A 57,671-nucleotide genomic window follows, 5' to 3' on the forward strand; every position below is an offset into this window, starting at 1 on the left:
ACACGGCGCGCATGGCGCCGCGGTCGGCCATGCGGCCGCCGACGATGTTGCCGGCGGTCATGCCCAGCCCGAGCACCACGAGCGCGACCGGCACGAAGGACTCGGGCGTGCCGGTGACGTTCGTGGCGAGCGGCGAGACGTAGGAGTAGACGGCGAAGAAGCCGCCGAAGCCGAGCGCGCCGGTCGCGAGCGCGAACCACACCGCGGGACGGCCGAAGGCCGACAGCTCGCGGCGGACGGTCGCGGCGGGGTCGCCGGGCGAGCGCGGGACGAGGAGCGCGATCGCGAGCGTGGTGAGCGCGAAGATGGCCGCGACAGCGAGGTACGCGACGCGCCAGCCTGCGTGCTGGCCGAGCCACGTGATCGCGGGGACGCCCACGACGTTGGCGATCGTGAGGCCGGACAGCACGAAGGCGACGGCGCGGCCGCGGCGTCCCGGGCCCATGAGGTCGGCCGCCACGAGCGCGGCGACGCCGAAGTAGGCGCCGTGCGGCAGGCCGGCGAGCACGCGGGCCGCGATGATGGTCTCGAACGTCGGGGCGAGCGCGGACGCGACGGTGCCGAGCGTGAACGCGGCCGCGAGCACGGTGAGGAGACCCTTGCGGGGGAACCGCGCGGCCGTCGCGGCGATGGTCGGGGCGCCGATCACGACGCCGAGCGCGTACGCGGAGATGACGATGCCCGCCTTGGCGATGGCGGCGTCGGGGTCTTGGGCGTACAGGGTGGGCAGCGTGTCCCGGGCGATGTCGGGCAGCAGGCCCATGGCGACGAACTCGGTGGTGCCGATGCCGAAGCCGCCCAGCGCGAGCGCGAGCAGGGCCAGGCGCGTGCGCGCGGGAGAGAGCGAGGGCATGGTGGCGCCGTTCTACGAGGGCTGGAGGCCGCTCGTCGTCGAGCGCGGGGAACACCCAGTGAACCACGCGGGTGGCGGCGCCGATTCCCGAGAGCGCTCTCCCGTCGGCGCCGCGCCGCGTCAGTCCTCGAGGAGGGCCGCCGTGAGCCAGCCGCGCGGGATCCCCATGCCCTCGACGAGCGCCAGTGCGTGCGGCCGCAGCTCGCGGCACAGCGCGTCGATCTGGTCGCCGATGCCCTTGGAACGGGCCGCGGTCATGCGGTTGTGCTCGAGGAACCACGCGCGGTCCTCGGCGATGCTGGCCAGGGCGTACAGGCTGCAGAGGCGCTCGAGCACCGCGCGGGCCTCCCGGTCCCGGCACGCCTCGACCGTCTCGACGAACGCCGCGAGCGTGACCCGCTCCATGTGCGCGCGGGCGACGAACTGCACGTGGGGGCCGAGCCGGTTGAACGCCTCGAACGGGTCACCGCCGTCCTTGGCGGCCGCCCGCATGCGCCGCGCGAGGGACTCGAGGGAGTGGCGCTCGCGCTCCTCGACCATGTAGGCGTGCCAGCCGCGGTCGACCAGGGTGGTGTCCTCCGGGCGGCGGCGGGCCGTCGCGGCGAGCCGGTCCAGCATGAGCCCCGCGGCCGTGCGCTCCATCACCCTCTCGCCCACGGCCTTGGTGGTGGCCTGGACCACGCCGGTGCGGTCGAGCGCGGACCACGCGTGCCGGTAGTCGGTGAGCAGCGCCTTCGTGACGAGCTGCATGAGCACGGTGTTGTCGCCCTCGAAGGTCGCGAAGATGTCGACGTCGCCGCGCAGGGCGGTGAGCTCGTTCTCGCTGAGGTAGCCGGCCCCGCCGCACGCCTCGCGCGCCTCCTGGACGGCCCGGTTGGCGAACCACGTCTGGGTGGCCTTCATCCCGGCGGCGAAGGTCTCGAGCTCGCGCTGGTCGCGCTCCGTGCTCGGATCGTCGCCCTGGACGTGGACGAGCGCCGCGATGAGCGCGTTCTGGGCGGTGCCGTACGCGTAGGCCCGCGCGATGAGCGGCAGCAGGCGCCGCTGGTGCACCACGTAGTCGAGCAGGAGGACGCCGTCGGGGCGGCCGGGCGCGGGGAACTGGCGACGGCGCAGGGCGTGGCGCGTCGCGATCGACAGCGCGCGCCGCGCCGCCATGGCGCCGCCGCCACCCACGCACACACGGCCGCGCACGAGCGTGCCGAGCATCGTGAAGAAGCGGCGGTTGGGGTCGGCGATCTCGGAGCGGTAGGTGCCGGACTCGTCGACGCCGCCGTAGCGGTCGAGCAGCATGCGGCGAGGCACGCGGACGCGGTCGAACGTGAGGGTGCCGTTGTCGACGCCGAGCAGGCCACCCTTGTGGCCCTGGTCGCCCGTGGTGACGCCGGGCAGGTCGCGCCCGTCCTCGTCGCGCAGCGGCACGAGCGCCGCGTGGACGCCGTGGCGCTCCCCCGCCACCACGAGCTGGCCGAACACGACCGCCATGCGGCCGTCGCGCGCGGCGTTGCCGATGTACGCCTTGGTGGCGGCGGGCGTGGGCGAGTGGACCTCGAGCTCGTCGGTGTCGGGCAGGTACGTGAGGGTGGTCTCGAGGCTCGCGACGTCCGAGCCGTGACCCAGCTCGGTCATCGCGAAGCCGCCGAGCAGCTCCATCGACGTCACGCCCGGCAGGAACGCGTCGTGGTGCCATGCGGTGCCCAGGTTGGTGATGGCGCCGCCGAACAGCCCGAACTGGACGCCCGACTTGATGGTGACCGACAGGTCCGCGTGAGCGAGCGTCTCGAAGGTCAGCACGGCCTCGAGCGGGTCGGCGTGGCCGCCGGCACGCTCGGGCACCCCCGCCGACCCGAAGCCGGCCGCGTCGAGCGCCCGCAGCCGGGCGAGGGTCCAGTCGCGGGACTCCTCGATCCCCATCTCGACGGGGCGCAGGGCGCCCTCGGCGGGGAAGGTGGCGCGGTTGCGTGCCCGCTCGGCGGCGTAGCGGCCGTCCAGCGCGGTGCGCAGGTGCGCGCCCAGCGTGGTGAGCCGCTCCTCGGCGACGGCGGCCTTCTCGTCGGTCAACGTCATTGTTGCTCCTTCGATGGGTGGGGGGTGTTCAGGGCGCGAGCGCGCCCTTGAATCCGGGTGTGAACAGCGCCGTGATGTGGGTGACGACCTCCGCGCGCGGCGGGCGGGGGTCCGCGTCGGCCCACTGGTCGGCGGCCGCGCGGATGAAGCCGACGAGCCCGTGGCCCCAGATGGAGGCCGAGGCGGCGTCGAGGCCGGAGCGCTCGAGCTGTCCCGCGATGGCCTCGGACACGTGGCGTCCCATGATCGCGGGCAGGTCGCCCGCGGGGTCGGAGTCGGGCGCGCCCTGCGCGGCGGGGGCGGCCATGACGAACCGGTAGATGTGCGGGTCGCGCTCGACCAGGCCCAGGTAGGCGTCGGCGAGGTCGCCGGCCATGCGCCCGAGATCGGCCGGGTCCGTCAGCTCGAGCGCGGCCGTGAGGCCCGAGTGGATGTAGTCGTGCACCGCGTCGACCACGGCGGCGTAGAGTCCCGCGCGGTCGCCGAAGTGCCGATAGAGCACCGTCTTGGAGGTGCCGGCGCGCGCGGCGATCTCGTCGAGCGAGACGCCCGCCCCGTGGGTGCGCACGGCGCGCAGCGCGTGGGAGACCAGCTCGCGGCGTCGATCGACGCGGTGCTGCTCCCAGCGCGTGTCCCTGCCGTCGGTGGCCATGCGCCCACCATATCCAGTACCGGCGGTATCTGCTACCGTCAGTACCGGTTAATCACCGAATCCACCGAGCATCCGGAGGAAAGATGGTCCACACGGTCGTGGTCGTCGGCGGGAATCGCATCCCGTTCGCGAAGGCGGGGGGCCCGTACGCGCGGGCCTCCAACCATGACATGCTCACCGCGGCGCTCGACGGGCTCGTGGCCCGCGCGGGCCTGGCCGGGGAGCGCATCGGCGAGGTCGCGGGCGGCGCGGTGCTCAAGCACCCGAACGACTTCAACCTCACGCGCGAGGCGGTCCTCAGCTCCGCGCTCGCACCCGAGACCCCGGCGTGCGACCTCCAGCAGGCGTGCGCCACCGGCCTCGAGACCACCATGTACCTCGCGAACAAGATCGCGCTCGGCCAGCTGTCGAGCGGCATCGCCGCGGGCGTCGACTCGGCCTCCGACGCGCCCATCACGGTGAGCGACCCGCTGCGCCGGATCCTCCTCAAGGCGTCCCGCGCCCGCACGCCGCAGCAGCGCATCGCCGCGTTCGCGAAGGTCCGGCCCGCCCACCTCGCACCCCAGGCGCCGCGCGTCGCGGAGCCGCGCACCGGGCTGTCGATGGGCGAGCATCAGGCGGTCACCACCGCCCGCTGGGACATCTCGCGCGAGGCGCAGGACGAGCTCGCCGCCGCGAGCCACCACAAGCTCGCAGCCGCGTGGGAGCGGGGCTTCTTCGACGACCTCGTCACGCCGTACCTCGGCACCACCCGCGACGCCGTGCTGCGCCCCGACACCTCGGTTGAGAAGCTGGCCGCCCTCAAGCCCGCGTTCGGCGGGCCCGAGGGCACCATGACGGCGGGCAACTCGACGCCGCTGTCCGACGGCGCCGCCGCCGTGCTGCTCGCGACCGAGGAGTGGGCCGCGGAGCACCACCTCACGCCGTGGGCGCGCATCGTCGACGCGGAGGTCGCCGCGGTCGACCACCCGGGCGGCGCCGACCTGCTGCTCGCGCCCGTCGGCGCAACGGGTCGCCTGCTCGCGCGCCAGGGCCTCACGGTCGACGACATCGACCTGTTCGAGATCCACGAGGCCTTCGCCTCGACCGTGCTCGCGACGCGCAAGGCGTGGCAGGACGCCGACTACTGCGCGTCGCTCGGGCTCGACGGACCCCTCGGCGCGTTCCCGGACCACAAGCTCAACGTCACCGGGTCGTCCCTCGCCGCCGGCCACCCGTTCGCCGCCACCGGCGCGCGCATCGTCCCCACCCTCGCCAAGCTCCTCCACGAGCGCGGGCCCGGCTCGCGGGGGCTCATCTCGATCTGCGCGGCGGGCGGCCAGGGCCTCGTCGCGATCCTGGAGGCCGTGTGATGAGCGCGCTCGAGAAGGCGTACTACTCCCCCGTCGGCCGCAAGGTCGCGTCGAAGGCCGGCCTGCACGAGCCGCCCCGCCTGCGCCGCGGTCGCGAGTGGCCCCAGGGCCGCATCGTGCTCGCGCCTCTCGGCGCATCGTCCCTGGTCGCGGACGCGCTCGCGCTCCTGGGTCGCGAGCACGACGCGCCCGTGGTCGACTCCGGCACGGACGCCCCGGGCTACGGCGACCGGATCGGCGCGCTGGTCGTGGACGCGCTCGACGTCGCCGCGGTGACGGACCTCGAGGCGCTGCGCGCGGTGCTGAGGCCCGCGGCGCGCGCGGTCGAACGGGCCGGGCGCATCGTCGTCGTGGCCCGCCCGGGCGGCGCCGGCGGCGGCTGGGAGGCCGACGCGGTCGCGCGCGCCCTCGACGGGATCAACCGCACGGTGGGCAAGGAGCTGCGCGGCGGCGCGACCGCGACGCTCGTCTACGCGCACGAGGGCGTCGCCGCCGCGGACCTCGTGTCGACGCTCGGCTTCGTGCTGCAGGGCCGCTCGGCGTTCGTCGACGGCCAGGCGTGGCACGTGCGCCCCGCCGCCGTGACCGCGGACCGGCTCGACGAGCACCCGCTCGACGGGCGCGTGTGCGTGGTCACCGGCGCGGCGCGCGGCATCGGCGCCGCGATCGCGCGCACCCTCGCGCGGGAGGGCGCGGCCGTGCTCGCCGTCGACATCCCCGCGGCCGGCGAGGCGCTCGCCGCGGTCGCCAACGAGATCGGCGGCACCGCGCTCCAGCTCGACATCACCGCGGACGATGCGGGCGCCAGGATCGCGGCGCACGTCGCCGCGCGCGGCGCGCGCATCCACGCGATGGTCCACAACGCCGGCATCACGCGCGACAAGATGCTCGTCAACACCGACGCCGACCGCTGGGCCTCCGTGCTCGACGTGAACCTCGCGGCGGAGATGCGCATCAACGCGGTGCTGCTCGACCCGGCGGTCGAGGGCGGCATGGCGGACGGCGGGCGCATCGTCGGCATCGCGTCGACCTCGGGGCTCGCGGGCAACAAGGGGCAGACCAACTACGCCGCGTCGAAGGCCGGCGTCGCGGGGCTCGTCGCCGCGATGGCCCCCGACCTCGCGCACCGGCGCATCACCGTCAACGCGGTCGCGCCGGGGTTCATCGAGACGGAGATGACGGCGCGGATCCCGTTCGTGCAGCGCGAGGTGTTCCGCCGCGTCAACAGCCTCAGCCAGGGTGGCCAGCCGGTCGACGTGGCCGAGACCATCGCGTACCTGTGCGAGCCCGCGTCGCAGGGGGTGACGGGTCAGGTGATCCGCGTGTGCGGACAGAACATGGTGGGCGCCTGATGGACCGGGCCGTCGAGCTCCTCGACGGGCTGCCGCCGATGGGGGCGGCGTTCGCGCGGGCGCTCGTGCCGTCGCGCGCGGCCGAGGTCCACCTGCCCGCGCATGCGGTCCGCGTCGAGGGGATCCGCCAGGATCCCGACCGGTACGCGGAGTACTCCCGGGTGTGCGGCTACACGCTGCGCGACACCGTGCCCGCCACGTGGATCCACGTGCTCACGTTCCCCCTGCACGTCGCGCTGCTGGGCGACCGCCGGTCGACCGTGCGGCTCGTCGGGGCGGTGCACACCGCGAACGTCATGACGATGCGCCGCGCGGTGGGCGTGGACGAGCCGCTGAGCCTGCAGGTGCACCTGGAGAACCTACGGCCGCACGCGCGGGGCGCGCTGCTCGACCTGGTGGGCCGCGCCGAGGTCGACGGCGAGACGGTGTGGGAGGGCGTCTCGACCTACCTCGCGAGCGGCGCGCACGTGCCCGGCGAGCCCGGCGCATCGTCCCACGAGCCGTGGGAGCCGGTCGCCCCCGTCGCCCGCTGGCGCCTCGCGGCGGACCTGGGGCGGCGCTACCGGCGGGTGTCCCAGGACCCCAACCCCATCCACACGAGCCGCGTCGCCGCGCGCGCCTTCGGGTTCGCGCGGCCCATCATCCACGGCATGTGGACGCACGCGCGCGCCATGGCCGCGCTCGAGGGGCGGCTGCCCGAGGCGCACCGCGCCGAGGCCGCCTTCGTCAGGCCCGTGCTCCTTCCCGCTACCGTGGGGCTTGCGGTATCCCCCAACGATGAGGGACTCCGCTTGGCGGTCACCACCAAGGACGGTGCGAAACCCCACGTGATCATGGGTACGGGCCCCGCGCGCTGATTGGCGCGGGTCGGCGCCCAGCCGCCACAATGTCCCCCACACGTCCGACGACCCGCAAGGATCACCGACCACATGCCTTCTCAGCTGCCCCCGGCCTACGACCCCGTCAACGGTGACGAGCGTCCCTGGTACCGCTACTACGGTCCGGGCGTGCCGCACGCGATCGAGCCCGCCCCCGAGGCGTCGCTCGGCGCGATGGTCGCCGAGGCGGCACGCACGCACGGCGACAAGGTGGCGTTCTCGAACCTGGGCGGCACGCTGTCGTTCCGCCAGGTCGACGCGCTCGCGACCCGCTTCGCGGCCTACCTCCAGCACGACCTCGGTCTGGTCAAGGGCGACCGCATCGTCATCCAGATGCCGAACCTCATGCAGTACCCGGTGGCGCTGTTCGGCGCGCTGCGCGCGGGCCTCATCGTCGTCAACGCGAACCCGCTGTACACGGCCACCGAGATGGAGGGCGTGTTCCGCGACGCCGAGCCGCGCGCGATCGTGGTGCTCGCGAACTTCGCGGACAAGGTCGCCGGGATCCTCGAGCGCACCACCATCGAGCACGTCATCGTCACCCAGGTGGGCGACCTGCTCGCGCAGCCCAAGCGCGCGATCACCAACTTCGTGGCCGCGAAGGTGAAGAAGATGGTCCCGGCGTACGACCTGCCGCACGCGGTCCCGTTCACCACGGCGCTGTCCACCGGACGCCACGCGCGCCTCACCGACCCGGGCCTCACCCACGACGACGTCGCCTTCCTCCAGTACACGGGCGGCACCACCGGCGGCGCGAAGGCCGCGGTGCTCACGCACGGCAACCTGCTGGCGAACCAGGACCAGTTCATCGCGCAGATCCGCAACACGCTCGGCGAGGAGCGCCAGTCGGTCATCATCGCCGCGCTGCCGCTTTACCACGTGTTCTCCCTCACGGTGAACTGCATCGGCTTCTTCCGGTTCGGCTCGCACAACGTGCTCATCACCAACCCGCGCGACCTCAAGGGCTTCGTCAAGACGCTCGACGCGTCCAAGCCGGACGGACTCATCCTCGTGAGCACCCTCGCCGGCGCGCTGCTCGACGCGCCGGGGTTCAAGGACGTCGACTTCGGGCGCCTGCGCCTCACGGTCGGCGGCGGCATGGCCGTGCGCTCGTCCGTGTCGGACCGCTGGAAGCAGGTCACCGGCCACGACATCACCGAGGGTTACGGCCTCACCGAGGCCTCGCCCGTGGTCTCCGTCAACCCCACGCACATGTCGCCGCGCATCGGCACCATCGGCGTGCCGCTGCCCTCGACCGACGTGCGCATCGTCGACGACGAGGCGAACCCGCTGCCGCTCGGTGAGCGCGGCGAGCTGGCCGTCCGCGGCCCGCAGGTGATGCGCGGGTACTGGAACAACGAGGCCGAGACCGCGCGCGTGCTCACCGAGGACGGCTGGCTCCTCACGGGCGACATCGCCGTCGAGGACGAGGACGGCTTCTTCCGGATCGTCGACCGCAAGAAGGAGATCATCGTCTGCGGCGGCTTCAACGTGTACCCCGGCGAGATCGAGGACGCCGCGATGCTCCACCCCAAGGTCGCCGAGGCCGGCGCGATCCCGATCCCCAACGAGCACTCGGGCGAGGTGCCCAAGCTGTTCATCGTGCGCCGCGACCCGTCGCTCACCGAGCACGACCTGCGCGTCTTCCTCAAGGAGCGCCTCACGGGCTACAAGCGTCCTCGCGTCATCGAGTTCATCGACGAGCTGCCCAAGAACAACGTGGGCAAGGTGCTGCGCCGCGAGCTGCGCGAGCTCGAGGCCTCCCGCGCCGCGGAGGCGCCCGCCCAGTGAGCGGCATGCGTGCCGTCCTCGCCGCGGCGGTGGACGATGCACGCCTCGCCCCGGAGGGCCGCGTCACCGCGGTCTACCCGGCGCTGGCCGCGGTGGACCCGGCGCTGCTCGCGGCCGCGGTGCACCCGCTGGGCGGGACGCCGGAGGCGGCGGGCAACGTCGACGCGCCGTTCATCCTCATGAGCGTCGCGAAGCCGTTCGTGCTCGCGCTCGCCGTGGACACGGTGGGGACTGAGCGGGTGGTCGGGCTCACCGGCATGACCGCGACGGGCCTCGCGTTCAACGACCCCGACGCGATCCGTCGCTCCCCCGACGGCCGCACCAACCCCATGGTCAACCCGGGTGCCATCACCGCGGCGAGCCTCCTGGGCGACGGCGACGTGCGCGCCGGCGAGGCGCGGATGCGCGCGGGCCTGTCGGCATTCGCGGGCCGCGACCTCGCGGCCGACCCGGTCATGGTGGAGGCGATCCACGCGACCAACCAGCGCAACCGGCTGCTCGCGGGGCTGCTCGACGAGCGCGGCCTGCTGGGCTGCGCCCTCGAGGACGCGCTGCACCTGTACACGTTCCAGTCGTGCGTCGGGCTGCGCGTCGCGGACCTCGCGCGGATGGGCGCGGTGCTCGCCGGCGGCGGGCTCGATCCCGTCACGGGCGCGCGCACCGTCTCCGCCGAGGCCGCCGACGTGGCCCTGCGCGCCATGGCCCTCGCCGGCCTGTACGAGGCGAGCCACACCTGGATGGCCGCGGTCGGGGTGCCCGCGAAGAGCGGCATCGCGGGCGGGCTCGTGATGATCGCGCCGGGCCGCGCGGCGCTCGCCGCCTACTCCCCCGGGCTGGACGACGCCGGCAACCCGGTGCGCGCGCAGGAGGTAGCGAGAGCGCTCGCGCCCGTCCTCAACGATTCGCAATGACAGATGTGACGAGATAGTGCTCGTGTGACCGGTGGGTTCCCCTGCGCCTCAGGAGTCGCACCCACCACATGTGTCATTGCGAATCGTCGAGCGCGCCCCGTTGCATGCCGAGCATCGCCTCCAACGCGCGCAGCAGCAGCGGCGCGTGGTCGGCGCGATCGCGTCCTCCCGCGAGGGCGTGCGCGTTGACGCCGTCGATCATGCCGAGCAGCGCGCGCGCCACCGGCGCGGCGTCGGCGGCGCCCGCCTCGCGCAGCGCATCCTCGAGCAGCGCACGCCACGCGGCCTGCTCGTCGCGCACGGCGGCGGCAAGGCGCGCGTGAGCGGGCGACTCGGCCCACGCCTGCACCCACACGCGGGTGACCGCGTCGCGCGTGCCGTCGGTGAGGGTGCGCACCAGCGGCGCGATACCGCGCACGCCCGCCACCTCGGAGCGCTCGCGCGCCGAGATCCCCGCGAACACCTCGGCCACCAGCGCGTCCATGCCGTCGACGTAGTGCGCGACCAGGCCCGATGCCACGCCGGCGCGCTCGCCCACCCGGCGCAGCGTGAGCGCGGCGAGCCCGTCGCTCAACGCGAGCTCGGTCGCGGCGGCGAGGATCGCGGCGCGGCGCGCGGGCCCCGCGAGGCGGGCCGAGGGGGCGGTGGTCGTTGACGGCATGACGACGATTCTGTAGGTTCGGCGGCAATTGATCAACCGATCAACTCAGAGTCGTCACCACGGGAGGACGCGTGTTCGACGTCGTCGAGGCCACGATCGCCGAACTGCGCGCCGCGCTCGAGACGGGCGAGGTGACGGCCGTCGAGCTCGTCATCGCCTACCGGGCGCGCGCCTGCGCCTACGACGCGGAGGGCACCGCGACGGCGCTCAACGCGATCGTGGTGACCAACCCCGACGCGCTCGCCGAGGCGGAGGCCTCCGACGCGCGCCGCGCCGCCGGCGCCCCGCTCGGGCCGCTCGACGGCATCCCCTACACCGCGAAGGACTCGTACCTGGTGCGCGGGCTCACCGCCGCCGCGGGCAGCCCCGCCTTCGCGACCCTGGTCGCGCAGCGCGACGCGTTCACCATCGAGCGCCTGCGGGCGGCCGGCGCGATCTGCCTCGGCCTCACCAACATGCCGCCCATGGCCAACGGCGGCATGCAGCGCGGGCTCTACGGCCGCGCCGAGAGCCCCTACAGCGCCGCGCACCTCGCCGCGCCCTTCGCGTCGGGCTCCTCGAACGGCTCCGGAGTGGCCACGGCTGCGAGCATGTGCGCGTTCGGGCTGGGCGAGGAGACCTGGTCGAGCGGCCGCGGCCCCGCCTCTCACAACGCCCTGTGCGCCTACACGCCCTCGCGCGGTGTGATCTCGGTGCGCGGCAACTGGCCGCTCGTGCCCACCATGGACGTCGTGGTCCCCCACACCCGGACCATGGCCGACCTGCTCGAGGTCCTCGACATCGTGGTCGCCGACGACCCCGAACCCCGCGGCGACCTGTGGCGCGCCCAGCCGTGGGTCGAGCTGCCGCGCGCCTCCGAGGTGCGTCCCGCGAGCTACGCGGCCCTCGCGCGCGACGCCTCCCTCGCCGGCGCCGTGCTCGGCGTGCCCCGCATGTACATCAACGCGGACGCCGAGGCGGGCACCGCATCGTCCCCCGGCATCGGCGGCCCGACCGGCCGGCGGATCGACACGCACCCCGACGTCATCGCGCTGTGGGAGCGCGCCCGCGCGGACCTCGAGGCCGCCGGCGCGACGGTCGTCGAGGTCGACCTGCCGATGGTGTCCCGCTACGAGGGCGACCGGCCCGGCATGCCGACCATCACGGACCGCCCCGAGCTGCCCGACGGCTACCTCGCGCGCGAGCTCGTCGAACTGTCGGCGCGGGCATGGGAGGACTTCCTCGACGCGAATGGCGATCCCGCACTGCGCTCGCTCGCGGACGTCGACGGCACGACGATCTTCCCCGCCCCGCCGGGCGCGCTGCCTGACCGCTACGACGGCTTCGACGACGACATCGCCGGCTACCCCGACTGGGTACGCGCGCATCCCGGCACGCGCGTGACCGACATCCCCACCCTCGCCGAGGGCCTCGCCGGCCTCGAGGCGATCCGCCGGACCGACCTCGAGGAGTGGATGGACGGTCTCGGCCTCGACGCCCTCGTCTTCCCGGCGGTCGCGGACGTCGCGCGCGCCGACATGGACGTGGACCCCGCCTCCGCGGACGCCGGCTGGCGCAACGGCGTGTGGATCGCGAACGGCAACCTCGCGATCCGGCACCTGGGCGTCCCGACGGTGACGGTTCCCATGGGGACGATGCACTCCACCGGCATGCCCGTCGGGCTCACCCTCGCGGGGCGCGCCTACTCCGACAACGCCCTGCTCGCGCTCGGCGCCGCCTTCGAGGCGGCGGCCCCGCGCCGCGTCGCGCCCCCGCGCACCCCCGCGCTGACCGCCGCCCACGAGGAGGACCGATGACCCGCCGCATGCCCGCCGAGTGGGAGCCCCACACCCGCACCTGGATGGCGTGGCCGAGCGGCGGCTACACGCTGGGCGACAGCGACGCCGAGGCCGACGAGGCGCGCGGCGCCTGGGCGGCCGTCGCGAACGCGATCGTGGCGCGTGAGCCGTTGACGATGCTCGTGTCGCCCGACGCGGTCGGCGCGGCCCGCGCGTGGCTCGACCCGCGCATCGCGCTGCTCGAGGCACCCCTCGACGACGCGTGGTTCCGCGACGCGGGCCCCACGTTCGTCGTCGACGACGGCGCGCTCGCCGGCGTGGACTGGGTGTTCAACGGGTGGGGCGCCCAGGACTGGGCGACGTGGGACCGCGACGCCCTGGCCGCACGCGCGGCGCTCGCGTCGATCGAGGTGCCGGCCATCACATCGTCCCTGGTCAACGAGGGTGGAGGCATCCACACGGACGGCCGCGGCACGTTCCTTGTCACCGACACGGTGCAGCTGGACCCGGGCCGCAACCCGGGCTGGACGCGCGCCCAGGTCGAGGACGAGCTCGCGCGCACGGTCGGCGCGCGCAAGGTCATCTGGCTGCCGCGCGGGCTCACCCGCGACTCCGAGCGGTTCGGCACGCGCGGGCACGTGGACATCGTCGCGTGCTTCACGCCCGCCGGAAGCGTGCTGGTGCATGACCAGCGCGATCCCGCCCACCCCGACCACGCCGTGTCCGCGGAGATCCGCGCGCTGCTCACCGCGGAGACCGACGCCGACGGGCGTCCGCTCACCGTGGTGCCGATCCCGGCGCCGGCGACGCTGCGCGACGACGAGGGCTGGGTCGACTGGTCGTACGTCAACCACTACGTGCTGGACGGCGCGGTCATCGCGTGCGTCTTCGACGATCCGCACGACGCCGAGGCGCTCGCGGTCCTCGCGGCCGCCTACCCGGGCCGCGAGATCGTGGGCGTCGACGCGCGCCCGATCTTCGCGCGCGGCGGCGGCATCCACTGCATCACGCAGCAGCAGCCCGCGGTCTGAGGTCCACCCGCCTTCCATCGGGGCGTGCGGTGTGACACGCTCGCGCATGCTCTCCGTTTTCACGTGGTTGCGAACGCCCGCGCTGGCGTTCAGGCCCGTCCGCGGGCATGCGAGCGCGATGCGGCACCCTCAGGTGGGGGCCAGTTGGCACACTTGGGGGCGCGTGGCACGCGCCAGGGCGTCGGCGCCGTTCCTAAGGACGTGAAAACGGAGAGCGTCGGGGTGCGGGCATGGGGGTCTCCTCACGCGCGAGGCACGGCGACGCCCGCGGCAAGCGAGGCCGGCACGTCCAGGACCCGCTGGTTGGCGCTGCCCCGGAACGCGAGGGTGAGGTCGCGCTGCGCGAGGTCGAACGGCCCGTCGACCAGGACGTCCACCAACGACAAGAGCTCGCGCTGGTCCGGATGCCCGACCAACAGCTCCTCGAACGTGTAGCCCGTCCAGCACCACACGTCCTTCGTGGGCAGCTCCGCGCGCACGCGACGCGCGAGCGACAGGCATGTCCCCGTGTTGAGGAAGGGCTCGCCACCCAGCAGCGACAGCCCCTGGACGGCGGAGTGCGCGAGGTCCGCGAGGATCCGGTCCTCGAGGTCGGCGCTGTACCGCGACCCACAGCGGAAGCTCCACGCGTCCTCGTTGAAGCAGCCGTCGCACGCGAACAGGCAGCCGCTGACGTACAGCGAGCACCTCACGCCCTCGCCATCGACGAAGACGAAGGGCTTGTAGTCCGCCACGAAGCCCTGGCTGACCCGATCGGACCGCCAGGTCTGCGCGACGGGCGACCTGTGCATCGTCACCCCTCGGGATCGAGGGCGGAGAGCGGCACCCGTACGTCCGCCGACATGTGCTTGACCCGCGCCGCGATCTCCTGGTGGCGGCCGTGGACCATCGGGCGCTGCTGGGGGTTGCCCAGGTAGCCGCACGTGCGCTTGACGACGTCGCACGAGCGCGGGTCCTCGTTGCCGCACGCGGGGCACGCGAAGCCGCGCGCCGTGGGCGTGAAGTCGCCCGCGAAGCCGCACTCGAAGCAGCGGTCGATGGGTGTGTTGGTGCCGAGGTACCCCACGCGGTCGTAGGCGTAGTCCCAGACCGCCTCGAGCGCCTTGGGATTCTGCTGCAGCACGGGGTACTCGCAGTAGTGGATGAAGCCGCCGGAAGTGAGCGGCGCGTACTCCGCCTCGAAGTCGAGCTTCTCGAACGGCGTGGGGTGCTTGCGCACGTCGTAGTGGAAGGAGTTGGTGTAGTAGTCCTTGTCGGTGATGTCCGCGACGGCGCCGAAGCGCTCCTTGTCGAGGCGGCAGAACCGGTCGGTGAGGCTCTCCGACGGCGTCGAGTACACCGAGAAGTGATAGCCGGACGCGGCCTTCCACGCGGCCGCGTGGTCGCGGAGCGTGCGCAGCACCCGTAGCGTCATCTCCTTGGCCTCGGGGTTGGACTCCCACGCGCCACCGTAGAACGCGGTCGCGACCTCGTAGAGGCCGATGTAGCCGAGCGACACCGTGGCGCGGCCGTCACGGAACAGCGTGTCGACGTCCTCGGCCGGCGCGAGGCGTCGCCCGAACGCGCCGTGGATGTAGAGGATGGGCGCGTTGCCGGGCACCGCCTCCTTGCACCGCTCGATCCGGTAGGCGAGCGCATCGTGCATGGTCTCGAGCCGCTCGTCGAGGAGCCGCCAGAACGTCGCCTGGTCCCCCTCCGACTCGAGGGCGATGCGCGGGAGGTTGAGCGTGACGACGCCGAGGTTCATGCGGCCCTCGACCACGTCCTCGCCGTCCGCGTCCGTCCATCCCTGGAGGAACGAGCGGCAGCCCATGGGCGCCTTGAAGGAGCCCGTGATCTCGACAATCTTGTCGTAGCTGAGCACGTCGGGGTACATGCGCTTGGTCGCGCACTCGACGGCGAGCTGCTTGATGTCGTAGTTCGCGTCGTCCTCGGCCAGGTTGAGGCCGCGCTTCACCGTGAACAGCAGCTTGGGGAAGATCGCCGTGCGGCCCTCGCGGCCGAGGCCGCGGATCCGGATCTGGAGGATCGCCTTCTGGATCTCCCGCTCGTACCAGCCGGTGCCCAGCCCGAAGCCGATCGACGTGAACGGCGTCTGGCCGTTGGACGTGAAGAGCGTGTTGATCTCGTACTCGAGCGACTGCATCGCGTCGTAGATGTCCTTGCGCGTGCGCTCCTGCACATACGCCTCGCGGCGCGGCCCCTCGTCGATCCACTCCGCGGCCTCGGCCTGGTGCTTGGCGCGGTTGAGGGCGGCGTAGGGCGCGAGCAGCTCGTCGATGCGGTTGACCGTGCAGCCGCCGTACTGGCTCGACGAGACATTGGCGATGATCTGCGAGATCTGCGCGGTGGCGGTCTGGATGGAGCGCGGCGGCTCGACCTGGGCGTTGCCGATGCGGAAGCCGGCCGACAGCATCGTCTTGAAGTCGATGAGGCAGCAGTTGGTCATCGGCGCATAGGGGTGGTAGTCGAGGTCGTGGTAATGGAGGTCGCCCTTCTGGTGGGCGTTCGCGACGTGCGCGGGCAGCATGCGCAGGCCGATGGCCTTGCCGACCATGCCGGCGGTGAGGTCGCGCTGCGTGTTGTAGACCTCGGCGTCCTTGTTGGCGTTCTCGTGCACCACCGACGAGTCCTTCGACATGAGGCGCGAGATGGAGTGGTTGAGGTCCATCGCCTTCGAGCGCGAGAAGTCGCGGTCGACGCGGTAGTCGATGTAGGCGCGGGCGACGTCGTACTCCCCCGCCTCGAGGAGCTCGTGCTCCACCACGCTCTGGATCTCGTAGATCTTGACGGTGCCGTCGTGGCGCGCGGCGAGCTCGGCGTCGACGCGGCGCACCAGCGCGTCGACGGTCTGCTCGTGGGCCGAGGTGAGCCCGCCGTGGACGGCCGCGAAGGCCTTCGCCAGGGCGGTGCCGATGCGTCGGTCGTCGAAGCGCAGCGTGCGGCCGTCGCGCTTGACCACGTGGAGCCCCGCGGTCGCGGCGCCCTCGGCGGCGGTGTCGGTGCGGTCGATCTCGCTGATGCTCATGATGCTTCCCCTTCGCTTCCGTGCGCCGACCACCACTACATATGGTGCTCCTAGCGACACCGGAACACTAGATGTCGTGGTCCTGACGCCCTGGGCCCTAGGTCCCTGGCGGGGCCCGCGCGGCGGGCGCCGCGGCTCGCGACGGGGCCGGGACGTGCGGGGACGCGCCGCGGGACCCGCGCCTCGAACTCGCGCGCCCTCGGCGTGTCGCGCGCGGGAGGCGCGCCCTACAGCGCGGTCGCGCACAGTAACCGCATCGGCATCACATGGCGACGGCGACCACGCTGAGATGAGACGGAGATCACACCGCGGGCCGGCTTGATGCCCCCGGAGGGATGTCACCCCTGGTCCGGCCGGTAGCGGAGGGCCCGCAGGGCTGTCACCGCGCGCCAGAATGCCTGGCGGAGGTGTCCGCGCTCAGCCGACTCTCTGATAGCGCAGTTATCGTCGTATGAGCTCATCGGCCCTTGGGGGCGCCGCCGGCACGGCCGCGGACGCACGGCGATCGAGCAGTTCTTGACACCGACCCCTGGAGACCTGTGCCCATTTCACGCCTGCCCTTCACCTGGCAGACGGCGTCGACGTTCGCTGTCTGCTGCTTCCTCGGCGGCGTCGCGGTCGCCGTCGGCGTCCACGAGCAGCGCGTCGACAGCGCCGTCGAGGACGCCCGCGCCCAGGCGCGCGTCCTCGACGAGGAGCGCACGCGCCTCGAGGAGACGCTCGCGAAGGCACGCGAGGTCTCCCAGGTGTCGCAGGACGTGTCGGACGCCGAGTCCGTCGTGTCCGCCTCGGCCGAGCTCGCCCAGGCGGCGACGTCGGCCGCCTACGCAGCCGAGCAGCACCACATCAGCGTGAGCGCGACGGCGGCCGTCCCGCCGTCGTGGGCGAACGCGCCGCTTGGCGCCACCACCGCGATCGGGCCGTACGCGCTCACCCCCGACCTCAAGATCGACGCCAGCGCCGTGCTCGGCGAGGTGAGCAGCGAGCTGGACTCCAGCCTGCCCGACTCGTCGTCGCTCACGGAGCCGTCGGCGACGCCGAGCGCCTCGCCGTCGGCGGACGCCTCCGCGACGTCGGACCCCTCCCCCAGCGCGTCGGCATCCGCGTCACCCTCCGCCACGCCCTCCGCGTCCGCCTCCACCGACGCCACGCCGTCCGCCGACGCCACGCCGTCCGCCGACGCCTCGGCGTCGCCCGCGCCGACGATGACCCCGGACGAGGAGGCCGCCGCGCTCGCGGACCTCATCGACGACACCGAGGTGTCCCGTGTGCTCCGCGGCCAGGAGACCGACCTCGAGACCGTCACCGCGACGGCCGCCCGCCTCGAGCAGGCGTCCGCGCAGATCGACGCAGCGACCCGACGCATCGAGGGCACGACCGCCGTGCTCGAGGCCGCGACCGCCGAGGCCTCCCTCGAGCGCGCGAACCTCACCCTCGACGAGCGACTCAAGGCCGTCAAGGCCACCGCGGACTCCGCGCAGGGGATGGTCGACGCCGTCGACGGCAAGGTCGGCGACAAGGCGACCATCAAGGACGTCTCGAAGGCCCGCCAGGCCCTGCTCGACCTGCGCGAGACCGAGGTCGACCGCACGGACGCCGACGCGGTCGACGCCACCGTCGCCGAGGTGCGCGCGGCCGTGACCGACCTCGAGGACGCCGAGTCCGCGCTGTACAAGTCCCACCAGGCGTGGGTGACCGCGGAGAACAAGCGCCGCGACGCCGAGAACGACTCCCGCATGGCGGCCTACGACAAGCAGGTCAGCGCCGCCTACGCCTCGCGCCGCGACGCGTACGCCAGCGCCGTGGCCGCCCACCAGGGCGGCTGGACGGGCACGCCGACGGGCGTCACCTACACCAACGGCAACGTGCCCAGCTCGCAGCTGTGCTCGCTGTCGTTCGCGGCCGGCATGCAGCTCCAGTGCGACGCCGCGGCGGCGCTCGAGATGGCCGACGACGACTACTACGCCGAGACCGGCAAGCACCTTGGGCTCGCCTCGTCGTACCGCTCCTACAGCGCGCAGGTCGCGACCAAGGCGTCGAAGGGCTACCTCGCGGCGACGCCGGGCACGTCCAACCACGGCTGGGGCATGGCCGCCGACTTCCAGCCCGCAGCGGCGTCCTGGATGCGCGCGAACGGCTACAAGTACGGCTGGGTGCATCCGCTGTGGGCGCGCGCGGGCGGCTCGAAGCCGGAGTCCTGGCACCTCGAGTTCGTGGCCCCGAACGTGGGCCTGGACCTGCCGTCCAAGCCTGACCTGCTCACCCACGTGAAGAGCTCGCTGCAGGGCTGACCCGTCAGGGCTGGGCGCGGACCTTCGCGCCCAGCCCGGGATCGAGCATGGCGCCGGTGGCGCTCATGACGGCGTCGGCGCCCGCGGCGCGGTACGCCCCGGCGTCCGCGGCGGTGAGCACACCGCCCACACCGACGATCGCGAACGGGCCGTGCGCGTCGCGCAGCCTCGCTAGCCTCGCGGTCATCTCGAGCCCCGCCCAGCGGATCGCGTCGCCGCACACGCCTGCCACCGCGCGGCCCTCACCGGGGAGCGCCTGGCGCCCGTCGGCGTCGACGAGCCTCGCGGGCAGCGTGTTGACCGCCGCGTACCCATCGACGATGCCCGCCGTCGCCCGGACGAACGCGGCGAGCGCCGCATCGTCCCCGAAGTACGCGAGCTTGAGCAGCAGCGGCACGTCGCCGACCTCGTCCTTGACGGCGCCTGCGATGCGGGCGACGGCCGCGGTGTCGAAGCACAGCAGCGCTCCCGTGCCCTCGTTGGGGCAGCTGAGGTTCATCTCGAGCACGGGCGCGCCGGCCTCGACCACGAGCCGCGCGGCGGCGACATGGTCGGCGACGTACGCGCGCTCACGATCCGCGACCCCCGAGCCGGGGCGGGTGCCCTGGAACGATCCGACGAGCACCTGGCCCTCGCCTGCGGCGGCGACGGCGGCCGCCATGTCGGGCTGCCAAGCGTCGGGGTCGCGCGAGGGCACGCCGAACGAGTTGGAGATGCTCGTGGCACCGTCGAGGCGGTCGTCCGCGCGCAACGGCGCGGTGCGGCCGGCCTCGAGGCGCCCGTCGACGTGCACGGCGAGGGTGTTCGGGAACGGGTGCACCGGATGGGCCTCGGCACGGACGGTCTTGTAGACGTTGACGTCGAAGCCGTGGCGGAAGGCCGCCGCGCAGTAGGCGGCGTTGACGAGCGGGCCCGCGGGGATGCCGAAGGCGCTGCGCACGGGGCGGCCCAGGAACGATGCGCCGGGCGCCTCCGAGGGCGCGCCCGGGGCCGCCTCGGCGAACGTTCCGAACGGCCCGTGGGCGTAGTTGTCCTCGTAGGTGCGGCGGGGGTCGTAGAACCAGGTCATGTCGGGCCGACCGTAGCGCGCCCGTGGGCGCGGCGTCCGGGACCTCCGGGCCTCGCGCCGCGCTCCACGCCGCCGACCCCCGACCACCCCCCACACGCCGGCGCCGCTGAATCGATCCATCGCTGCAACTCCAGCGGCAAACCGGGAGAACGGTCCAGCGCAGCGCAGACCTCGTGTGGAACGCGGTCGAGTGGGTGGAGCCTCAGCGCGGACCGTGGTGCCCGGGATCGGTCAGCCGCGACCGTGCGGGGCGTCGCCGCCGAAGAGCATGGTCGCGAGCATGAGGAGCATGACGGCGACGCAGGCCGCCAGGATGATCAGCACCCACCACCAGGCGAGCGTGATCGCGAGGACGATCGCGAGCACGAGGCCCACGGTCCACAGCACGGCCATGTACAGCCCGAAGCGCGCCGCGGCGGCGGGGTCGGCGTCGAACCGCGTCGGCTCGTGGGCGGACGCGGCGTCGCGCGCCCACGCCTTGCGCCGGTTGGTCTGGGTGGCGCCCAGCCATGCGAACAGGCCGATGGCGGCGAGCGCGAGGACCCCGGCGGCGACGGCGTAGACGACCGCGTCGGTCGCGACGGCGAACGCACCGCCGCACGCGCCCGCGGCGAGCACGGCGAAGGTCGCGAGGCCGTAGCCGACCGCGCGGGGCACCGGCATGGCGTGATTGGCGGTGGTCTCCTGCGCGAGCGAGTCGGCGGTGACGAGGCCGAGCGCGAGCGCGGCGACGATCCCGAGGCCCGCCACGATCGCGGCGCCGCCCTGCACGACCCCGAGGGGCTCGAGCGCGACGCCCACGTAGGCCGCGGCCGCGAGCACGGCCAGCAGCGTGGTCCGCACGACGAAGCCCGGGCGCGGGCGCACGCGGTGGCGCTCGTGGAGGTGGGCGGCGATCGCGGCCTCGGGCGCGGAGGCCGGCCGCTCGGGCGTACCGAGCAGCTCCGCGACGGGCCCGAGCTCCTCGACCGCGCGCCGCGCCGCGGCCGCCGGCGCCACCCCCGACGCCTCGAGCTCGGCGGCCCGGGCCATGAGGTTCGCGCGGATCTCCTCCTTGAGGTCGCGCGCGTCGGGCGTCATCGCGACGCCCTCGAACGCCTCGTCGAGCAGGCGGTGGATGTCGGTGTTCATGAGGCGTCCTTCACGTCGAGGAGGGTGTCGATGATGCGGCGCGTGGCCACCCACGCGGCGACGCGGCCGCGGTAGACCGCGCGGCCCGCGTCGGTGATCCGGTAGTACTTCCGACGGCCGCCCTGGGACTCGTCGCCCCAGTACGACTCGACGAGGCCGTCCTTCTCCAGGCGCCGGTACGTGGCGTAAAGGGTGGCCTCCTTGATCTCGTGGTCGCCGCCGGCGGCGTCACGGATCGCCTTGTGGATCTCGAAGCCGTAGCTGTCGCCGCGTCGGAGCACGCCGAGCACGATCGTCTCGGTGTGGCCGCGCAGCAGGTCCGCGGCGAACGCATCTGTCTGTGTCACGTCGATTACTATATCTCATTAAGTACCTGCGCACGCAAGGCCGAATCTCGCCCCCCGCTGGCGCGCCGGCGCGGCCGGTGCTTCCCTGAAGCCGTGACCCCGGTGCTCGACGTCGACTACCTGGTGGTCGGCGCGGGCGCGACCGGCCTCGCCTTCGCGGACTCGCTCGTGGACCACTCGGACGCCACCGTCGCGATCCTCGACCGCGCCGACGCGCCCGGCGGCCACTGGCGACAGGCCTACCCGTTCGTACGGCTGCACCAGTCGTCGACGTTCTACGGCGTCGCCTCCGCCGTGCTCGGCGGCGGGATCCAGGAGTCCGGCCCCGAGGCCGGCCTCCACGAGCGCGCAACGGGACCCGAGGTGGTCGCGTACTTCGCCGACGTCGCACGCCGCCTCGAGGCCACGGGGCGCGTCACGCTGCTCCCCCGCCACGAGCACCTCGGGGACGGCCTGCTCCGCTCCCTCGAGGACGGCGCGGAGAGCGCCGCCCGGCCCGGCGCGCGCATCGTCGACGCGCACTTCCTCTCCCCCACCATCCCGGCGACCACGCCGCCGCCGTTCGCGGTCGAGGACGGCGCGCGCGTCATCCCCGTCGGCGAGCTGCCCGACGCTGGCGAGGCGAGCGCCTACGCGATCGTCGGCTCGGGCAAGACCGCGACCGACGCCATCGTGTGGCTCCTCACGCACGGCGTCGACCCCGGCGCCATCCGCTGGATCAGGCCACGCGACCCGTGGATGCTGGACCGCGCGATGGTCCAGCCGGACGCCGCGAGCTTCACGGAGCTGGTGGCGCGCACATGGGAGGCGGCCGCAGCGGCCACGAGCCTCGAGGACCTTTTCCTGCGGCTCGAGGACGCCGGCGTGATGCTGCGGATCGACCGCGCGACCACGCCCACGATGGCGAAGACCCCCACCCTCGGGCGCTGGGAGCTCGACCTGCTGCGCGAGGTCGAGGACGTGGTGCGCCTCGGCCACCTCCGCGCCGCCGGCGCGCGCACCCTCACCCTCGACCGAGGCGAGGTCACGCTCGCACCCGACACGCTCATCGTCCACTGCGCCGCCGACGGCCTGCCCCACCCGGACCGCGCGCCCGTGTGGGACTGGGACACGATCACGCTCCAGCCGATCCGCGCCGGCTTCCCGTGCTTCGGCGCCGCGTTGGCCGGCTACGTCGAGGCCACCCGCGACGACGACGCCGTCAAGAACGCGCTGTGCCCGCCGAACTCGTTCGGCAACTCGCTGCGCGACTGGGCGGTCATGACCCGCCGCGGCGCGCTCGCCTCCGCGCGCTTCCTCGCGGAGCCCGACATCCGCGCGTGGGCCGACGGCGTCGCGCTCAACCCCGCACGCATCCCGCCGGGCTACGCGTCCGCAGGCCTGGACGATGCGCGGGAGAGGATCGCGCGGACCTCGCCGGCCGCGCTCGACGCGCTGGCGCGCCTGGCCGCCTGACGCGCGGTCTCTGCGAACCCCCAGGAAGACGCCGGGAGAACCGCCAGGAACCCCCCATAGGTTCCCAGCATGACCCCGACCCCCGAAGCCCGCCGGCCGCGCCGTCACCGCCTGCGCCGCCGCCTCGCGGCCGCCGCCATCGCCCTCCTGCTCGCCGTCGGCGTGCCCAGCTGGTGGGCGCTCAACCGCTACGTGGTGGACCACGTCGAGGTCGCGAACGCCTCCCAGCGGGAGGAGCAGGTGGCCGCCGAGGCCTCCACGGGCACCGCCGCATCGTCGACCGACGCGCCCCAGGTCACCGTCACGGAGCACACCTACGGCTCGGGCTCCGACCAGGCCACCTACTACGTCGCCGACGTGGTGCTGAGCGACATCACGCAGCTGCGCTCGGCGTTCGCGAACGACGCGTTCGGCGAGAACATCGTCGAGTACCCGTCCGACATCGCGTCCGACGTGGGCGCCGCGTTCGCCGTCAACGGCGACTACTACGGCTTCCGCACCACCGGCATCGAGATCCGCAACGGCGTCCTCTACCGCGACGAGGGCGCCCGCGAGGGCGCCGTCATCTACGCCGACGGCACCATGGACGTGTACGACGAGACCTCCACCTCCGGCCAGGAGCTGCTCGACGCCGGCGCGTGGCAGACCCTGTCGTTCGGCCCCGGGCTGGTCCACGACGGGCAGGTCATGGACGGCATCGACACCGCCGAGGTCGACACCAACCTCGGCAACCACTCCATCCAGGGCGACCAGCCTCGTACCGCGATCGGCATGATCTCCGCCAACCACTACGTCTTCGTCGTGGTCGACGGGCGCTCGAGCGAGAGCGCGGGCGTCACCCTGACCGAGCTCGCGTCGATCATGCAGGACCTGGGCGCCACCGAGGCGTACAACCTCGACGGCGGCGGCTCCTCGACCATGGTGAGCGACGGCTCGCTCGTCAACGACCCGCTCGGCAAGGGCCAGGAGCGCGGCACCTCCGACATCCTCTGGGTCGGCTGACGTGCGGGTCCTCATCCCGGCCTACGAGCCCGACGCGCGCCTCGTCGACCTCGTCGCGGCGCTGCGCCCGGGCGCCGCGGTGGTGGTCGTGGACGACGGGTCCGGACCCGCGCATCGTCCCCATTTCGACGCGTGCGAGGCGCTGGGCGCGACCGTGCTACGCCATCCCGCGAACCGCGGGAAGGCGGCGGCGCTCCGGACCGGCTTCGCATGGGCCCTCGCACACGCCCCCGGCGAGGCCGTGGTGTGCGCGGACAGCGACGGCCAGCACACCGTCGAGGACATCGGCGCCGTCGCCGCGGCGCTCGCCTCGGCCCGGGACGATGCGGTGGTCCTGGGCGTCCGCGCGTTCGCCGGCGACGTGCCGCTGCGCTCGCGCGTGGGCAACCGCGCGACCACGGCCCTGCTCGCCGCCGCCACGGGGCGGCGCGTGACCGACACCCAGACGGGGCTGCGCGGCTACCCCGCCGCGCTGCTGCCCTGGGCGCTCGGCGTGCGCGGCGAGCGGTTCGCGTACGAGCTCGAGCTGCTCCTCGCCGCGTCGCGCCGGGGCATCGCCACGATCGAGGTGCCCATCGCGACCGTGTATCTCTCGGGCAACGCGTCCTCGCACTTCCGCCCGCTCGTGGACTCCGCCCGGGTGATGCGGCCGCTCGTGCTGTTCGCCGCATCGTCCCTGATCGCGTTCGGGGTGGACACCGTCGCGCTGCTCGCGCTGTCGGCCGCGACCGGCAGCCTCGCCGCCGCGGTGGTGGGCGCGCGGGTGCTGAGCGCCTCGACCAACTTCGCGATCAACCGGCGCACCGTGTTCCGCTCGCGCGGCCGGGTCGGGGCGCAGGCGGTGCGCTACGCCGCGCTCGCGGGCGTCCTGCTGTTCCTCAGCTACTCGACGCTACGCACGCTGACCGAGCTCGGGGTGCCGCTGCTCGCCGCCAAGGTCGCGACGGACGCCGTGCTGTGGGCGCTGTCCTACGGGATCCAGCGCTCGCTCGTGTTCGCGCCGACGCCCTCCCCGGCAGCCGCGACGGAATCCACCACCGTGACGCTGATCGCGCACGAAAGCGGCGCGAGAACGCACGTGTGACGCTCGGCCCGCGCGGCAGTGCGCACCTATCCTGGCGCGATGAGTCCCCAGACCGGCGTGGGTCCCGCGCGCCCCGACCGCATGCACGCCGTCTCCGACGAGAGCCGCGCCGTCGTCGACCTCGTGCTCGACTACACCCGCCGCCGCGCCCTGTACGAGGACATCCCGCTCGACGTGCCGGCCTCGCCGGAGGAGCTCGCGCAGGTCGCGTCCGGCTCGATCACGCCGGGGGGTCTCGGCGCCGAGCGTGCCCTCGCGCTGTTCGGCGACGTGCTGGCGCCGACGTGCCTCTCGACCGACCACCCGGGGTACCTGTCGTTCATCCCCTCGGCCCCGAGCAAGGCCGCCACCGCGTTCGACCTGGTGGTGTCCGCATCGTCCATCTACGGCGGGTCCTGGCTCGAGGGCGCGGGCGCCGTGTTCGCAGAGAACGAGGTGCTCGCGTGGCTCGCGGGCGAGCTGGGCCTGCCCGAGACCGCCGGCGGCGTGTTCGTGCAGGGCGGCACGATCGGCAACCTCTCGGCGCTCGTGGCGGCACGCGACGCGGCCCGCCGCGCGCGGCGCGAGCGCGGCCTGCCCGACCCGGCCCGCTGGGTGGTGGTGTGCAGCGCGGAGTCGCACTCGTCGGTGGCCTCCGCCGCCGCCGTGATGGACGTCGACTGGGTCGGGATCGAGCCGGACGACGACGGCCGGCTCCACGGCCACGCCGTCGAGGACGCGCTCACCGCCCACGGCGACGCGGTGTTCGCGGTGGTGGCGACCGCGGGAACCACCAACTTCGGGATCGTCGACGACCTCGCGGGCATCGCCGCCGTCACGCGCGCCGCGGGCGTGTGGCTGCACGTCGACGGCGCCTACGGGCTCGCAGGCGCGCTCGTGCCGGCGATGCGACCGGCCTACGCGGGCATCGAGCACGCCGACTCGCTCATCGTGGACCCGCACAAGTGGCTGTTCGCGCCGTTCGACGCGTGCGCGCTCCTCTACCGCGACCCGCAGGTCGCGCGCCGCGCCCACACGCAGCACGCCGAGTACCTCGACGCGCTCACCGAGTCGCCCGACACGAACCCCTCGGACCTCGCGATCCAGCTCACGCGCCGCGCGCGCGGCCTGCCGCTGTGGTTCTCGCTGGCGACCTACGGGACGAACGAGTACCGCGCGGCGATCTCGTACGGCATCGAGCTCGCGCGCCGGGTCGCGGACGAGGTGGCGGCGCGGCCGGAGCTGTCGCTCGTGAGGCGCCCTCAGCTGTCGGTCGTGGTGTTCCGGCGCGACGGCTGGAGCGCCGCCGACTACGAGGCGTGGTCGGCGCGCCTGCTCGCCGACCAGAAGGCGTTCGTGGTGCCCAGCTCCCACCGCGGGGAGCCGGTGCTGCGCATCGCGATCGTCAACCCGTTGACCACTTTCGAGCTGATCCGCGACGTGCTCGACTCGCTCGACTCGCAATGACAGATGTGACAGATGTGACAGATGGGACTCGCGGGACGTAGGCGGCGGGCGCATGAGTCACGCCGACCCGTCGCCTACGTCCCACGCGTCACATCTGTCATTGGGAACCGTACGGTCAGCCGTTGAGGAGCTTTGCCGCTCGGCGCGCGCCCTCGCCCAGCGACTCGAGCTTCGCCCACGCGATGGCCGGGTGGATGCGGCCGCCGAGGCCGCAGTCCGTCGACGCGATGACGTGGTCCGGACCGACGATCTCCGCGAAGCGGACGATGCGCTCGGCCACCAGGTCGGGGTGCTCGACCACGTTGGTCGCGTGGCTCACCACGCCCGGCAGCAGCGTGGTGCCGGCGGGCAGCTCGACGTCGCGCCACACCTTCCACTCGTGCTCGTGGCGCACGTTGCCCGCCTCGAAGGAGATCTCGGCGGCGTTGATCTGCGCGACCAGGTCCGCGATGTGACGGAGCTCGAGGTCCGTGGTGTGCGGGCCGTGCCAGGAGCCCCAGCACAGGTGGATGCGGACCTGCTCGCGCGGCAGCCCCTCGATCGCGTGGTTGATCGCGTCGATGCGCGTCTGGATGAACGCGCGGTAGTCCGCGACGGACGGCTCGGGGTTGATCTGGTCCCAGCTCTCGGCCAGCGACGGGTCGTCGATCTGGAGCGTGAGGCCCGCGTCGGTGACCGCCTTGTACTCCTCGCGCATGACGTCGGCCCACGCCCAGATGTGCTCCTCCTCGGTGGCGAAGTAGGAGTTGCCGATGCGCGCGGCCGAGCCGGGCGCGAGCGACGTGATGAAGCCGGTGGACAGGCCGGCGGCGTCGAGGCCGCGGCGCAGGCTCGCGATGTCGGACGCGATCGCGTCGTGGCCGCGGTAGGACAGCGGGCCGACGGCCTCGGGCCAGAACGGCGGCTCGCCCATGAGGACGCCCGAGGTCGGGTCGAAGTAGGCGGCGGCGAAGCGCACCCAGTCGCGACGGTCCTCCATGGAGGTCAGGCGGATGTTGCCGGGCTCGGAGCGCACCGGGCCGGGGCGCGGCGCGTCCAAGGCCGGGAGCGCGAGGCCGGCGGTGCGCTGGAACGAGTAGGACCACCAGGCGCCGAAGTCGTGCGCCGCGGTCATGGCCTTGCCGTACTCGCCGTCGCCGACGATGGTGATGCCGGCCTCGACCTGCTTGGCGACCAGGTCGGTCACGGCCGCGGCGGCGAGCTCGCGGTACTCGTCGGTCTGGACGAGCGTGAACCCGTCCTCGGCGACGGCGAGGGCCTGGGTCGCCTCGACGAGCTCGGGCGAGCGCGGCAGCGATCCCGAGGTGGTGGTCTGGATGGTCAGCTCGGACATCGAGGCTCCTTCGGACGCGGGCGATCGCCCGCACGGCAAGCAGGGACGGCCCGCCGGCAATGCCCACCCTGGGTGGATCCGAGGCCTCGTTTGATGCGCGGCGGCCCGGCCATTGTGCCCGGTCGGGCCCCTGGGCGCCAAAACGGCGGGGGGACGATGCGGTGCGCGCCGCATCGTCCCCTCGCCCTGCGGCGACGCGCGCCCGGGGCTACGTTGAATCGGGGAACGCTCAGGGACGCGCGCCACGAGGAGGCCCATCATGTCCGGCACGTTCAGCAGCAGCGACGACTTCGACGACTTCGCGGAGCCCTGGTACACGCTTCCCGAGGGCAGCATGCCGGCGCAGACCGCGTACGAGATCGTGCACGAGGAGGCGATGCTCGACGGCAACGCCCGCCTCAACCTCGCGACCTTCGTCGGCACGTGGATGGACGAGCATGCGAACCGCCTCTACGCGGAGACGTTCGACAAGAACATGATCGACAAGGACGAGTACCCCAAGACCGCGGAGATCGAGACGCGGTGCTGGAGGATCCTCGCCGACCTGTGGCACGCGCCGGACCCGGAGCACGCGATCGGCACGTCGACCGTCGGCTCCTCGGAGGCGGCGATGCTCGCGGGGCTCGCGCTCATGCGCCGCTGGCGCGCGCGGCGCCGCGAGGCGGGCCTGCCGACCGACCGGCCGAACCTCATCATGAGCGCGGCGGTGCAGGTGTGCTGGGAGAAGTTCTGCAACTACTGGGACGTCGAGGCGCGCCTGGTGCCGGTGTCGCACGAGCACCCGGCGCTCGACGGGCACGGGCTCGAGGACTTTGTCGACGAGAACACCATCGGCGTCGTCGCGATCATGGGGGTCACCTACACGGGCGTCTACGAGCCGGTGCGGGCGATCGCCGCCGCGCTCGACCGCATCCAGGACGCGACCGGCCTTGACGTGCCCCTGCATGTCGACGGCGCGTCGGGCGCGATGGTCGCGCCGTTCCTGCAGCCCGAGATCGCGTGGGACTTCCGCGTCGAGCGGGTGGTCTCCATCAACACGTCGGGCCACAAGTACGGCCTGGTCTACCCGGGTCTGGGGTGGGTGGTGTGGCGGAGCGAGGAGCACCTGCCCGAGGACATGGTGTTCCGCGTGAGCTACCTGGGCGGCGACATGCCCACGCTCGCGCTGAACTTCTCCCGCCCCGGGGCGCAGGTGCTGCTGCAGTACTACCTGTTCCTGCGGCTGGGCCGCGAGGGCTACACGGCGGTGCACTCCCACACGCGGGCCGTCGCGCTGTACGTATCCGGGGAGATCGCCGCCATGGGTCCGTTCGAGCTCGTGAGCGACGGCAGCGACATCCCCGTGTTCGCGTGGAGGCTCAAGGACGGCCACAACCCCAACTGGAACCTCTACCACCTGTCCGACAAGCTGCGCGCGCGGGGCTGGCAGGTGCCCGCGTATCCGCTCCCCGAGGGGCTCGAGGACATCACGGTGCAGCGGATCGTGGTGCGCCGCGGCAGGCGCGCGGTCGCGCGCGACTTCCTCGAGGACCTCCGGGCGTGCGTCGACTACCTCGAGGCGCTCGACGGGCCGATCCCGGTCGAGCGGACGAGCTCGGCCTTCCACCACTAGCGCGGGGGACGATGCGCGCGCCCGTAGCGCTCAGTCCTCGCCAGCTCCCGGCCGCACGAGCACGGCGGCCGCCAGGAAGCACGCCGCCCCGAGGAACGTGCCCAGGTTGGCCCACAGGAGGCTGACGAACGTCTGGGTCTCCGGCACCACGTACGCGCCGATCGCCGACGCCCCGAAAGCGACCGAGCCGACCATGTTCAGCCAGGCCGCCTCGGGGGTGCGGGCGCGCACGTGCCAGAGCTCGTGCCGGCGGCGCGCCGCCGCGAGGGCGAGCGCCCCGGACACGAGGAAGGCCAGGGAGCCCCACGCGTCCGACCGCCAGCCGATGCCGACCGCGCCCGGCGTGGCGACGGCACCGAGCAGCGCCGCGAGCGTGCTGACGTTGAACAGCACCGTGCCGAGCGACTGGACGGCGGCCGCCCACCAGTCGTAGCGGTCCCCCGTGGTCGCCGTCGGCCGCGGCGGGCGCCTGCCGCTGAGCAGCAGCTGGATCGCGCCCGCGCCCGTGAACAGGAGCGACCCGACGAAGAAGGTGACGCCCGTCGCGACCGCCCCGGCGGCCTCCTGGAACCACGGCAGGGCGCCGACCATGAAGCACAGCGACCCCAGCGCGAAGCCCCATGCCTCCGCGCGCAGGCGGATGTAGCGGCGGCGCTCCATGAGCCCGAGCCTAGGGCGCCGCGCGCCCCGATGTGACGAAGGCCACGTCCGCGCGGCCCCGACGGCCACGCGGCGCCGGACGTGGGCGGGCGTAGCAGGGGCGCGATCGCCGCGCGCGCCGCCCGGCACGATGCCCGATTCGCGCCTTCCGCACGATTCTGGGAGCGGTCCACAAGCGCACCGTGATCATTTTGTTACCTTCGTTCGATGCGTGAGAGGAGTTTCCCGTTGTCGAGTTTTCGCGCAAATCTCCACCGCCACGCCAACCGCGTGGCCGCCACCGCCGTCGCCGGTGGCGCCCTGAGCCTGGGCTATGCGACCGCCGCGATGGCGTCGCCGGCCCCCCTGCCGGCGGACACGCCGCAGCAGGCGAGCGAGGCGGTCCGGACCGAGACCACCGTCGCCCCGATCACCGCGAGCGCCAAGGCTGACTGGGGCGTCGACGAGCTTCCCCAGGTCGAGGTCACCCCCTTGTGGGAGCAGCCCGCCCAGATCAAGAAGGCCCGCGCGCTCGCGTCCGACCCGGAGGTGGTCGCGACCGCAGCCGTGCACCTGCGCACCGCCGCCGACGGCGGAGCGGAGTCGCTCGCCGTGCTCGCGGACGGCACCAAGCTCGGCACGGACGCCGACGAGGTCACCCGCGGCGACTTCACCCGCGTCTACACCAAGGACGGGCTCACCGGCTTCGTCGCGAGCCACCTGCTCGACAACCTCGCGGATCTGCGTGCCGCCGAGGAGGCGGCCGCCGCCAAGGCCGCCGAGGAGGCCGCCGCCACCGCCGCCGCGTCGACCGCGTCGACCGCGTCGACCACGAGCACCGCCACCACGTCGGTCGCCTCGTCCACCAGCGCCTCGTACTCGAGCATCGTCGCGGCCGCGCAGTCCCAGATCGGGTCGGCCTACGTGTACGCCTCCGCGACGCCGGGCGCGTTCGACTGCTCCGGCCTCGTGTCGTGGTCCTACGCCCAGGTGGGCATCAGCGTCCCCCACTCGTCGAGCGCGGTCCGCGCGGTCGGCACGGTCATCTCGGCCTCCGAGGCGCGTCCCGGCGACGTCATCTGGTCGCCCGGCCACGTGTCGATCTACGCGGGTGGCAACCAGCAGATCGAGGCCGTCGGCCCCGGCAGCGGCGTCCAGCAGACGTCGATCTGGCAGTCCAGCCCGGTGTTCCTGCGCTTCTGACGCGCCACCCGGACCCTCGCGGTCGGCGGTCCCCCGCCGGCCGCGATACGGTCGCGGCATGACGCACCTGTCCGGATCCCAGATCACCCTCACCCACGGCGACCAGGTCGCCACCATCGCGAGCGTCGGCGCGGCGCTGCGCGAGTACACCGTCGGCGGCCGCGACGTCGTGGTGCCGTATGCGGCCGACCAGCTCGCGCCCGCGTTCAGCGGCATGGTCCTCGCGCCGTGGCCCAACCGCCTGCGCGACGGCCGCTACACCTTCGCGGGCGCGGACCTCCAGGTCCCCGTGAGCGAGCCCGACCGCGCCACCGCGCTCCACGGGTTGGTCTCGTGGGCCGACTGGACCGTCGAGTCCTCCTCCGCGGACGCGGTCACCCTGACGTTCGCGCTCGCGGCGAGCCCCGGCTACCCCTTCCAGCTCGTCCTCGCGACCACGTACGCGCTGACCGACGGCGGCCTCACCATCACCACGGTCGCGCGCAACGAGGGCACCGCCGCCCTGCCGTACGGCGTGGGCTTCCACCCGTGGTTCGCGCCCGGCGGCACCCCGGTCGACGAGTGCACCCTCCAGCTGGGCGCCGCCTCGCGCGTCACGGTCGACGAGCGCCTGCTGCCGACGGGCACGGTCCCCGTCGACGGCGACTTCGACCTGCGCGAGGTCCGTCCGCTCCGGGGCGTCGCGTTCGACGATGCGTGGGTGGACCCGATCACGGACGCCGACGGCCGCTCGTGGGCCCGCCTGGGCTGGGCCGACGGCTCGACCATCGAGATCTGGGCCGACTCCGAGGCGACCGCGTGGCAGGTGTGCACCGGCGACCAGGTGCCCGGCGTGTACCGCGCGGGGGTCGCGATCGAGCCCATGTCCTGCATCGCGGACGCGTTCCGCACCGGAGAGAGGCTGATCACGCTCGAGCCCGGCGCCGAGCACACGCTCGCGTGGGGCATGCGCCTGGCCTGAGGCGTCCCCTACGCCAGCGCGGCGTGCAGCGCATCCTCGAGGATGTCGAGCCCCGCGTCGACCTCGGCATCGGTCACGGTCAGCGGCGGCGCGATGCGGAACACCCCTCCCATGCCCTTGAGCTGGCCGATGTTCATGTGCAGGCCGCGCTCGAGGCACGCGGACGTCACGGCCACGCCGTAGCCCTCGGCGGGGGCCTTGGTCGCGCGGTCCGCGACCACCTCGATGCCCTGCAGCAGGCCGCGGCCGCGGACGTCCCCGACGGTCGGGCAGCCGGCCTGGATCTCGCGCAGGCGGGCACCCATGCGCGTTCCGAGCTCCCGCGCGCGCCCGACCAGCCCCTCGCGCTCCACGACGTCGAGCACGGCGAGCGCGACGGATGCCGCGAGGGGGTCGTTGACGTGGGTCGTGTAGAAGAGGAAGCCGCGCTCGTGGCACGCCTCCTCGATGGCGCTGCTCGTCACCACCGCCGCCACGGGCAGGCCCGCGCCGAGGGTCTTCGACAGCGTGAGGACGTCGGGCGTGACGCCGTCGCGCTCGAAGGCGTACATGGTGCCCGTGCGCCCGAGACCCGTCTGCGCCTCGTCGAGGATGAGCAGGCCGCCCCGCTCGTGGCACCACGCGCGTAGCCGCGCGAGGTAGCCGACGGGCAGCTCGACGATCCCGCCCGAGGACAGGATGGGCTCGACCAGGACCGCGGCGAGCGCGCCCGTCGACTGGCGGTCGATCGCCGCGAGCCCGAACTCGAGCTCCGCCTCCCAGTCGTGGGAGCCGTCCGGCCGGCGGAACGGCGACCGGTAGGCGTCGGGGGTGGGAAGCGTGAGCATGCCCGGCTGGGTGGGACCGTAGCCGCGGCGCCCGGCGACGTAGGTCGCGGCCGCCGCGCCGTGCGTCATGCCGTGCCACGAGCGGTCGAACGTCACCACCTCGAAGCCGCCCGTCGCGAGCTTGGCCATGCGCAGCGCGGCCTCGTTCGCCTCGGCGCCGGTGCTGAGCAGCAGCACCTTGTCCAGGCCCGCGGGCATGGTGGCGGTCAGCCGCTCGCCAAGCTCGACCACCGGGCGCGACAGCATGCCGCTGAAGAGGTGGTCGAGCGTGCGCACGGACCGGCTCACGGCGTCGACGATCGCGGGGTGCGCGTGCCCCAGGACGGCGCTCATCTGACCCGACGTGAAGTCGAGGATGCGGCGCCCCTCCGCGTCGACGACGTAGGAGCCCTCGCCGCGCTCGATGATCCGCGGCGTCCACCCGGTCCCGAACCTCACCAGGTGCGCGTCCGCGCCCGCCCAGAACCCCGCATCGTCCATCCGCGCCTCCCCGAGCCGTGCCGTCGGCCCATCCTGGCGCGCGGATGTTGCCCGGGTGTTTCGGGCCTCCGGGGACGATGCGCGCGGCGGCTAGGGAGCGTCCGCGACGGGCTGGCGCAGGATGGTCCGCAGGCGCTCCGGGGCGCTGCGGCGCAGGTCGCTCAGGTAGATCTCGTGGTGCCGGCCCGTCAACGCGAGACCCTGATCCGCGATCTCGGCGTGCAGGCGGGCGATCACCGGGCCCTCGTCCGCGAACGGCCCGACGTGAAGCGTCTGCATGCACCGGCCCTCCTCGAGCGTCTCGAGCCGCACGTCGTCGAGGCGGGCCGGGGCGCCCTTGGCGCGGACCCGCGCGACGACCGCCTCGAACGCCTCCCTCTCGGTCCATCCCGGCACGGCGATCATCGCCGTCCACCGCCACGCCGCCCGGTCGCCGGCCGCGAAGGCCGCGGGGTCGTCGGCCCACCACAGGCCCTCGAGCGGCATGACGACGTAGTCGCGTCCGAGCTCCCGCTTGCTGAGGAACTTGAGTCCGTACGCGACTGGGTAGAGCGCCCCGAGTGCGGCAGAGAACTCCGGCGAGGTGTTCGGGTCGCCGCGGCCGTCAGCCATGAGAGAGGACATCGGGGGGACGTCCACGAGGCGGAGCTCGCCGCGGCGCGCGCGGTAGGAGTCGAGCTCGCGCTTGAGGTCCGCCTTCGCGTCCACATCTTCACCGTACCGCGGCCGGGGGGCCTTGCCGCAAGGCCCCCCTCGAGGAGGAGAATCGGCGGCCGTGCCGCGCGCGCCCGCCGCCCGCCCGCCATGCTGAGAACCGGAGGATCCCCATGACCGATGACGTCTTCGCCCTGCCGGCGCGCCTCGCCGCGAAGGCCGAGCCCTCGCTGATCGACGCCGACGCGCGTCACCTCGCGCGCGTGGCGGCCGCGGTCGCGACCCAGGTCGCCGACCTCCGCACGCGCCTCGAGGACGAGCGGCTCAAGCCCGGCGGTGGTGGCCAGGCGACCGTCGAGCGCGACCTGGAGGTGCATCGCCTGGCCTCGCGGGTGCGCACGCTGGAGCGCTACGGGCTGGACCTGTGCCTCGGGCGCATCGTCGCCGCGGACGGCGAGGTCACCTACATCGGGCGGCTCGGGCTGACCGACCGCGACGGCGGCCGCCTGCTCGTCGACTGGCGCTCCCCCGCCGCCGAGCCCTTCTTCGGGGCGACGGCCGCGCGGCCGATGGGCCTCGCGAGCCGGCGCCGCTACCGGTGGGGCCGCGGGCGCATCGTCGACTACTGGGACGAGCCGTTCGGCGAGGGCGCGGCCGCCGCGTCGGCGCTCGACGAGGATGCCGCGCTCATGGCGAGCCTCGGCGCGAGCCGGTCGTCACGCATGCGCGACGTGCTCGCCACCATCCAGGCCGACCAGGACGGGATCATCCGCGCCTCGTCCGCGGGCGCGCTCGTGGTCGACGGCGGGCCCGGCACCGGCAAGACGGTGGTCGCGCTGCACCGCGCCGCCTACCTCACGTACGCGGACGCGCGGCTGGCCGCGCAGGGCGGCGGCGTGCTCGTCGTGGGCCCGCACCGGCCGTACCTCGCCTACATCGCGGACGTGCTGCCCAGCCTCGGCGAGGACTCGGTGCGCACGTGCACCGTCACCGACCTGGTGCCGGAGGGTGACGGCGCCGCACCCGAGACCGATCCCGAGGTCGCGCGGCTCAAGGCGTCGCTGGACCTCGCGGTCGAGGCGGCCGTCGCCCTCTACGAGGAGCCTCCCACCGCACCGCTGGTGCTCGACATCGCCGACGAGCAGGTCCGCGTCACCGCGCGCGACTGGGCCGAGGCCTTCGCCGCGCCGGAGCCCGGCACGCCGCACAACGACGCGCGCGACGAGGTGTGGCAGGCCCTGCTCGGGATCCTGGTGCGGCGCTTCCGCGGGGACGATGCGGACGAGGAGACCCGTCGGGAGGACCAGTTCGACGCGTACGGGCTGGGCTACGACGAACCGGACGAGCCGGTGAGGCTCGCGCTCTCGCGCCACCGCGACCTGGTCGAGGCAATGGGCCGCGCGTGGCCCATCCTCGAGGCGGCGGACATCGTCGCCGATCTCTGGGAGGTGCCGGCCTACCTGCGACGATGCGCACCCTGGCTCTCCGCGGCCGAGGCCGCGTCGCTCCGCCGGGACCCCGACGCGGCGTGGACCGTGGCTGACCTGCCGCTCATTGACACGGCGCGGCACCGGCTCGGCGACCCCGAGGCGGCGCGGAGGCGCCGCGCCGAGGCCGCGCGGCGCGACGCGCACCGGGCCCAGATGGCGTCCATCGTCGAGGACCTCATCGCGAACGACGACACCGAGCTGCGTGTCATGTCGATGCTGCGGGGGCAGGACCTCAAGGCGCAGCTCGATGCCAGCGTCGCCGATCCCGGAGCCGCGGCGGACCGGCTGGCGGGCCCGTTCGCCCATCTCGTGGTCGACGAGGCGCAGGAGCTCACCGACGCCGAGTGGCGCAGCCTCCTGCGCCGGTGCCCCTCGGGCAGCCTCACGATCGTGGGCGACCGCGCGCAGGCCCGCCACGGCTTCGCCGAGACCTGGGAGGAGCGGCTGGCGCGGGTCGGGATGCGCGACGTGCGCCGGTCGCCGCTGTCGGTGAACTACCGCACGCCCGCGGAGATCATGGCCGAGGCCGCCCCCGTCATCCTCGCGGAGCTGCCGGACGCGAACGTGCCCGAGTCGATCCGTACCGGCGGACTCCCGGTGGCGCGCCGGCCGCGGGCCGCGTTGGACGCGCTCCTCGAGGCGTGGCTGGCCGCGCACGACGAGGGGGTGGCGTGCGTCATCGGCGACCCGTCGATCCCCGACGGCGAGCGGGTGCGGTCCCTCGGCCCCGCGGACGCCAAGGGGCTCGAGTTCGACCTCGTCGTGCTCGTCGAGCCGGAGGCGTTCGGCACCGGGCTCTCGGGCGCGGTGGACCGCTACGTGGCGATGACACGCGCGACCCGGGAGCTCGTCATCGTCGAGGGCTGACGCCGGCCCTACTCGGAGCCGGCGCCCTCGAGGTGCGCCACCACGCGGTCGAGGCGCGCCTCGACGACGTCCCGCATCGACGGCCTGGCGAGCCGCGAGCCCAGCGTCGGGTCGCCGACGTGCACCTCCACCCCGATCCGGGTGCCCGCGTCCTCGGCCGCGAACGTCCACACGAACGTGTCGACCGGGAGGTCGTGGTGCGGCCGGTGGTGGCCGCGCAGCCACAGGCTCGGGTGGGCCTCGTAGACGATCCGCGCGTCCGGCACCACCTCGGTGAACGTCACGTCGACGTCCTCGTCGACGGGGAACGGCGCCGGGTAGACCATGTGCGCCGTGGTCCCGACCCCGTCCGCGGTCGCCTCCACGTCCACGACCTCGATCGGGTCCCCGTCGTGCAGGTTGCGCGGGTCGCGGCAGTACTCGAACGCCGCATGCACCGGGGCGTCGGCGTAGGCGGACAACGCGATGAACGGCTTCGTGGCGGTCATGGTCATCACCTCTCCTCGAGCCTACGTCCGCGGGGGCGGCGCCGCCCCTACTCGCGGCCCTCGTCGAGCGGGATCAGCATCGACCGGAAGGCGCCGTCCTCGAGGTGCAGGTCCCAGATGCGGTCCGCGACCTCGTCGAGCGTGTACCGCAGCTTCGGGATCGCCCCCGGGATCACCAGCTGCGCGACGCGCACGCCCTCGTCCGCGAGCGCATCGTGCAGCATCTCGCCGTACGCGCTCTCGGCGGGGAACGCGACCGACGTGCCGGCGAAGTCGTGACGGGCCTTGACCGAGGTGCCTCCGTTGATGAGGACGATGCTTCCCTCGCCCGCCGCGCGCATGCCGGGCAGGACGGCGCGGGCCGCGCGGATGAGGCCCAGCGCCGAGAACGACAGGGCCTCGAGCGCCAGCTCGGGCGTGAGGTCGAGCACCGGCTTGAGGTAGTCGCGCGACGGCAGCGGGCTGTACTGGAGCACCGTGACGGGCCCCAGCTCGGCGGCCGCGTCCGCGAGCGCCGACTCGAGCGCGCCGGGCTCGCGCACGTCGGCGGCGTAGCCGCGCGCGGTGACGCCCGCCTCGGCGAGCCCGGTCGCGAGCGCGTCGACCTTGGCCTGGTCGCGCGCGACCAGCGCGACCGAGAACCCCTCGCGCCCGAACCTGCGGGCCACGGCCGCACCCAGGCCCGGGCCTGCTCCGATGATCGCGATGGTGGGCATGGGCGGTCTCCTTCGACTCGGCTTCGTCCCGACCCTAGCGCGGCCGCGGTGAACCGCCGGGCGGCGCGCATCGTTGAACCCGTGGGAGGGCGGATGCCTGTCGACAGGGAGTCGGTGCTGCGCGAGCTGCACGACCAGCACGCCGCGGTGCTGTGGCGCTACGTCACGCACCTCACGGGCGACGCCGCCGCCGCGGACGACGTGGTCCAGGAGACGCTGCTGCGCGCGTGGCGGACGCCACGGATCCTGGAGCAGGACCCGGCGTCGACGCGGTCGTGGCTCATCACGGTCGCGCGCCACCTGGTGATCGACGACGCCCGCAGCGCCCGCCGCAGGCACGAGGCGCCGCGCGAGAACGTCCCCGACCGCCCCGCCGACGGCGCGGAGGACGCGCTGTTCGACGCGCTGCTCGTGGCGGAGGCGATGGCGACGCTCAGCGCCGATCACCGCGCCGTGATCGTGCGCGCCTACTTCGGCGGGCTGTCGACCGCCGAGCTGTCCGGCGCGCTCGGGATCCCGGAGGGGACCGTGAAGTCCCGCCTGCACTACGGGCTGCGCGCCCTGCGGCTCGCGCTCGAGGAGAGGGGCGTGACGCGATGACGGTCGACCACGCGGCGTACGCGGACTGGGACGCGGCCTACGTGCTGGGCTCGCTCACCCCCGCCGACCGGCGTGCGTTCGAGGCCCACCTCGCCGGTTGCCCCGCCTGCCGCGACGCGGTCGCCTCCCTCGCGGTGGTGCCCGGCCTGCTGGGCCGCGCCCGCCCCCTGCTCGGGGACGATGCGGCGAAGGCCTCCCCCGAGCCACCGGAGGACCTCGTCGCGCGGGTCGGGCGGCGGCGGGCGTCGCGCCGTCGCACCGTCCGCCGGCGGATCGTCACGGGTGCCCTCGCCGTGGCCGCCGCGGCCGCGCTCGCGGTCGGGGTCCCCGCGGCGCTCGACTCCCCCGGCCCGCCGCCGGTCGCCGTCGCGATGACGCCGGTCGCGGACACCGGCATGACCGCGAGCCTCACGCTCGAGGCCGCCGACTGGGGCACACGCATCGCGATGACCTGCGGCTACCCGGCCGGCACGACCGACTACGGCGCGGCGGCCTACGCGCTCGAGGTGACCGGCACCGACGGCGCGGTCAGCCAGGTCGCGACCTGGACCGGCGTGCCCGGACGCACCGTGCACGTCGACGCCGCCACCGCCCTGCCGATCGACGAGATCGCGTCGGCGCGCATCGTCACCGCGGCCGGCGACCCCGTGCTCGAGTCCCCGGTCGCCGGCTGAACCGGCGCGCCGCGCGCCTCGTGTCCCGGGTGACCGTCCCGTCGGAAAGGCTCGCCATGTCCCCCCGCACCGCCCTTCGTCTCACCGTCGTCGCCGCCGCGTCGCTCGCGCTCGCCGCCTGCTCCTCGGGCGGCGGCTCGGGCACCCCCGGCTACGGCTCCGGCACGTCCCCGTCGCCCACCACCGGCCCTGCCAGCGGCGCCGTCGCGGCATCGCTGGCGACCGCGGACTCGCCGCTCGGCACCATCGTCGTCGACGGCGACGGCACCGTCGTGTACCAGTACGACGCCGACACGCAGGGCTCGGGCACCTCGGCCTGCACCGGGTCGTGCCTCGCGACCTGGCCGCCCGTGCACGCCGGCAGCGCCGCGCCCGCGGTGACCGGCGTCACCGGGACCGTCGGCACCATCACGGGCGGCGACGGCGAGCCCCAGGTGACCCTCAACGGCTGGCCGCTCTACTACTACTCCGGCGACACCCAGCCGGGTCAGACCCACGGCCAGGGCGTCGGCGGCATCTGGTGGGTGATGGACCCCTCGGGGACACCCGTGCACGGCTAGGATCGCGCCTCGCGCTCGGGCAGCGGGCCCGGGGGCTCGCCCGGCTCGCGCTCGAGCAGGAAGAAGTAGGGGCGCCCCTCGTCGCGCGCGCCCCGGCCGGCCATCACGCCGAGCAGCGTGTCCTGGTCGACCCGCACGAGGTGGTCGTGGATGGGCCGCGCGTCGTAGGTCATCGTCGCGGTGACCCTCCCGCGGTGCGCCGTGTCGCCGAGCCATGCGCCGCCGCCGCTCAGCGCGACGTCGGAGACGAGCGAGCCGTCCTCCGCGCGGCACACGATCGGCTGCACGTGCTCGGCGTCGACGAAGTTCTTGCCGAACCAGCGGGCCCGGCCGAGCGCGCGGTGGATCCGGTGGCCCGTGTCGATGCCCGTGCCGCGCCACAGCCCGGTCAGGTCGGCTGCCCCGACCGCGGGCAGCACGTCCCACAGGGCGGTCAGCTCGTCGGGGTCGCCCGCGCCGGTCGCCGCGAGCGCGCGGACGCGATCGGCCGCGGTGCCGGCCGCCGCCGGAGCCTCGCGCGCGGGCTCCTCGGCCATGAGCATCACCGCCTTGACCGCCTCGCCCGAGCGCGCGGCGGCGATCGCGGCGTCGATGCGCGCGAACGGAAAGGTCGTGACGAGGCGCTCGAGCGGGAAGAGACCGGCGCGCCACAGGGCGACGAGCGTGGGCACGTCGCGCGCGGGCGTCGCGTCGCCCTCGATGACGCCGGTGAGCGTGCGCCCCCACAGGAGCGCCGTCTGGCTCACCGTGACGGGGTTGGCGCCGTGCCGCAGCGCCACCGTGGCGCACGTGCCCGGCGAGGCCAGGGCGCCCAGCGCCGCCCCGAGCGCGTCCGTGGTGCCGACCGTGTCGAGCGCGAGGTCGTAGCGGGCGCCGCGCGGGTCGAGGCCATCGGCGGCGACGGCGTCCGTCGCGCCCAGCTCGAGCGACAACGCGCGCCGGCGCGGGTCCGGCTCGACCACGGTGACGGAGGCGCAGCCGGACGCCCGGGCGGCCATGACGGCCGCGAGCCCGACCGTGCCCGCGCCGACCACCAGCATGCGGTCCGTGAGCCCGGGGCGCAGGACGTTGAGGACCGTTCCGGCGCCGGTGAGGACGCCGCACCCGAGCGGTGCGGCGAGCGCGAAGGGGATGTCAGAGCCGATGGGGACCACGTTGGTCGCGCGCGCGATGGCCCGCGTCGCCCACGAGGACTGGGCCATCCATGCCCCGGCCACCGGCGCATCGTCCCTCCCCCATAGCGTGCGCGAGCCGTCGGGGCGGACCCCGCGGTAGTTGCGCAGCGCGAACTCGCGGCAGTAGGCGGGGTGCCCGGCCCGGCAGCGCCCGCACGCGCCGCACGCGTCGAAGGTGAGCACCACGCGGTCGCCGGGGACGACGTGGGTGACGTCGCGCCCGACCGCGGCGACGGTGCCGGCGCCCTCGTGCCCGAACACGGCGGGCAGGTCGAACGGCGCTCCCCCGTCGATCGCGGTGAGGTCGGTGTGGCAGATGCCGGAGGCGGCGACGTCGACGAGCACCTCGTCGTCGCGGAGCGCGTCGAGCCTGACCTCGACGGCGACGGGTGACGCGCCGGGGGTGTGCGCCACGGCGGCGAGGGTCGGTGCGTCGAGCGTCATGCGTGCCTCCACCCGGGCGCCGCCTCGTCGCGGCGTCCACGCCATATGTTAACCGCGACTCACATTCGCGCAAGGCTCGCACGCCTCCGCGCGCGCCGACGCCGCGTGGGCTAGCGTCGCGAGCGACCACCCGGCACCCGCGATGGAGCACCGCAGCACATGGACCACGTCGACACCATCGTCATCGGGGCCGGCGTGTCCGGCCTCACCGCCGCGCGGCTGCTCGCGCGCGAGGGCCGCACCGTCGTGGTGCTCGAGGCGCGCGACCGCGTCGGCGGGCGCGTGTGGACGCGACGCGCCGGCGGCACCGTGACGGACCTGGGCGCCTCGTGGATCCACGGCGTGACCGATGAGCCGGTCGCGACCGCCGCCGGTGCGCTCGGCATGCGCACCGCCGAGTTCACGGTCGGCAGCTACCAGGTGGACGGCCGCCCGATCGCGTACTTCTCCCCCGAGGGCGTCCGCATGACGGACGATGCGGTGCGCGCCTTCGTGGCCGACGTGCGCACGGTCGACGCCGCGCTCGCCGACGCGATCGCCTCCTCGGGCGCCGACGAGTCGTACCGCGACGTCACCGAGCGCGCCCTCGCGGCGCAGAGCTGGGGTGCCGCGCGTGCGCAGCGGGTCCGCGAGCTCCTCGAGCACCGTTCCGAGGAGCAGTACGGGGCGTGGATCGAGGACCTGGCCGCCCACGGCCTGGACGACGACTCGGTCGACGGCGACGAGGTCGTGTTCCCTGACGGCTACGACCGGCTGCCAATCGCCCTGGCCGAGGGTCTCGACGTCCGCCTCGGGCGCACGGTCACCCGTGTGGAGTGGTCGGGCGACGAGGTACGGGTGACCGCGGGCGGCGAGACCCTCGTCGCGACGACGGCCGTGCTCACGGTCCCGGTGGGCGTGCTCAGGTCCGGCGACCTCGCGATCTCGCCGCCGCTGCCGGACGTGGTCGCGGGAGCGCTGAGCCGGCTCGAGATGAACCGCTTCGAGAAGGTGGTGCTGCGCTTCCCCACCCGATTCTGGGGCGAGGGCCAGTACGCGATCCGTCAGCAGGGGCCCGAGGGCCGCTGGTGGCACTCCTGGTACGACCTCACGCCGCTCCACGGCACCCCGACCCTGCTGACCTTCGCCGCCGGGCCGGCGGCGCGCGCCATCGAGGGCTGGTCGGACGCCGAGGTGGCCGCGTCCGTCCTCGCGCAGCTGCGGCGCCTCTACGGCGAGCGCACCGAGGAGCCCAGCCGAGTCGACGTCACCGCCTGGCACGCGGACCCGTTCGCGCGCGGCTCCTACGCGTTCATGACCGTGGGCTCGACCACCGCCGACCACGACGCGCTCGCCACGCCGGTCGGCGGGGTGCTCCACCTCGCGGGCGAGGCCACCTGGACCGACGACCCGGCCACCGTGCCCGCGGCGATGCGCTCGGGCCACCGCGCGGCGGAGCGGATCCTGGGCCGCGCGGTAGCCATCGAGGGGACGTGGGCGGCACCCTCCTGACCTACGCCGCGCGCGCCGGTCGGATCGATGGGCGCGGGTGCTGCTGCGGTGGTGTCCTCGGGCATGCGTCCAGGGTTCCGCGACGAGGCGCGCGGCGCATCGTCCCGCCGCAGGCATCCGGGCGTACGACGGACGCGGTACGGGCCCCGATTTCCCGTCGGCGGCCACGCGTGCCAGCATGAACAGGGACACCGAGGGGGTCGCATGCCCGAGTATCCGAACGTCGAGGACCACGGCCTGATCGGCGACCTCCAGACCGCCGCGCTGGTGTCCACGGACGGCACCATCGACTGGTTCTGCGCGCCGCGCTTCGACTCGCCGAGCATGTTCGCGTCCCTGCTCGACGCCGACCGCGGCGGCTGCTTCCGGATTCGCCCCGTCAGCGCCGACCACGTGACGCGCCAGCTGTACCTGCCGGACACCGCGATCCTCGTCACCCGGTTCATGACCGACGAGGGCGTGGGCGAGGTGGTCGACTTCATGCCCGTCGTGGGTCACGAGCCGACCGACCGGCACCGCATCGTGCGCCTCGTGCGGGTGGTGCGGGGCACGATGCGCTTCGAGGGCGAGATCCTGCCCGGCCTCGACTACGGGCGCGCCCGTCACACGATCGAGGACCTGAGCGACGAGGGGGCACGGTTCGTGGCCGGCGGCGTCTCCCTCACGGTGCACCGCATCGGGGACGTCGTCATGCACGGGGACGGCAGGTCGGGCGCCCTCGTCGCGGACGGCGGCGCGCTGCGCATCACCGGCGAGCTGCGCGAGGGCGACATCACCGGCGCCGTCCTCGAGACCGGCGGAGCGGCACCTGAGCGCGTGTCGCGCGCCGAGGTGGAGCGGCTGCTGCGTGAGACCAGCCGGTTCTGGCGCGAGTGGAACGGCAGGTCGACCTACCGCGGGCGCTGGCGCGAGATGGTGGGGCGCTCGGCCATGACGCTCAAGCTCATGACGTACGCGCCCACGGGCGCGCTGGTCGCCGCCCCGACAGCGGGACTACCGGAGCAGGTGGGCGGCGAGCGCAACTGGGACTACCGGTACACGTGGGTGCGGGACGCGTCCCTCTCCGTGCACGCGCTGCTCGGGCTCGGGTACACCGAGGAGGCGGCCGCCTTCGGGGTGTGGCTCATGGATCGCGTGCACGAGGGCGCGGGCGCCGAGTCGGGGCCGCTGCGCATCATGTACCGCGTCGACGGCACGTCCGACCTCACCGAGGAGAGCCTCGACCACCTGGCCGGCTACCGCGGGTCCCGGCCGGTGCGGATCGGCAACGGCGCCGCCGGCCAGGTGCAGCTCGACATCTACGGCGAGGCCCTCGAGGCGATCTTCGTGGCCGCCGAGGCAGGCCTCGACCTGGCGCACGCGGGATGGGTGCAGCTCACGGAGCTGCTGGACTGGCTGTGCGACCACTGGGACCAGCCGGAGGAAGGCATCTGGGAGACCCGCGGCGGGCCGCAGCGCTTCACGTACGGGCGGGTGATGTGCTGGATCGCGCTCGACCGCGGCATCCGGCTCGCCCGCAAGCACGGCCGGCCCGCGCCGCTCGCGCGGTGGATGGATGCGCGCGACACGATCTACCGCCAGGTGATGGAGCGCGGGTGGGACCGGCGGCGCGGCGCCTTCGTGCAGCATGACGACACCGACGTCCTGGACGCGTCGCTCCTGCTCATGCCCATCCTCGGGTTCATCGCGCCGCTCGACCCGATGTGGCTGTCGACGCTGCGCGCGATGCGCGGCGAGCTGGTGTCGGACAGCCTCGTCTACCGCTACAACCCCAGCGCCTCCCCCGACGGCCTGTCCGGCTCGGAGGGCACGTTCACGCTGTGCTCGTTCTTCTACGTGGACGCCCTCGCCCGCTCCGGGTTCGTCGAGGAGGCCGAGCTCACGTTCGGCAAGATGCACACCTACGCCAACCATCTGGGCCTGTACGCCGAGGAGATCGGGCTCACCGGCGAGCAGCTGGGCAACTTCCCGCAGGCATTCAGCCACCTCGCGCTCATCAACGCCGCGATCGTGCTCGACCGGCACCTCGACGACGCGCGCGACCTGGTCGGGCCCGCGATCCGCGAGGCGATGCGCCGGCTCGACACGCCCACCACCGCGCCGTCCTGGCGCGTCCCCGGCGAGGACCGGTAGCGGTCTCGCGCGTCACGATGCGCCGGGACACCTTGACGCCCCGCCCGCGGCTGGCGAGGGTGGAAGGCATAGTGTCCGCACACCACCTCGGGGGGTCACGATGCCCGCGATCTTCGTCAGCATGCCGGCGACGGACCTGGAGCGCACGAAGGCGTTCTACGTGGCCGTCGGCTTCACGCTCGACTCGCAGCTCACGTCCGACACCGCCGCGTGCGCCGTGGTCGAGGAGGGTCACAGCTACCTCATGGCGGTCAGCCGCGACCTGTTCCAGTCCTTCACCGAGAAGCCGATCGGCGACCCACGCGTCAACCCCGTGTCCGCCGTGACGGTCTACCTCGACAGCCGCGAGGCCGTGGACGCGGCGGTGCTCGCCGGCGTCGCCGCGGGCGGCTCCGAGGACGAGCCGGCCACCGACTACGGCTTCATGTACCAGCGCCAGGTCTGCGACCCCGACGGGAACATCCTCCAGTTCGGGTTCATGGACGCCTCGGCGGCGCCCTCCCCCGCGTGAGCACGGGAGGGCGCCGCCGAGGCTATTTGCCGACGTTGATGCTGAGGAGGTCCTGGCCGACGATGAGACGGCCGTCGAACCCCTGTGCCGCGGCCCGCAGGGTCCGCTCGCTGCAGTTGCCGGGGACGATGTGCGACAGGACCAGGTTCTTGACGCCCGCCTTCGCCGCGACGTCGGGACCCACCTGAGCGATCGTGGTGTGGGCGCCCAGCAGGTGCTGGCGCAGCCCGTCCCGTGCCGCCGGCGGCACGCGCGTGACGATCGTCTCGACCCAGGCGGGGTCGATGACCTCGTGCACCAGGTAGTCGGCACCCTCCGCCAGCTCGATGAGGTTCTCGCTCACGGCCGTGTCCCCCGAGAACACGATCGACCCGTCCGGGGTGTCGAACCGGTACCCGAACGCGGGCGCCGTGGGGTGATGGTCGACGAGCGTGGCGGTGACGCGCACGTCGCCGTCGGCGAACACCTCGAAGGGGGACACGCGCGGCGGGCGACCGTCGCCGACCGCGGGCCACAGGGCCGACACGTCGATGTCGGTCACGTCGAACACCTGGGACGGCGGCGTCATGCCGGAGTCCCGCACCCGATCGTTGAGATCCTGCGCGAACGCCTTCTGCAGGTAGGACGTGAGCTGCGAGATCCCCGGCGTGGGCTCCGCGGCCTCGATGACGGGCCGCTGGGCGCTCGGCGGGAACATCGGCACGAGCGCGCCGCGGTCGCCGGGACCGAGCACGCGGATGGGAGCCGTGCGCCCGGTGGAGTTCATCGCGCCCGTGGCCCACAGCGCCGGCCAGTCCATGAAGTGGTCCGAGTGCAGGTGTGTGAAGAGGATCGCCTCGACGTTCGTGAGGATGGTGCCCACGTCGGTCGAGGGCTGGAGGCCCGCGGCTGCGAGCTTCTCCATGGTCCCCAGGCCCAGGTCGACCAGGTACTCGCGGCCGTCGAACACCACGGCGGACCCGATGCCCGCGCGCGCGCCGTCGAGCGCGACGGGGCCTCCGGCAGTGCCGAGCAGGACGAAGCTGGTCCGCGCGCGCGGCGCGTGGGAGGAGCCGTTCGCGCTCGGGGCGGCCTGCGCCGCACTCCCACCGGCGGCGATCAGACCCGCGGCGGCCGCGGCGATCCCTGCGCCACGGATCAGCCCGCGGCGGCTCGTGCCCGCCGTCTCCGGGTAGGACGGGATGTCATCGCACATGAGCGCTCCTTTGCGTCACGGTGATCCGCCTCGCGCGCAGCACACGCCGGGGCGACGGCGCGACTCGCGTGCCGCGCCTGACCCCGGGGACCGCATCGTCCCTGGGACCTGACACGATCCAACCCCAGTTGTTTGCTGGGCGCAACCCGGTTTCACCTGACAAAAGTCGGGCCGATCGCGGGACGGAACGGCGCGCGTGTGTGAGGGTCAGTTGGCGACCGGCGAGAAGGTGTCGTACTCCTCGATCACCAGCCGGATCCGCGCGACCGCATCGGCGCTCAGGCCCGCGTCGCCCGTCACCTGGTGCAGCGCGTCGACCGCCAAGTTGCCGTACTTGTGGCCGGCGTCCTCGGGAACGGCGGTGGACAGGATGAGGTCGATCACGCCTTGGAAGGCGGTCACGACGGGGATCCAGACCATATCGGGGCTCACCTGATCGGAGCGCTGACCGTCCTGGAGCCACTGGGGCTTCGACCAGATCACGCTCGGGCCGATCCACACGATCGGGTCGTTGCCGTGCTGCAGGTACGCGACCCGGGTGTCCTCCCACGGCCCGCTGGGGGTGTCCAGCCCTCCCCACGCGTCGGACCAGCGCACATGCGCGCCCTCGTCGAGCACCGGCAGCGAGTAGGGGCTGCCGGCGTCGCGGGAGTTCTGCGCCTCCTGCCACACGGGGGTGAACGAGGGCGTGCCCGCGAGCACCGCGCCCTCGGTCGACGACTGCAGGTCGGCCTGGTCGGCGAACGCGGCCTGGATCCCGAAGCTGCCCAGGCTGAGGCCGTAGACCACGAGCTGCGGGCGGGAGTCGGCGGGGAGCGTGCCCCACCAGTCCGTCACGGCGTGCACGAGCGCGGACGTCCCGTCCTGCGACAGGTCCGGGGTGAGCAGGGCGGACACGGGGCTGCCGGTCGCGCCGTACTGGAGCGAGACGATGGCGGTGTCGCCCGCGTGCAGGTACTCGAAGCCGTCGATCGCGGCGGGGTCGAGCCAGCCCGAGCCGGTGGTGCCGGCGATCATGAGCACGGACCGGTCGGCCGCGCCTGTGCGCTCGAGCTCCTGCACCGCGAGCTGGGCCTTCTCCTCGAAGGTGCCGGGCACGTCGACGCCGACGTAGACGCGGATGGGCTCCTCGGCGGCGACACCGGTGACGGCCTCGATCTGGGCGGCGGTGGGGCCGCCGCCGACGATCTTCGCGCCCTCGCTGCCCACCTGCTCCCACTTCACGAGGCTCTCGGAGCTGCCCGAGCGCAGCGGGCTCGTCGGCTGGGCGTACTCGGGGTCGTACTGGCGGTTCGCGTGCTCGGACGCGAGCGTGAGCAGCCACGACAGCACGCCCAGTCCCAGCGAGAACACGACGAGCATCGCGACCAGGGTCGCGCCGATCGTCACGCCGCCCGCCACGCGGGGCCGGCCGTCGCGGCCGGGCATGCGCGGCGCGATGAGCGCGTGGAGGCGCCGGTATCCGGCGGCGACACCGCGGCCGATCGCGAACGCGAGCCACGCGCCGAGCGCGAAGAAGATCACGCCGACGAGCCAGTCGAAGCCGTCGGTGTCGGGGATGCCGACGGCCTCGTGCACCGAGTCCTGCCACCGCAGCGCGAACGGCATGAGCACCGCCGCGCCGGCCAGGCCGATGAGGATCACGATCCACGCGCGCGCCTCGGCGGCGCGCGGGAGGCGGCCGCGCGACAGCGCCGCGATGCCGCGCCACGCGAGCACACCCACGCCGTAGCCGACCGCGAACGCGAGGCCCGACACGAAGCCCTGACCCCACGCGGGCCGCGGCAGCAGCGACGGCGTCAGCGACAACGCCATCAGGGCAAGACCCACGGCCGCGCCGGCCACATCCAATCGAGCGCCGATGCGCACCACACGAACCACGGACCCTCCCCTTCGTCCCGCTCACCGTAGCGGCGCGGACCCCGCGCACGGCTCCAGCCCGCCGCGACTCGCCGGGATTGACATGATTCCTATGCCTTTGCGCAACGATGCGCCCGCACCAGGGATTTCACCCTGCCGCCGGGCCGGGCTCCGTGCTAGCGTCCGAATCACCGTGGCTGAGGGCACCCCACGGCAACCACCCACAAGGAGCTCACGTGGAGCAGAGAACACGAGGATGGCTCGCCGCTACAGCGGCGGGCGCGACCCTGGTCGCCGGCGCCTTCGGGCCCGCGGCGATCGCCGCGCCGGCGGACGACACCGCCGACTCGACCAGCGCCGCGGAGTCGCGGCCCGACAACCGACCCGGCCCGCTCACCACCCGCCAGGACGAGCGGCGCAAGGCCGCGCAGGAGCTGATCCTGTCCGGCGCGGCAAGCCCCGACGAGGATGGCGTCGTGGCGCTGGCCGCGGACGGCGAGAAGGACAAGTACTACCAGACGGCCGTCACGGGCACGGGCCAGGTCTTCACGATCCTGGCCGAGTTCGGCGATCAGGGCAGCGGCAAGCTGGGCAACGTCCCGGGCCCGCTGCACAACGAGATCCCCGAGCCGGACCGCTCGGTCAACAACAGCACGCACTGGGTCTCGGACTTCAACCAGGGCTACTACACCGACCTGTTCTTCGGGTCCGGCGAGTCCTTCGCGGACTTCTACTCGAAGCAGTCGTCAGGCAACTACACGGTCGACGGCGAGGTGAGCGACTGGGTGCAGGTGCCCGGCAACGCCTCGACGTACGGCGACAACAGCGTCGAGGACGACGGCGGCGCGTGGCAGTTCATCGAGGACTCGGGCAACGCCTGGTACGACGCGCAGGTCGCGGCCGGCAAGACCGACGACGAGATCAAGGCGGAGCTCGCGTCCTACGACGTGTGGGACCGCTACGACTACGACAACGACGGCGACTTCAACGAGCCCGACGGCTACCTGGACCACTTCCAGGCGGTCCACGCGGGCGAGGGCGAGGACGCGGGCGGCGGCGCGCAGGGCGACGACGCGATCTGGTCGCACCGCTGGTACGTCAACGCCACCGACTTCGGCCAGACCGGCCCGACCGTCGACGGCACCCAGGTGAAGTTCGGCGGCGCGCAGATCGGCGACACCGGCTACTGGATCGGCGACTACACGGTCGAGGCGGAGAACGGCGGCCTCGGCGTGTTCGCGCACGAGTTCGCGCACGACCTGGGCCTGCCCGACTTCTACGACACCGCCGGCGGCGAGAACTCGACGTCCTTCTGGACGCTGATGTCCAGCGGCTCGTGGCTGGGCGACGGCACCCAGGACATCGGCACCACGCCCAACTACATGGGCCCGTGGGAGAAGATGCAGCTCGGCTGGCTCGACTACACGATCGCCGACGCCGAGGGCAGCTACACGCTCAGCCCGGCGGCGGTCCAGGCCGACGGCCAGGCCCAGGCGCTCGTGGTCGACGTCCCCGACGCCGGCATCACCAGCACGTACACGACCCCGCTGTCGGGCACGCACGCGTGGTGGACCGGCAGCGCCGACGACCTCAACGCGACGCTCACCCGCACGCTCGACCTCACCGGCATCAAGTCCGCGACGGTCACGGCCAAGGCCTGGTACGACATCGAGGACGGGTACGACTACCTCTACGCCGAGTACTCGACGAACGGCACGGACTGGACGCAGCTGGGCAAGCCCGTGTCCGGATCGTCCCGCGACAAGTGGACGACGCTCCGGTACAGCGTGCCCGGCGGCGGCCCCGTCCAGCTCCGGTTCCGCTACCAGACGGACGGCGGCGTGCACTATGCGGGCGCGTTCCTCGACGACCTCGTCATCAAGAGCGGCGGCACCACCCTCCTGACCGACGACGTGGAGGCCGGCGACAACGGCTGGACGCCCGCGGGCGGCTTCGCCCGGTCGACGGGCACCGAGACGAGCATGGGCGACCGCTACTACCTCGTGGAGAACCGCACGTACGTGGGCTACGACGCCACCCTCGAGCACGGCCCGTACCAGTTCGATGCGGCCTACACCAAGCCGGACCACGTCGAGCACTTCCCGTTCCAGGACGGCATGCTCGTGTGGGCGGTCGACGAGTCCTACTCGGACAACAACACCATCGAGCACCCCGGTCACGGCCTGGCACTCCCGGTGGACTCGCACCCGGCGAAGTTCACCTACCCGGACGGCTCGGCGCCGAGCAACCGCCGACAGCCCTACGACGCCACGTTCGGCCTGCAGGACATCGACACGGTCACGCTCCACAAGGAGGTCCTGGTGGGCAAGGGCAAGAGCCAGTCGATCGCGACGGTCGGGGCGGTCGGCACGTCCGGCACCCAGACCGCGACGTTCACCGACACCGACCCGAACGCCTACTTCAGCGGCACCAACCCCCTCGGCGGCGTGATCGTCGCCGGACAGGGCGTGTCCGTGACGGTGACCTCGCAGGTCACGGGAGGCGCGATGACGGTCGACGTGGTCAACCCGTCGTAGACGGCGTTCCACCCGGCACGATGCGGCGGGCCCGTTCCCCTCGGGGGCGGGCCCGTCGTCACGCGAGTCGGCGGAGGGGCTCGCCGGCCGCCCACGCGGCGATCGCCTCGACCGCCTGCGGGTAGAACACCCGGTAGGTGCCGTCCGTGACGTAGCCCAGGTGCGGCGTGAGCACCGTGCGCGGCGCCGAGCGCAGCGGGTGGTCCGATGGCAGCGGCTCGGCGTCGTACACGTCGATGCCGGCGCCGGCGATGCGTCCCGAGTGCAGCGCGGCCACCAGGGCGTCGGTGTCGACGAGCGGCCCGCGCGAGGTGTTGACGAGGATCGATGTCGGTCGCATCGACGCGAGCTCCCCGGCCCCGACGATCCCCCTGCTGCGGTCGCTCAGCTTGTAGTGGACCGTCACGACGTCCGCGGTGGAGAACAGCTCCTCCTTCGCGACGGCCCGCACGCCCGCCTCCGCGGCCCGCGCCGAGTCGAGCCGCTGGCTCCACGCGACCACGTCCATCCCGAAGGCGAGGCCGACCCGTGCGACCGCGGTGCCGAGACGCCCGAGCCCCACGATCCCGAGGCGCCGCCCCGCAAGGTCGCCGCCGACGGTGGACTGCCACCCGCCGGCACGCATGCGGGCGTCCTCGGCCGGGATGTGGCGCAGCACGGCCAGGATGAGCCCCCACGCGAGCTCGGGCGTGGAGGTCGCCGGCGACTCCGTGCCGCACACGACGATGCCGCGCTCGCGCGCGGCGTCCAGGTCGATCGACGCGTTCGCCATGCCGGTGGTGACGAGCAGGCGCAGGTCCGGCAGCGCGGCCACCCGTGCCGCGGTGAACGCGGTCCGCTCGCGCATGGCGACCACGACGTCGGCGCCGGCGGCGACCCGGGCGAGGTCCGCATCGTCCTCGAGGGGACGATGCACGAACTCCACCTCCGCGCCCAGCCTCGCCCAGTCGGCGTAGCCGGCGGCGACCCCCTGGTAGTCGTCCAGCACCACGATGCGCACGGCAACCTCCTTCGATCGCTCCGCCGCACCGGAGTCTACGGCGCAGATCGGTAGAATCGAGCGGGTGTCCGAGACCCCCTCCCCCGCCGCGCGCGAGCACCGCATCGACCCCGACGACCTCGCGACCACGCTGCGCGTGCTGGCCTCGCTGAGCGACGTCGACGAGGACGACCCCGACTTCGCGACCGTGCGCAACGCGACCGCCGCCATGATCAAGTCCGTCAAGCGCAGCCGCCGACAGGAGCGGCGCGCGGCCATCGCGACCGCCGACAGCGCCGTGGTCGCCGCGACGGCGACGGGCGCGGCCGACCGCATCGACGACGAGACGCGCGGGCTGACCCTCGAGGCGCGCGCCGCGACCCCGACCGCGGGCGAGTACCTCAAGCCCCGCCCCTGCTACATCTGCAAGCAGAAGTACACGCAGGTCGACGCGTTCTACCACCAGCTGTGCCCCGCGTGCGCGGAGACCGGTCACGCCAAGCGCCACGCGCGCACCGACCTGCGCGGGCGGCGTGCCCTGCTCACGGGCGGCCGCGCGAAGATCGGCATGCACATCGCGCTGAGGCTCCTGCGCGACGGCGCGGACCTCACGGTGACCACGCGCTTCCCGCGCGACGCGGTCCGCCGCTTCGCCGCCATGCCCGACGCCGCCGAGTGGCTCCACCGCGTCACGGTGGTCGGCATCGACCTGCGCGACCCCGCCCAGGTGGTCGCGCTCGCCGACTCCGTGGCGGCGCACGGCCCGCTCGACATCCTCATCAACAACGCCGCGCAGACCGTGCGCCGCTCCCCGGGTGCGTACGCCCCGCTCGTCGACGCCGAGTCCGTCCCTCTCGCGCACGGGCTGTGGGAGGACGGCCGCGGCCCGCACCTGCTCACGCTCGGACGCACCAGCGACGCGCACCCGTTGAGCATCGAGTCCTCCGTGGCGACGCACCCGCTGCTCGCCTCCGCGCACCTCGATGAGCTGGGCGTCGGCGCGGCCGCCGTCGAGGCTCAGCGCCTCACCGACCTCGCGCTCGCTCCCGGCTCGTCGTCGCTCGAGCGGCTCGCGGACGGATCCGCGATCGACGCGGGCGGGCTGGTGCCCGACCTCCACGACACCAACTCGTGGATCCAGGCCGTCGGCGACGTCACGCCCCTCGAGCTGCTCGAGGTCCAGCTGTGCAACTCGACGGCGCCGTTCATCCTCATCAACCGCCTGCGGCCGCAGCTCGCGGCGGCGGCCACCGCATCGTCCACCGGCCGCTCCTACGTGGTGAACGTCTCCGCGATGGAGGGCGTGTTCGAGCGCGGCTACAAGGGGCCCGGTCACCCGCACACCAACATGGCGAAGGCGGCGCTCAACATGCTCACCCGCACGAGCGCGCGGGAGATGTTCGAGACGGACCGGATCCTCATGACCAGCGTCGACACCGGCTGGATCACCGACGAGCGCCCCCACCCCACCAAGGTGCGGCTCGCCGAGGAGGGCTTCCACGCGCCGCTCGACCTGGTCGACGGCGCCGCGCGCGTGTACGACCCTGTGGTCCGCGGCGAGGCCGGCGAGGACCTGCACGGGGTGTTCCTCAAGGACTACGCGCCGTCGCGCTGGTAGCCCACGCCCGGCCGGGAATACCGCCGCCACCGGCTACGCTCTTTTGTTGACACTTCAACTACCCGCCACGAGTGAGGAGCAGGCGCCATGAGCACGCCCGCGCAGCCGGTCCAGTTCGGCGTCGAGACCTTCGGCGACCTGCCGCTGCACGACTCGGGCGAGCCGATGTCGCACGCCGCGTCGATCCGTCAGGTGGTCGAGGAGGCGGCGCTGGCCGACAAGGTCGGCATCGACGCGGTCGCGCTCGGCGAGCACCACCGCCCCGACTTCGCGATCTCCTCCCCCGAGATGGTGCTCGCGGCGATCGCGTCGCGCACCGAGCGGGTGACGCTCGGGTCGGCCGTGACGGTGCTGTCCTCGGACGACCCGGTGCGCGTGTTCCAGCGCTTCTCCACCCTCGACGCCGTCTCGGGCGGCCGCGCCGAGGTGATCCTGGGCCGCGGTTCGTTCACGGAGTCGTTCCCGCTGTTCGGCTACGACCTCGCCGACTACGAGGTGCTCTTCGAGGAGAAGCTCGAGCTGTTCACGCGCCTGCTGACCGAGCGCCCGGTCACGTGGGAGGGCACCACGCGCGCCCCGCTGCACGAGGCGGACCTGTACCCGAAGACCGACTCGGGCTCGCTCACCACGTGGGTGGGCGTGGGCGGCTCCCCCGAGTCCGTCGTGCGCACCGCCCGTCACGGCCTGCGCCTCATGCTCGCGATCATCGGCGGCGACCCGGGTCGCTTCGCGCCGTACATCGACCTCTACCGCCGCGCGGCGGACCAGTTCGGCACCACCGCCCACCCGGTCGGCATGCACAGCCACGGCTTCATCGCGCCCACCGACGAGGAGGCGCGCGAGTCGTACTTCCCGGGCTACAAGGCGATGCGCGACCGCATCGGCGCCGAGCGAGGCTGGCCGGCCATGACGCGCGCCCAGTTCGACGCCGAGGTGGTGCACGGGTCGCTGTACGTGGGCTCGCCCGAGACGGTCGCCGCGAAGATGGCCGCGGCCATCGGCGCCCTCGGCGTCGGCCGCTTCGACTTCGTGTACACCGGCGGGGGCGCGATGCCCGCGTCGTCCCGCCTGCGCGCGGTCGAGCTGTTCGGCACCGCCGTGATCCCGCGCGTGCGCGAGCTGCTCGCGGACGCCGCATGAGCGAGATCCGCACGCTCGGCATCCTCGGCGCGGGCAAGCTCGGCCTCGTGCTCGCGCGCCTCGCCGTCGCGGCCGGCTACGAGGTCACGCTCGCGGGCTCGGGCGACCCCTCCCGCATCGCGCTGACGGTCGACGTCCTCGCGCCCGGCGCGCGGGTCGCGACGGCCGATGCGGTGGCCGGCGCCGCGCACGCCGTCATCCTCGCGCTGCCGCTCGGCAAGCACCGCACCGTTCCCGCGGCGGCGCTCGAGGGCCGGCTGGTGGTCGACGCGATGAACTACTGGTGGGAGGTGGACGGCGTCCGCGACGACCTCACGGACCCGCGCACCACGTCCTCCGAGACGGTCGCCGCGCACCTGTCGGGCTCGCGCCTGGTCAAGGCGTTCAACCACATGGGCTACCACGACCTCGACGAGGGCCCCCGGCCCGCCGGCGCGGCCGACCGGCGCGCGATCGCGCTCGCCGGCGACGACGCGGACGCGGTGGCCTCCGTCGCGCGCCTCATCGACGCGCTCGGCTTCGACGCCATCGCGATCGGCGTGCTCGCCGAGGGGCGCCACCTCCAGCCGGGCGCCCCCGCGTTCGGCGCCAACGTCGGCGCGGACGCGCTGCGCGACCTGGTCGACGCTTCCCGCGCGGAGCCCGCGGACGCGACGCGTCCGGCCTGATCCCGCCCCTCCCGGGGCCGAACCGGCACATTTCCACGCCTGGCGACCCCCCGCATCGTCCCTCGATGCCACGCTCGGGACCTTCGACGCCTACGGTTGTCCCATGACCTCCGAGAACGTCGAGACCGACGCCGCTGACGAGCCCACCCAGACCTTCGCCGACCTCGGCCTCGACGGCCCCATCCTGAAGTCCCTCAAGGCGGTCGGATACGAGACCCCCTCGGCCATCCAGGCCGAGACGATCCCGCTGCTGCTCGAGGGCCGCGACGTGGTGGGCCTCGCCCAGACCGGCACCGGCAAGACCGCCGCGTTCGCGCTGCCGATCCTCGCGCGCCTCGACAAGGCGCAGAAGGCGCCCCAGGCGCTCGTGCTCGCCCCCACGCGCGAGCTCGCGCTGCAGGTATGCGAGGCCTTCGAGCGCTACGCCGCCGAGATCAAGGGCGTCCACGTGCTGCCCGTGTACGGCGGCCAGGGCTACGGCGTGCAGCTGTCGGCGCTGCGCCGCGGCGTCCACGTGGTGGTGGGCACGCCGGGCCGCATCATGGACCACCTCGACAAGGGCACGCTCGACCTGTCCGAGCTCAAGTACCTGGTGCTCGACGAGGCCGACGAGATGCTCAAGATGGGCTTCGCGGAGGACGTCGAGACGATCCTCGCCTCCACGCCGGCCGACAAGCAGGTCGCGCTGTTCTCCGCGACCATGCCCGCGACGATCCGCCGCCTGTCGCAGCGCTACCTGAACGACCCGGCGGAGATCACCGTCAAGCGCAAGACGACCACGTCGTCCACGATCACGCAGCGCTACCTCATCGTGTCCTACCAGCAGAAGATGGACGCCCTCACGCGCCTGCTCGAGGTCGAGAACTTCGAGGCGATGATCGTGTTCACGCGCACCAAGAACGACACCGAGCAGGTCGCCGAGCGCCTGCGTGCGCGCGGCCTCGCGGCGGCGGCCATCAGCGGCGACGTGGCGCAGGCGCAGCGCGAGCGCACCATCAAGCAGCTCAAGGACGGCAAGCTCGACATCCTGGTCGCGACGGACGTCGCGGCGCGAGGCCTCGACGTCGAGCGCATCAGCCACGTCGTGAACTTCGACATCCCGATCGACACCGAGTCCTACGTCCACCGCGTGGGCCGCACGGGCCGCGCGGGCCGCACGGGCGACGCGATCAGCTTCATCACCCCGCGCGAGCGTCGCCTGCTCACCGCGATCGAGAAGGCCACGCGCCAGCCGCTCACCGAGATGCACTGGCCGTCCGCGGACGAGGTCAACGCGACCCGCCTGGCGCGCTTCGACGACTCGATCACCGCCGCGCTCGAGCAGTCCGACCGCATCAGCAGGTTCCGCGACATCATCGCCCACTACGTCGAGCACCACGACGTGCCCGAGGCGGACGTCGCCGCGGCGCTCGCCGTGGTCGCGCAGGGCGAGACGCCGCTGCTGCTCGACCCGGCCGACGAGCCGCGCCGGCAGACGTTCGCCCCCGACCGCCGCTCGCGGGATGACCGTGGGGACGATGCGCGGGGCGGCCGGGACGACCGCGGCGGTCGCGCGTCGCGCGGCCCGGGCGAGGGCTTCACCGCGTACCGCATCGAGGTGGGCAAGCGTCACAAGGTCGAGCCGCGCCAGATCGTGGGCGCGCTCGCGAACGAGGGCGGCTTCTCACGCGGCGACTTCGGCAAGATCACGATCCTGCCCGAGTTCTCCCTGGTCGAGCTGCCGTCCACGCTGCCGCCGTCGGCGCTCGAGCGCCTGCGCGGCACCCGCATCTCCGGTCGCCTCATCGAGATCCGTCCCGACTCGGGCCGGCGCGAGCAGCGCGGCGGGTCGCGGGGCGGCTACGGCGACCGCGACGGCGGTTCCCGCGGGGGGTCGCGCGGCGGCTACGGAGACCGTGATCGCGGCGGACGTGACGATCGCGGCGGACGTGACGACCGGGGCGGGCGCGACGACCGCGGGTCGCGCAAGCCGCGCTGGTAGCAGGTATGACGCGCGAGGGCGCCGTGGCTACGCGGCGTCCTCGCAGCGGTGCTTGAGGCCGTTCGCCTCGTTGTGCAGGTACTCGTCCGTGAGCCCCCGGTACAGGCGGCCCACCATGGGGCCGAGGAACCCGTGCTGCTCGATCGAGAGCGCGACGTGCGCTCCCCCGTCGGGCAGCGGCTCGATCCGGTGCATGGCCGTGGTCCGCAGGCCCGGACGGGCCGCCTCCCAGGTGAAGGAGCTGCCGGGGATCACCTCGGTCACCACGTACTCGGCGTCCGCGAGCCGGGGCTGCGTGACCTTCGCGTGGCTACCGACACGGAGCGGCCCGTGGTCCGGCCTCGTCACCGAGGTGACGGTCGGGGTCCACTCCGGCCACAGGTCGACGTTGCTCAGCACCGCCCAGACCCGGTCCGGGGGCGCCGCGACGTCGAACTCGACGGTCTGGCTCACCCGGCGATTGTCGCGCCGCTCCGCGCCGGTCGCGAGCGCTGGCGCGAACGTCGTCAGGCCTCGCGGATGGTCGCACCGCGCAGCCGCTGGACCGCCAGGTAGGCGGCGGTGAGGAGCAGTCCCACGTAGACGTCGTTCTCGAACCACCCGAAGGTGGTCTGCTGTGCCGGTCCGAAGGTGGTCGGGTAGTAGAAGATCGAGAT

Annotated in this window: 48 protein-coding genes (2 of these 48 only partly in view); 27 read left to right on the top strand and 21 right to left on the bottom strand. The window is 73.6% G+C overall.

What is annotated here, in order from left to right:
• From AOM04_RS10165 to AOM04_RS10175, 3 genes are all read right to left on the bottom strand, one after another.
• A protein-coding gene (locus tag AOM04_RS10165; RefSeq protein WP_062464672.1) for an MFS transporter crosses the window boundary here: on the bottom strand, positions 1-853 show its 5' portion. It extends 407 nt beyond the left edge of the window; 853 of the gene's 1,260 nt are visible here — the first part of the coding sequence; its start codon is at positions 851-853; its stop codon lies off the left edge, out of view.
• Between the two features lie 120 nt (positions 854-973).
• Positions 974-2,920, bottom strand: a complete 1,947-nt coding sequence (locus AOM04_RS10170; protein WP_062464673.1) for an acyl-CoA dehydrogenase family protein — start codon at positions 2,918-2,920, stop codon at positions 974-976.
• Between the two features lie 28 nt (positions 2,921-2,948).
• Positions 2,949-3,572 carry a TetR/AcrR family transcriptional regulator gene (locus AOM04_RS10175; RefSeq protein ID WP_062464674.1) on the bottom strand — a complete coding sequence of 208 codons (624 nt, stop codon included), beginning with the start codon at positions 3,570-3,572 and terminating at the stop codon, positions 2,949-2,951.
• 83 nt (positions 3,573-3,655) lie between these two features.
• On the opposite strand from AOM04_RS10175, the gene AOM04_RS10180 reads away from it, so the two are divergent.
• The 5 genes from AOM04_RS10180 to AOM04_RS10200 all read left to right on the top strand — a co-directional run bounded on the left by AOM04_RS10180 (position 3,656) and on the right by AOM04_RS10200 (position 9,856).
• Entirely contained in the window at positions 3,656-4,924 is a 1,269-nt protein-coding gene (locus tag AOM04_RS10180; protein WP_062464675.1) for an acetyl-CoA C-acetyltransferase, read from the top strand.
• Positions 4,924-6,276: a 3-oxoacyl-ACP reductase gene (locus AOM04_RS10185; RefSeq protein ID WP_062464676.1), complete on the top strand. Its 1,353-nt coding sequence runs from the start codon at positions 4,924-4,926 to the stop codon at positions 6,274-6,276. Before AOM04_RS10180 ends, AOM04_RS10185 begins: the two co-directional genes overlap by 1 nt.
• Entirely contained in the window at positions 6,276-7,133 is an 858-nt protein-coding gene (locus AOM04_RS10190; protein WP_062464677.1) for a MaoC family dehydratase, read from the top strand. Before AOM04_RS10185 ends, AOM04_RS10190 begins: the two co-directional genes overlap by 1 nt.
• Positions 7,134-7,205: 72 nt before the next feature.
• Positions 7,206-8,945, top strand: coding sequence for an AMP-binding protein (locus tag AOM04_RS10195; protein ID WP_062464678.1), 1,740 nt, complete (start codon positions 7,206-7,208; stop codon positions 8,943-8,945).
• A 5-nt stretch (positions 8,946-8,950) separates the two neighbouring features.
• Positions 8,951-9,856, top strand: coding sequence for a glutaminase (locus AOM04_RS10200; protein WP_156160692.1), 906 nt, complete (start codon positions 8,951-8,953; stop codon positions 9,854-9,856).
• A gap of 73 nt (positions 9,857-9,929) precedes the next feature.
• Here the strand turns inward: AOM04_RS10200 and AOM04_RS10205 are convergent, their stop codons facing one another.
• Positions 9,930-10,517: a TetR family transcriptional regulator C-terminal domain-containing protein gene (locus AOM04_RS10205; protein WP_062464680.1), complete on the bottom strand. Its 588-nt coding sequence runs from the start codon at positions 10,515-10,517 to the stop codon at positions 9,930-9,932.
• 71 nt (positions 10,518-10,588) lie between these two features.
• Between AOM04_RS10205 and AOM04_RS10210 the strand changes: the two genes are divergently transcribed.
• Positions 10,589-12,313 carry an amidase gene (locus AOM04_RS10210; RefSeq protein WP_062464681.1) on the top strand — a complete coding sequence of 575 codons (1,725 nt, stop codon included), beginning with the start codon at positions 10,589-10,591 and terminating at the stop codon, positions 12,311-12,313.
• On the top strand, positions 12,310-13,326 hold the full coding sequence (locus AOM04_RS10215) for an agmatine deiminase family protein (protein ID WP_062464682.1): 1,017 nt from the start codon (positions 12,310-12,312) through the stop codon (positions 13,324-13,326). The genes AOM04_RS10210 and AOM04_RS10215 overlap by 4 nt, the downstream gene beginning before the upstream one ends.
• Before the next feature lie 242 nt (positions 13,327-13,568).
• Here the strand turns inward: AOM04_RS10215 and nrdG are convergent, their stop codons facing one another.
• Positions 13,569-14,117 carry an anaerobic ribonucleoside-triphosphate reductase activating protein gene (gene nrdG / locus AOM04_RS10220; protein ID WP_062464683.1) on the bottom strand — a complete coding sequence of 183 codons (549 nt, stop codon included), beginning with the start codon at positions 14,115-14,117 and terminating at the stop codon, positions 13,569-13,571.
• Between the two features lie 2 nt (positions 14,118-14,119).
• The gene (nrdD, locus tag AOM04_RS10225) at positions 14,120-16,354 is read right to left on the bottom strand and encodes an anaerobic ribonucleoside-triphosphate reductase (protein ID WP_062464684.1); all 2,235 of its coding nucleotides are present in this window, start codon (positions 16,352-16,354) and stop codon (positions 14,120-14,122) included.
• 539 nt (positions 16,355-16,893) lie between these two features.
• Between nrdD and AOM04_RS10230 the strand changes: the two genes are divergently transcribed.
• Positions 16,894-18,645, top strand: a complete 1,752-nt coding sequence (locus AOM04_RS10230) for a M15 family metallopeptidase (RefSeq protein WP_062464685.1) — start codon at positions 16,894-16,896, stop codon at positions 18,643-18,645.
• A gap of 4 nt (positions 18,646-18,649) precedes the next feature.
• Here AOM04_RS10230 and AOM04_RS10235 read toward each other — a convergent pair whose 3' ends face one another.
• From AOM04_RS10235 to AOM04_RS10245, 3 genes are all read right to left on the bottom strand, one after another.
• Complete coding sequence (locus tag AOM04_RS10235) at positions 18,650-19,714, bottom strand: tRNA-dihydrouridine synthase (RefSeq protein WP_062464686.1); 1,065 nt, start codon at positions 19,712-19,714, stop codon at positions 18,650-18,652.
• A 231-nt stretch (positions 19,715-19,945) separates the two neighbouring features.
• Positions 19,946-20,845 carry a permease prefix domain 1-containing protein gene (locus AOM04_RS10240; protein WP_062464687.1) on the bottom strand — a complete coding sequence of 300 codons (900 nt, stop codon included), beginning with the start codon at positions 20,843-20,845 and terminating at the stop codon, positions 19,946-19,948.
• Positions 20,842-21,192 (bottom strand): PadR family transcriptional regulator, encoded by a 351-nt coding sequence (locus AOM04_RS10245; RefSeq protein ID WP_062464688.1) that lies wholly within the window; start codon positions 21,190-21,192, stop codon positions 20,842-20,844. The genes AOM04_RS10240 and AOM04_RS10245 overlap by 4 nt, the downstream gene beginning before the upstream one ends.
• A 93-nt stretch (positions 21,193-21,285) precedes the next feature.
• Between AOM04_RS10245 and AOM04_RS10250 the strand changes: the two genes are divergently transcribed.
• The 4 genes from AOM04_RS10250 to AOM04_RS10265 all read left to right on the top strand — a co-directional run bounded on the left by AOM04_RS10250 (position 21,286) and on the right by AOM04_RS10265 (position 26,179).
• Positions 21,286-22,647, top strand: a complete 1,362-nt coding sequence (locus AOM04_RS10250) for an NAD(P)-binding protein (protein WP_062464689.1) — start codon at positions 21,286-21,288, stop codon at positions 22,645-22,647.
• Between the two features lie 69 nt (positions 22,648-22,716).
• Positions 22,717-23,649, top strand: coding sequence for a phosphodiester glycosidase family protein (locus tag AOM04_RS10255; protein WP_062464690.1), 933 nt, complete (start codon positions 22,717-22,719; stop codon positions 23,647-23,649).
• A 1-nt stretch (position 23,650) separates the two neighbouring features.
• Positions 23,651-24,733 (top strand): bifunctional glycosyltransferase family 2/GtrA family protein, encoded by a 1,083-nt coding sequence (locus tag AOM04_RS10260; RefSeq protein ID WP_062464691.1) that lies wholly within the window; start codon positions 23,651-23,653, stop codon positions 24,731-24,733.
• A 39-nt stretch (positions 24,734-24,772) separates the two neighbouring features.
• Complete coding sequence (locus tag AOM04_RS10265) at positions 24,773-26,179, top strand: pyridoxal phosphate-dependent decarboxylase family protein (RefSeq protein ID WP_062464692.1); 1,407 nt, start codon at positions 24,773-24,775, stop codon at positions 26,177-26,179.
• Between the two features lie 115 nt (positions 26,180-26,294).
• Here the strand turns inward: AOM04_RS10265 and AOM04_RS10270 are convergent, their stop codons facing one another.
• Entirely contained in the window at positions 26,295-27,512 is a 1,218-nt protein-coding gene (locus tag AOM04_RS10270; protein ID WP_228373682.1) for a cobalamin-independent methionine synthase II family protein, read from the bottom strand.
• Positions 27,513-27,771: 259 nt separating this feature from the next.
• Between AOM04_RS10270 and gad the strand changes: the two genes are divergently transcribed.
• Positions 27,772-29,124, top strand: coding sequence for a glutamate decarboxylase (gene gad / locus AOM04_RS10275; RefSeq protein ID WP_062464693.1), 1,353 nt, complete (start codon positions 27,772-27,774; stop codon positions 29,122-29,124).
• 30 nt (positions 29,125-29,154) lie between these two features.
• Here gad and AOM04_RS10280 read toward each other — a convergent pair whose 3' ends face one another.
• On the bottom strand, positions 29,155-29,784 hold the full coding sequence (locus tag AOM04_RS10280; protein WP_062464694.1) for a hypothetical protein: 630 nt from the start codon (positions 29,782-29,784) through the stop codon (positions 29,155-29,157).
• A gap of 270 nt (positions 29,785-30,054) precedes the next feature.
• Here AOM04_RS10280 and AOM04_RS10285 point away from each other — a divergent pair, with 270 nt between their 5' ends.
• Positions 30,055-30,966, top strand: a complete 912-nt coding sequence (locus tag AOM04_RS10285; protein ID WP_062464695.1) for a C40 family peptidase — start codon at positions 30,055-30,057, stop codon at positions 30,964-30,966.
• 58 nt (positions 30,967-31,024) lie between these two features.
• The gene (locus tag AOM04_RS10290; RefSeq protein ID WP_062464696.1) at positions 31,025-31,927 is read left to right on the top strand and encodes an aldose 1-epimerase family protein; all 903 of its coding nucleotides are present in this window, start codon (positions 31,025-31,027) and stop codon (positions 31,925-31,927) included.
• A gap of 8 nt (positions 31,928-31,935) precedes the next feature.
• Here AOM04_RS10290 and AOM04_RS10295 read toward each other — a convergent pair whose 3' ends face one another.
• A complete protein-coding gene (locus AOM04_RS10295) occupies positions 31,936-33,234 on the bottom strand; it encodes an aspartate aminotransferase family protein (RefSeq protein ID WP_062464697.1) in 1,299 nt (432 codons plus the stop codon).
• Between the two features lie 90 nt (positions 33,235-33,324).
• Positions 33,325-33,942, bottom strand: a complete 618-nt coding sequence (locus AOM04_RS10300) for a GyrI-like domain-containing protein (protein WP_062464698.1) — start codon at positions 33,940-33,942, stop codon at positions 33,325-33,327.
• A gap of 119 nt (positions 33,943-34,061) precedes the next feature.
• Here AOM04_RS10300 and helR point away from each other — a divergent pair, with 119 nt between their 5' ends.
• Positions 34,062-36,245: an RNA polymerase recycling motor ATPase HelR gene (gene helR, locus AOM04_RS10305; protein ID WP_062464699.1), complete on the top strand. Its 2,184-nt coding sequence runs from the start codon at positions 34,062-34,064 to the stop codon at positions 36,243-36,245.
• Positions 36,246-36,253: 8 nt separating this feature from the next.
• Here helR and AOM04_RS10310 read toward each other — a convergent pair whose 3' ends face one another.
• Complete coding sequence (locus AOM04_RS10310; RefSeq protein ID WP_169816436.1) at positions 36,254-36,733, bottom strand: SRPBCC family protein; 480 nt, start codon at positions 36,731-36,733, stop codon at positions 36,254-36,256.
• Positions 36,734-36,780: 47 nt separating this feature from the next.
• The gene (locus AOM04_RS10315; RefSeq protein WP_062464701.1) at positions 36,781-37,449 is read right to left on the bottom strand and encodes an SDR family NAD(P)-dependent oxidoreductase; all 669 of its coding nucleotides are present in this window, start codon (positions 37,447-37,449) and stop codon (positions 36,781-36,783) included.
• A 93-nt stretch (positions 37,450-37,542) separates the two neighbouring features.
• Between AOM04_RS10315 and AOM04_RS10320 the strand changes: the two genes are divergently transcribed.
• From AOM04_RS10320 to AOM04_RS10330, 3 genes are read left to right on the top strand one after another with little or no spacing between them, the layout of a single operon-like run.
• Entirely contained in the window at positions 37,543-38,049 is a 507-nt protein-coding gene (locus AOM04_RS10320; protein ID WP_062464702.1) for a sigma-70 family RNA polymerase sigma factor, read from the top strand.
• A complete protein-coding gene (locus AOM04_RS10325; RefSeq protein ID WP_062464703.1) occupies positions 38,046-38,723 on the top strand; it encodes a zf-HC2 domain-containing protein in 678 nt (225 codons plus the stop codon). Before AOM04_RS10320 ends, AOM04_RS10325 begins: the two co-directional genes overlap by 4 nt.
• A gap of 56 nt (positions 38,724-38,779) precedes the next feature.
• The gene (locus tag AOM04_RS10330; protein ID WP_062464704.1) at positions 38,780-39,283 is read left to right on the top strand and encodes a COG4315 family predicted lipoprotein; all 504 of its coding nucleotides are present in this window, start codon (positions 38,780-38,782) and stop codon (positions 39,281-39,283) included.
• Here the strand turns inward: AOM04_RS10330 and AOM04_RS10335 are convergent.
• Complete coding sequence (locus AOM04_RS10335; RefSeq protein WP_082104571.1) at positions 39,280-40,902, bottom strand: alcohol dehydrogenase catalytic domain-containing protein; 1,623 nt, start codon at positions 40,900-40,902, stop codon at positions 39,280-39,282. The genes AOM04_RS10330 and AOM04_RS10335 overlap by 4 nt on opposite strands.
• A 159-nt stretch (positions 40,903-41,061) precedes the next feature.
• Here AOM04_RS10335 and AOM04_RS10340 point away from each other — a divergent pair, with 159 nt between their 5' ends.
• From AOM04_RS10340 to AOM04_RS10350, 3 genes are all read left to right on the top strand, one after another.
• On the top strand, positions 41,062-42,393 hold the full coding sequence (locus AOM04_RS10340; protein WP_062464705.1) for a flavin monoamine oxidase family protein: 1,332 nt from the start codon (positions 41,062-41,064) through the stop codon (positions 42,391-42,393).
• Between the two features lie 204 nt (positions 42,394-42,597).
• A complete protein-coding gene (locus AOM04_RS10345) occupies positions 42,598-44,526 on the top strand; it encodes a glycoside hydrolase family 15 protein (protein ID WP_082104572.1) in 1,929 nt (642 codons plus the stop codon).
• A 100-nt stretch (positions 44,527-44,626) separates the two neighbouring features.
• A complete protein-coding gene (locus AOM04_RS10350) occupies positions 44,627-45,037 on the top strand; it encodes a VOC family protein (protein ID WP_062464706.1) in 411 nt (136 codons plus the stop codon).
• A gap of 22 nt (positions 45,038-45,059) precedes the next feature.
• On the opposite strand, the gene AOM04_RS10355 is transcribed toward AOM04_RS10350, so the two are convergent.
• Together AOM04_RS10355 and AOM04_RS10360 are read right to left on the bottom strand one after the other, a co-directional pair.
• A complete protein-coding gene (locus AOM04_RS10355; RefSeq protein WP_062464707.1) occupies positions 45,060-46,232 on the bottom strand; it encodes an MBL fold metallo-hydrolase in 1,173 nt (390 codons plus the stop codon).
• A 207-nt stretch (positions 46,233-46,439) separates the two neighbouring features.
• Positions 46,440-48,047 carry an alpha/beta-hydrolase family protein gene (locus AOM04_RS10360; RefSeq protein WP_062464708.1) on the bottom strand — a complete coding sequence of 536 codons (1,608 nt, stop codon included), beginning with the start codon at positions 48,045-48,047 and terminating at the stop codon, positions 46,440-46,442.
• Positions 48,048-48,328: 281 nt separating this feature from the next.
• Here AOM04_RS10360 and AOM04_RS10365 point away from each other — a divergent pair, with 281 nt between their 5' ends.
• Positions 48,329-50,629 carry an immune inhibitor A domain-containing protein gene (locus tag AOM04_RS10365; RefSeq protein WP_062464709.1) on the top strand — a complete coding sequence of 767 codons (2,301 nt, stop codon included), beginning with the start codon at positions 48,329-48,331 and terminating at the stop codon, positions 50,627-50,629.
• Positions 50,630-50,687: 58 nt separating this feature from the next.
• Here AOM04_RS10365 and AOM04_RS10370 read toward each other — a convergent pair whose 3' ends face one another.
• A complete protein-coding gene (locus AOM04_RS10370; protein WP_062464710.1) occupies positions 50,688-51,629 on the bottom strand; it encodes a D-2-hydroxyacid dehydrogenase family protein in 942 nt (313 codons plus the stop codon).
• A 64-nt stretch (positions 51,630-51,693) separates the two neighbouring features.
• Here AOM04_RS10370 and AOM04_RS10375 point away from each other — a divergent pair, with 64 nt between their 5' ends.
• The 4 genes from AOM04_RS10375 to AOM04_RS10390 all read left to right on the top strand — a co-directional run bounded on the left by AOM04_RS10375 (position 51,694) and on the right by AOM04_RS10390 (position 57,015).
• Complete coding sequence (locus AOM04_RS10375) at positions 51,694-53,226, top strand: SDR family NAD(P)-dependent oxidoreductase (protein WP_062464711.1); 1,533 nt, start codon at positions 51,694-51,696, stop codon at positions 53,224-53,226.
• An 87-nt stretch (positions 53,227-53,313) separates the two neighbouring features.
• Entirely contained in the window at positions 53,314-54,366 is a 1,053-nt protein-coding gene (locus tag AOM04_RS10380) for an LLM class flavin-dependent oxidoreductase (protein ID WP_062464712.1), read from the top strand.
• Entirely contained in the window at positions 54,363-55,034 is a 672-nt protein-coding gene (locus AOM04_RS10385; protein WP_062464713.1) for an NADPH-dependent F420 reductase, read from the top strand. Before AOM04_RS10380 ends, AOM04_RS10385 begins: the two co-directional genes overlap by 4 nt.
• 103 nt (positions 55,035-55,137) lie before the next feature.
• Positions 55,138-57,015 (top strand): DEAD/DEAH box helicase, encoded by a 1,878-nt coding sequence (locus tag AOM04_RS10390; RefSeq protein ID WP_062464714.1) that lies wholly within the window; start codon positions 55,138-55,140, stop codon positions 57,013-57,015.
• Positions 57,016-57,042: 27 nt separating this feature from the next.
• Here the strand turns inward: AOM04_RS10390 and AOM04_RS14980 are convergent, their stop codons facing one another.
• Positions 57,043-57,468, bottom strand: a complete 426-nt coding sequence (locus AOM04_RS14980; RefSeq protein WP_062464715.1) for an SRPBCC family protein — start codon at positions 57,466-57,468, stop codon at positions 57,043-57,045.
• Positions 57,469-57,521: 53 nt separating this feature from the next.
• Positions 57,522-57,671, bottom strand: the end of a protein-coding gene (locus AOM04_RS14985; protein ID WP_062464716.1) for a hypothetical protein. The gene runs 288 nt beyond the window's last position; the window shows 150 of its 438 coding nt (coding positions 289-438); the start codon falls outside the window, past its right edge; its stop codon occupies positions 57,522-57,524.

It is taken from the genome of Demequina soli (assembly GCF_000971195.1).
Classification (GTDB): Bacteria; Actinomycetota; Actinomycetes; order Actinomycetales; family Demequinaceae; genus Demequina; species Demequina soli.

Coding starts and splice junctions, on each gene's coding strand:
- AOM04_RS10170 (WP_062464673.1), bottom strand. CDS start 2,920: ATGACGTTGACCGACGAGAAGGCCGCCGTCGCCGAGGAGCGGCTCACC.
- AOM04_RS10175 (WP_062464674.1), bottom strand. CDS start 3,572: ATGGCCACCGACGGCAGGGACACGCGCTGGGAGCAGCACCGCGTCGAT.
- AOM04_RS10180 (WP_062464675.1), top strand. CDS start 3,656: ATGGTCCACACGGTCGTGGTCGTCGGCGGGAATCGCATCCCGTTCGCG.
- AOM04_RS10185 (WP_062464676.1), top strand. CDS start 4,924: ATGAGCGCGCTCGAGAAGGCGTACTACTCCCCCGTCGGCCGCAAGGTC.
- AOM04_RS10190 (WP_062464677.1), top strand. CDS start 6,276: ATGGACCGGGCCGTCGAGCTCCTCGACGGGCTGCCGCCGATGGGGGCG.
- AOM04_RS10195 (WP_062464678.1), top strand. CDS start 7,206: ATGCCTTCTCAGCTGCCCCCGGCCTACGACCCCGTCAACGGTGACGAG.
- AOM04_RS10200 (WP_156160692.1), top strand. CDS start 8,951: ATGCGTGCCGTCCTCGCCGCGGCGGTGGACGATGCACGCCTCGCCCCG.
- AOM04_RS10205 (WP_062464680.1), bottom strand. CDS start 10,517: ATGCCGTCAACGACCACCGCCCCCTCGGCCCGCCTCGCGGGGCCCGCG.
- AOM04_RS10215 (WP_062464682.1), top strand. CDS start 12,310: ATGACCCGCCGCATGCCCGCCGAGTGGGAGCCCCACACCCGCACCTGG.
- nrdG (WP_062464683.1), bottom strand. CDS start 14,117: ATGCACAGGTCGCCCGTCGCGCAGACCTGGCGGTCCGATCGGGTCAGC.
- nrdD (WP_062464684.1), bottom strand. CDS start 16,354: ATGAGCATCAGCGAGATCGACCGCACCGACACCGCCGCCGAGGGCGCC.
- AOM04_RS10235 (WP_062464686.1), bottom strand. CDS start 19,714: ATGACCTGGTTCTACGACCCCCGCCGCACCTACGAGGACAACTACGCC.
- AOM04_RS10240 (WP_062464687.1), bottom strand. CDS start 20,845: ATGAACACCGACATCCACCGCCTGCTCGACGAGGCGTTCGAGGGCGTC.
- AOM04_RS10255 (WP_062464690.1), top strand. CDS start 22,717: ATGACCCCGACCCCCGAAGCCCGCCGGCCGCGCCGTCACCGCCTGCGC.
- AOM04_RS10265 (WP_062464692.1), top strand. CDS start 24,773: ATGAGTCCCCAGACCGGCGTGGGTCCCGCGCGCCCCGACCGCATGCAC.
- AOM04_RS10270 (WP_228373682.1), bottom strand. CDS start 27,512: ATGTCCGAGCTGACCATCCAGACCACCACCTCGGGATCGCTGCCGCGC.
- gad (WP_062464693.1), top strand. CDS start 27,772: ATGTCCGGCACGTTCAGCAGCAGCGACGACTTCGACGACTTCGCGGAG.
- AOM04_RS10280 (WP_062464694.1), bottom strand. CDS start 29,784: ATGGAGCGCCGCCGCTACATCCGCCTGCGCGCGGAGGCATGGGGCTTC.
- AOM04_RS10290 (WP_062464696.1), top strand. CDS start 31,025: ATGACGCACCTGTCCGGATCCCAGATCACCCTCACCCACGGCGACCAG.
- AOM04_RS10295 (WP_062464697.1), bottom strand. CDS start 33,234: ATGGACGATGCGGGGTTCTGGGCGGGCGCGGACGCGCACCTGGTGAGG.
- helR (WP_062464699.1), top strand. CDS start 34,062: ATGACCGATGACGTCTTCGCCCTGCCGGCGCGCCTCGCCGCGAAGGCC.
- AOM04_RS10310 (WP_169816436.1), bottom strand. CDS start 36,733: ATGACCGCCACGAAGCCGTTCATCGCGTTGTCCGCCTACGCCGACGCC.
- AOM04_RS10315 (WP_062464701.1), bottom strand. CDS start 37,449: ATGCCCACCATCGCGATCATCGGAGCAGGCCCGGGCCTGGGTGCGGCC.
- AOM04_RS10320 (WP_062464702.1), top strand. CDS start 37,543: ATGCCTGTCGACAGGGAGTCGGTGCTGCGCGAGCTGCACGACCAGCAC.
- AOM04_RS10325 (WP_062464703.1), top strand. CDS start 38,046: ATGACGGTCGACCACGCGGCGTACGCGGACTGGGACGCGGCCTACGTG.
- AOM04_RS10330 (WP_062464704.1), top strand. CDS start 38,780: ATGTCCCCCCGCACCGCCCTTCGTCTCACCGTCGTCGCCGCCGCGTCG.
- AOM04_RS10335 (WP_082104571.1), bottom strand. CDS start 40,902: ATGACGCTCGACGCACCGACCCTCGCCGCCGTGGCGCACACCCCCGGC.
- AOM04_RS10340 (WP_062464705.1), top strand. CDS start 41,062: ATGGACCACGTCGACACCATCGTCATCGGGGCCGGCGTGTCCGGCCTC.
- AOM04_RS10345 (WP_082104572.1), top strand. CDS start 42,598: ATGCCCGAGTATCCGAACGTCGAGGACCACGGCCTGATCGGCGACCTC.
- AOM04_RS10350 (WP_062464706.1), top strand. CDS start 44,627: ATGCCCGCGATCTTCGTCAGCATGCCGGCGACGGACCTGGAGCGCACG.
- AOM04_RS10355 (WP_062464707.1), bottom strand. CDS start 46,232: ATGTGCGATGACATCCCGTCCTACCCGGAGACGGCGGGCACGAGCCGC.
- AOM04_RS10360 (WP_062464708.1), bottom strand. CDS start 48,047: ATGGCGTTGTCGCTGACGCCGTCGCTGCTGCCGCGGCCCGCGTGGGGT.
- AOM04_RS10380 (WP_062464712.1), top strand. CDS start 53,314: ATGAGCACGCCCGCGCAGCCGGTCCAGTTCGGCGTCGAGACCTTCGGC.
- AOM04_RS10385 (WP_062464713.1), top strand. CDS start 54,363: ATGAGCGAGATCCGCACGCTCGGCATCCTCGGCGCGGGCAAGCTCGGC.
- AOM04_RS10390 (WP_062464714.1), top strand. CDS start 55,138: ATGACCTCCGAGAACGTCGAGACCGACGCCGCTGACGAGCCCACCCAG.